Raw genomic sequence first — 57671 nt, forward strand, 5'->3', positions numbered from 1 at the left:
AAACTCTCCAATAAAGTTAGTTTGTCTAGCATCTAAAAATAAAAATTGACGTTTCACGTTGTTTGTTTCGTTTAGTTTTCAAAGTTCAATATCGCGTTTCGGCGACTTTCATAATATATCATAATATATTATTTTCGTCAACAATTTTTTCAAGACAATTTGTATCTCTCATTTGCTGACTCTGCCTATTATATAGACTTTTCTATTACTATGCAAGTATTATTATAAAAAAATAAGAGGGGGGAAAATCCCCCCTCTTATTCTTCAGAAGAAACCTCTTCATTAGATTCTTCTTCTTCATCTTTCTGTGCTTTTGCTACTGTCGCTACCTCTTGCTCATCCTCTAAACGAATTAGACGAACACCTTGTGTATTACGTCCCATTTGAGAGATTTGATCAACTGGCATACGAATAATAACGCCTGCGGCTGTAATTAGCATGATGTCTTCTTCACCTGTTACAGACTTAACCGCTACTAACTTACCGTTTTTATCTGTAATGTTACAAGTCTTAAGACCTTTACCACCACGGCTTTGTAGTCGATACTCTTCAACTGGAGTACGCTTACCATACCCGTTTTTCGTTACAATTAAAACATTCGTATCTTCTTCAACAATTTCCATACCTACTACTTGGTCCTCTTCGCCTAATGTAATAGCTTTTACACCAGCTGCATTACGGCCCATAGAACGTACATCTTGTTCATTGAAGCGAATTAACATACCGTTGCTTGTCCCTACGATAATATCTTTATCGCCAGATGTTAAACGTACAGAAATCACTTCATCTTCTTCACGAAGCGAAATTGCAATTAAACCGTTTGTACGTATATTTGCAAATGATGAAAGTGGCGTTCTCTTAGAAATACCTTGTTTCGTTGTAAAGAATAAGAACTGGTCGTCACCAAATTCACGGATTGGAATAATGGCATTGATCCACTCACCCTTATCTACCCCTAATAGGTTAATAATTGGTAGCCCTTTTGCAGTACGACTATACTCTGGGATTTCATATCCTTTCGTACGGTATACTTTACCCTTGTTTGTAAAGAATAAAATATGATCATGAGTAGACGTTGTTAATAAGTGTTCAACAAAGTCATCATCATTTGTACCCATTCCTTGTACACCACGTCCCCCACGGTTCTGTGTTTTGTACGTAGAAGCTGGTAACCTCTTAATATAACCGTTATGAGTTAACGTAATCGCAATGTTTTGCTCAGGAATTAAATCTTCATCTTCAATAAATTCCATACCGCCAATTGTAATTTCTGTTCGTCTCTTATCATTGAAACGCTCTTTTACTTCTGTTAATTCTTCACGAATAATCTCAAGAACTTTCTCTTCATCTGCTAAAATCGCTTTTAATTCAGCAATTAATTTCATTAAGTCTTGATATTCTTGCTCGATTTTTTCACGTTCTAATCCAGTTAAGCGTTGCAGACGCATATCTAAAATCGCTTGCGCTTGTTTCTCACTTAAACCGAAACGTTCCATTAAGCCTTGCTTTGCAATATCAGCCGTTTTTGAACTACGAATTAACGTAATAACTTCATCAAGATGATCTAAAGCAATTCGTAATCCTTCTAAAATATGGGCACGTGCCTCTGCTTTTTCTAATTCATAAGCAGTACGTCTACGGATTACTACCTTCTGGTGCTCCAAATAATGATATAAGTTTTGTTTTAAATTTAGTACTTGAGGCTCTCCATTTACAAGAGACAACATATTAATACCGAAACTTGTTTGAAGTGCTGTATGTTTATATAGATTGTTTAATAGTACGTTTGCATTAGCGTCACGACGTACTTCCATGACAATACGCATACCATTTCGGTCTGATTCATCACGTAAATCTGTAATACCTTCAATTTTCTTATCGCGAACTAATTCTGCGATTTTTTCAATTAATCGTGCCTTATTAACTTGATAAGGTAGTTCCGTTACGATAATAGATTGTTTACCATTTGATTTCTCTTCAATTTCAACTTTGGCACGAAGCATAATAGAACCTCGTCCTGTTTCATAAGCTCTACGGATGCCACTTCGCCCTAAGATTAAACCTGATGTTGGGAAGTCTGGCCCAGGAATATATTCCATTAATTCCGCGATAGTGATATCTGGATTATGGCTTAATGCCAACACACCATCAATTACTTCGCCAAGTTGATGCGGCGGAATATTTGTTGCCATACCAACCGCAATACCTGTCGTACCGTTTACTAATAAATTAGGGAAACGCGCTGGTAATACAATCGGCTCTCTTTCCGAACCATCGTAGTTATCTTGGTAATCAATTGTATTTTTTGAAATATCACGTATTAATTCCATAGAAATCTTAGACATTCTTGCCTCTGTATAACGCATTGCCGCTGCTGAATCTCCATCTACAGAACCGAAGTTACCATGCCCATCTACAAGCATATAACGTTGACTGAAATCTTGCGCCATACGTACCATTGTTTCATAAACGGCTGAATCTCCATGAGGGTGATACTTACCGATTACTTCACCGACAATACGTGCTGATTTCTTATACGCTTTATCAGCTGTAATTCCTAAATCATTCATCGCATATAAAACCCTACGATGCACAGGTTTTAATCCATCACGAACATCTGGTAATGCACGAGATACGATAACACTCATTGCGTAATCTAAAAATGAGGTACGCATTTCATGACTAATATTAATTTCTCGAATTCGTGCTTGTTGTTGATTGTCTGACATCAACGAGCACCTCCTCTTACATTTCCGTTACACATACATTGATTTATATGTAGAAGACAGGAATACTTAGATTCCTGTCATTACTCATTTAAATATCAAGGTTTTTCACGTATTTTGCATTCTCTTGGATAAAGTTACGACGTGGTTCCACTTTATCACCCATTAAAATTTCAAATGTTTCATCTGCTTCTATTGCATCTTGAAGGGAAACTTGAAGTAACGAACGTACTTCTGGATCCATTGTCGTCTCCCATAGCTGAGTTGGATTCATCTCTCCAAGACCTTTATAACGTTGAATTCCTGGTTTCGGCTGGGCTGGTAACTCAGCTAATATTTTTTCAAGTTCTTTATCATTATAAGCATATTGAATTTTTTTACCTTGTTGCACTTTAAACAAAGGTGGCTGTGCGATATATATATATCCGCACTCAATTATTTGACGCATATAACGATAGAAGAACGTTAATAATAGGGTACGAATATGCGCACCATCAACATCAGCATCGGTCATAATAATAACTTTATGATAGCGTGCTTTTTCGATATCGAAGTCCCCACCAATATTTGTACCAATCGCCGTAATAATTGTACGAACTTCATCATTTGATAAAATCTTATCTAAGCGTGCCTTTTCAACATTAATAATTTTACCCTTCAGCGGTAAAATTGCTTGAAAATGACGATCGCGTCCTTGTTTTGCAGATCCACCCGCAGAGTCACCCTCTACGATATAAATTTCACTAATTGCTGGATCTTTAGAAGAACAATCTGCCAATTTCCCTGGTAAACTTGAAACTTCTAAAGCACTCTTTCGGCGAGTTAGCTCACGAGCCTTTTTAGCTGCTACACGCGCACGTGCTGCCATCGTTCCTTTATCTACAACCTTACGTGCAACATTGGGATTTTCCAGTAAGAATTTTTCAAAAGCCTCAGAGAATACTGACTCCGTAATCGTTCTCGCTTCACTATTTCCAAGTTTCGTCTTCGTTTGCCCTTCAAATTGTGGATTTGGATGTTTAATTGACACAATTGCTGTTAAACCTTCACGAACATCTTCACCAGTCAAATTACTATCCGCATCTTTTAAGATATTATTTTTACGACCATAATCGTTAATCACACGTGTTAAGGCAGTTTTAAATCCTACTTCATGTGTACCACCTTCATACGTATGAATATTATTTGTAAATGAGTAAATATGATTTGTATATCCTTCGTTATATTGAAGCGCAACTTCAACTTGAATACCATCTTTTGAACCTTCTACATATACAGGCTCTTCATGAATTGGTTGTTTTGAACGATTTAAATGTTCAACATATGATTTAATTCCACCTTCATAGTGGAACTCTTTCTTTTGCTTATGTTCACGTTTATCTTCAATTGTTAATTTAATATTACGATTTAAAAACGCCAACTCACGCATACGAGTCGCTAGCGTATCGAATTCATATTCTGTCGTCTCTTTAAAAATTTCTGGATCCGGTTTAAAGCGAGTTATTGTTCCAGTCTTATCTGTATCACCGATGACCTTTAAATCTGCAACCGGAATACCTCTTTCGTATTTTTGGTAATGGATTTTGCCGTCACGATGTACAAATACTTCTAATTCCGTTGATAAGGCATTTACAACAGATGCACCAACACCGTGCAAACCACCAGAAACTTTATAACCGCCACCGCCAAATTTACCACCAGCGTGGAGGACAGTCATAATAACCTCTACTGCAGGACGTCCCATTTTTTCTTGTATACCAACTGGAATACCACGTCCATTATCCGTTACAAGAATACTATTATCTTCTTCGATACTAACGTTAATTTCATCGCAATATCCTGCTAACGCTTCATCGATACTATTATCGACAATCTCCCATACAAGGTGGTGAAGTCCCTTCCCACTCGTAGATCCAATATACATACCCGGACGTTTCCGAACTGCCTCTAGTCCTTCAAGTACCTGTATCTGACTTTCATCATATGCATTTTCTTGCATTTGTTTTTGTTCCATTGACACAAAGATCACCTACTTTTCCATTTAAACAGGGGTTTATGCCCTATCTATTTCACAATCTACCGTGCCGTTCGTTACATGAATTGTTTTCGCATCTTTTAATGTTTCGTGTTCAATTCCGTCGACACTCGTCGTTGTAACAAATGTTTGCACCTTTCCTTGAATTGTATTTAACAGATGTGATTGACGATAATCGTCTAATTCTGATAAAACATCATCCAGTAAAAGGATTGGATATTCTTTAACCTCTGAATAAATTAATTCAATTTCAGCTAATTTTAGGGATAGTGCGGTCGTTCGTTGTTGTCCTTGCGAACCAAAGACTTGAACATTTTTACTATTAACGAAGAATTGTAAATCATCACGATGAGGACCAATTAAAGTCGTACCACGGAAAATTTCACGTTGTTTCACAGATTGAAAACTTTCATAGTATACTTCTTTTATTTTCGACAAATCCATTGATTCTGATACATCTACACTTGGTTTATAGACAATTTCTAACTCTTCTAATCCACGACTTATACCGCGATGAATTGGAGCTGCCCATTCCTGTAGCAAATGCAAAAATTCAAAACGTTTTTGCAGTATTTTTGCACCGTGCTCAATTAGTTGAAGTGTAAATACATCCAACATCGTTTCCTCATTCTTACTATTCCCTTGCATTTTTTTCAACAAGTGATTTCGTTGCGTGAGCACCTTTTGATATTGACTTAATTCATACAAATATACAGGAGCTATTTGTCCTAATTCCATATCTAAAAAGCGTCTTCTTACTTGAGGGCTTCCTTTTACAAGATTTAAATCTTCTGGGGCAAACATGACAACGTTCATCACGCCAATATATTGACTTAACTTTTGTTGTTCAAGTTGATTTAATTTTGCCTTTTTACCTTTTTTCGAAATATTTAATTCCAAAGACAAAGAACTGTTTCTTTTTTGTAATTTCCCTTTTATTTGACCAAACTCTTCATCCCAGCGGATAAGTTCGCGATCATTAGAGGTTCTATGAGATTTCGCCATCGCTAAAACATAAATAGCTTCCATCAAGTTTGTTTTCCCTTGTGCATTTTCGCCGATAATTACATTTACCTTATCTTCAAAGGAAAGCTCTAATTTTTCATAATTGCGATAGTTTTTTAATTGTATTTCTGAAATAAACAAAGGGCTCCCCCTTTATGCCTGAACTTGGAAAGTTCCGCTTCCTGGAATTTCAATAACATCATTCGCATATAGCTTGCGACCTCTTCTATTTTCAAGTTCGTTGTTCACGTACACTTCATATTCTTGTAAAAACCATTTTACAGCGCCACCTGTATCAATTACATCAGCTAACTTTAAAAATTGTCCTAGTGTAATATACTCTGTTGAAATTTTAATATGTTTCATAAAATCGCTCACTTTCTGAAAGTGTTCATTCTTTCATTGTACTAAATAAACTAACATTAGGAAAGTAATACCCAAAAATCAAATAAGGGCCACTAGCATCTTTAAACTAGCAACCCTTATTCCTTACCTAGTAAGTACGAACTGGTAAAATTAATTGAATAATTGAATCATCATTTACTGTACGAATTAAGAACGGTCTCATTGCCCCAGTAAAACTAACTTTAATCTCTGTACTATCCAAAGCTTTCAATGCATCCATCATATATTTTGCACTAAAAGATATTTTTAACTCTTCTCCATCTACTTTTTCACATTGTACTTCTTCAACAACTTTTCCGATTTCTGGTGAATTCGAAGAAATCTCTAGCATTTCTTGCTCTAAAGTTGATAATTTGACAACGTTATTGCGGCCATCTCTCGCTAATAGTGAAGCACGATCAATTGCTTGTAGGAATTCTTTTGTATTCACAAAAATATCCGTTTTACTCTCTGCTGGAATTAAACGTGTTGTATCTGGATAATTTCCTTCTAACAATCTTGAGAAGAATAATAAATGTTTTGTACGGAATAATACTTGATACTCCGTAATAACGATATCCACCATTTCTTCAGACTCATCTAGAATCTTACTTAATTCATTTAAGCTCTTACCTGGGATAACAACATTAGCTTGAAATTCATCTGCAATATTATGTCCTTCGATTTTCGCTTTTCGAAGTGCTAGTCTATGACTATCTGTTGCAATACAAGTTAACTCGCTGTTATATACCTTCCAGTTTACACCTGTCAAGATCGGTCTTGTTTCAGAAGTAGAAACTGCAAATACAGTTTGTCTGATCATATGCTTAAGTAAATCTGTTGGTATCTTAAATACATGATGTTCTTCAATCTGTGGTAATAACGGATATTCTGCAGAATCTAAACCATTTAAGTTAAATTCTGATTTTCCAGATTTTATTTTTGTCATAAAATGATTTTCCACAGAAATTTCGACAGTATCTTTAGGTAGTTTTTTTACAATCTCACTAAAATATTTTGCTTGTAAAACAATGCTTCCTGATTGAGCTATTTCTACGATTTCTTTTCCATTTTCTTCGACTGGAATAAACGATTCAATAGAAATATCAGCATCGCTTCCTGTTAATGTAACCCCTTCTTCAGTAGCTACAACTTTAATTCCTGTAAGGATAGGGATTGTTGTACGAGAAGAAACTGCCTTCATTACATCTTGTACACCTCTTACAAGATAGTCTTTTTGTATTGTAAAACGCATAAAGAAAAACCTCCGGTAAGTATAAGATTTTATTTAATTAATAAAGATAAAAAAATAGTAGTAATAGTAATAGGGCTTGTGGATATGTGGATAACCCCTTTGAAGGATGTAAAAACAGTCTATCTACATGTGGATAGACTGTGCGTAAAACAAGGTAAGTTATTCACACTATTCAGCTACTACTTTAAAATACCATTAATTTCTTCAACTTGCTTTTGTAATTGCGTATCGGTTTTTAGTAGTTTAGAAATTTTTTCATGGGCATGGATAACTGTTGTATGATCACGTCCACCAAATTCTTCACCTATTTTTGGTAAAGAGGAATCCGTAAGTTCGCGTGATAAATACATTGCAATTTGGCGAGGAAACGCAACTGATTTTGTGCGTTTTTTCGCTTTAAAATCTTCTAATTTTACTTGATAAACGTCTCCGACAGCTTTTTGAATATCATAAATAGAGATAATTTTCGGCTTAGAATTTGGAATAATATCTTTAAGTGCTTCAGCTGCTAAATCAGCATTAATATCTTTATTAATTAAAGATGAATAAGCTACAACTCGGATAAGTGCACCTTCTAATTCACGAATATTTGAATCAATTTGATTTGCGATATAAAGCATAACTTCATTTGGTATATCAAGCCCTTCAGCTTTTGCCTTTTTGCGTAAAATTGCAATTCGTGTCTCTAAATCTGGCGGCGTAATATCTGTAATAAGTCCCCATTCAAAGCGAGAACGAAGACGATCTTCTAAAGTTGGAATTTCTTTTGGTGGTCGATCACTAGAAATTACAATTTGTTTACTTTCTTCGTGTAATGCATTAAATGTATGGAAAAACTCTTCTTGAGTTTGTTCTTTTCCAGCAAGAAATTGAATATCATCTATCAATAAAACATCTACGTTGCGATATTTATTGCGAAAATCAACAGCTTTATTATCACGAATAGAGTTAATAAATTCATTCGTGAATTTTTCTGATGATAAATATACAACTTTTGCATTTGGATTATGTTCAATTACATAATGACCAATTGCGTGCATTAAATGCGTCTTTCCAAGCCCAACTCCCCCGTAAATAAAGAGTGGATTATACGCTTTAGCTGGCGCCTCGGCTACAGCTAATGAAGCTGCATGGGCAAAACGGTTACCAGAGCCGATAACAAATGTATCAAATGTATATTTTGGATTTAACATGCTCTGTGGTAAATGAGCTGAATCATCTTGTGCTGGATTCCGCTTAACTGGAGGAAGATCAATGTCCTCTTCCGATTGACTTTGGGGAATAATAAAGCGAATTGCTAATTTTGCCCCTGTTAAATCGTATAGTGTTTCCGAAATTAGTTCTGAGTAATGAGATTCTAGCCAGTCACGAGCAAATTCATTTGGAGCTGTAATCGTTAATACGTCTTTCTTCAAGTTATGAGCCGTTGTTGATTTTAACCATGTTTCATAACTAGGCTTGCTTACCTTTTTTTCTAATTCTTTTAAGGCACTATTCCATAAATCAGAGATATTTTCCAAAGGTGTCCCTCCTTTACTAAGATGGTAAAAGAATAAGGTTGCGCAACAAATGTACAACCTTATAAATATAAAATGTATATTTATACGAAACGTATTTTAAAACCTAAAAACGTCGTTTGTATATGAGATAGGGTTTTCGACAAAAAAAGCAAATGTGGACAACTATTTACCCACATGTGATTAAAACTGTCCACATGTTATACACAAATTGTGGATAAGATAAAGGTGTGGAAAACTTATTCAAAGTGAAAACACAACTATAATATCAAAAAAAAGTGGCTATAGCAATGAATTTAAGAAAGTTATCCACAAAATCAATACCTTGTGGAATAAACTTGTCCACAACACGATATACTGTGTAAAAGTGGGAAAAAAGTTTGTGGATATAAAAAACGTGAAAAAACATTTATCCACAAGGAAATATAGATGCTGTGAAAAAGTATGTGAATAGGTTCAAAATGAATATTTGATGAAAATTTCTAGAACCATTGACATTTTCCTAGTTAATTAACTATAATTTATAGGACTGTCTTTAACAGATATTCCTCAGGGAGGTGTCATATAATGAAAAGAACTTACCAACCAAATAAACGTAAGCGCAGCAAAGTACATGGTTTCCGCAGCCGTATGAGCACAGCGAACGGACGTAAAGTGCTAGCAGCTCGTCGTCGTAAAGGAAGAAAAGTATTATCTGCGTAGACCACTGATCGTTCAGTGGTCTTTTTTTCTAATAATAGTGAATTTCCGCTGATGAAATACAGGAGTGTCAATTGATATGAAGAAAAAACATCGTATAAAGAAGAATGATGAATTCCAGGCGGTTTTTCAAAAAGGAAAATCAAATGCGAATCGTCAGTTTGTTGTATACCAATTAGATAAAGAAGAACAGCCAAACTTTCGCATCGGCCTTTCTGTTAGCAAGAAAATAGGAAATGCAGTAGTTCGTAATCGAATTAAGCGCATGGTCCGTCAGGCTATTACAGAGTTAAAAGATGAGATAGATTCTGGAAAAGATTTTGTTATAATAGCAAGGAAGCCTTGTGCAGAGATGACATATGAAGAAGTAAAGAAAAGCTTAATTCATGTCTTTAAACGCTCTGGTATGAAAAGAATAAAAAAGTAGCGTAAGGAAATGAATTACACTATATACATACCGATACAAGGAGGAGTAGGCTTTGAAAAAGAAATTAGGTTTACTAGCCATGGTCGTTGCATTAATGGCGATTGCCACCGGTTGTAGTGAAACGGGTCAGCCGATTACATCGAAAAGTACTGGGATTTGGAATGAATATTTCGTATATCCGCTTTCTCAGTTAATCACGTATTTTGCCGACTTATTTAACAGTAATTACGGTTTAGCAATTGTTATTACAACTCTTATCATTCGTTTTGCATTATTACCATTAATGATTAAACAAACGAAGAGTACAAAGGCAATGCAAGCGTTACAACCAGAAATGGTGAAGTTAAAAGAGAAATATAGTTCTAAAGATCAAGCAACACAGCAAAAACTACAACAAGAAATGATGCAGTTATATCAAAAGAATGGTGTAAATCCATTGGCAGGATGTTTACCGATATTTGTTCAGATGCCTATTTTATTCGCGTTTTATCATGCGATTATGAGAACAACAGCAATTAGTGAACATACATTTTTATGGTTTGATTTAGGACAGGCAGATCCGTTCTATATCTTACCAGTTGTTGCGGCAATTACGACATTTATTCAGCAAAAGCTTGCAATGGCAGGAACAGCTGGTCAAAATCCGCAAATGGCAATGATGCTTTGGCTTATGCCGATTATGATTTTAATCTTTGCAATTAACTTCCCAGCTGCATTATCACTTTACTGGGTTGTTGGTAATATCTTTGGTATTGCTCAAATGTACTTTATCAAAGGGCCAGAGATTAAGGCTAACAAAGCTGGAGGCTCAAGCAAGTGAGTATAATTACTGCTAAAGGACAAACAGTCGAGCTGGCAGTAGAGGATGCTTTAAGGCAATTAAACACATCAAAAGATCGAGTAGATATAAATATTGTCGATGAGGGTAAAAGAGGGTTCTTAGGTTTATTTGGGAATCGTCCTGCAGTAGTAGAAGTTGTATTGAAGAAAGATCCAATTCAGGAATGTGAAGAATATTTAAGAAATGTTATTCACAATATGGGTGTGGAAGTTGAAATTAGTAAAATTGTAAAAGGACGCGAGATCGAATTTACAATTTCTGGTGATGATGTAAGAGTTTTAATTGGAAAAAGAGGTAATACATTGAACTCTTTACAGTATTTAACAAAACTTGTCGCGAATCGTAACACGAAGCAGTATATCGGTATTACACTAGATGCTGAAAATTATCGTAGTAAAAGAAAAAGTACGTTAGAATCACTTTCTTATCGATTAGCGAAACAAGTATCTAATACGAAAAAAAGAGTTATTTTAGAACCGATGCCATCTTTTGAACGAAAAATTATTCATCAGGCATTATCAAATCATCAAGGTATCAAAACAACTTCTGAAGGAAATGAACCACATCGGCATGTTGTAATATCTCCTAAATGACCGGTTGCTCAAATGAGTGCCGGTTTTTTTGAGCGAAAAATAGATGTGGATAACTAAAAAACACTAAACTTATCCACTGTGAATAAGTTTAGTGTTTTTTACATGGGGATATAATAAAATGAGTTATTCTTCTTTTGTAGATAGGTTCGTTATGGTATCCTAATAATTTAGTGAAAGAAATAATCATGTTGAAATAGAGATAAATAAGCAAGTGAGGTGAAAGGACATGGAATTTGATACAATTGCTGCGATTTCCACAGCGCTTGGAGAGGGTGCAATTGCCATTGTTCGAGTAAGTGGGGATGATGCGGTTGAGAAAGTTGACCGTATTTTTAAAGGGAAGGATTTAACAGAGGTTTCTTCTCATACTATTCATTATGGTCATATCGTTGATTTAGATACAAATCAAGTTATTGAAGAAGTTATGGTGTCTATTATGCGCGCACCGAGGACTTTTACACGTGAAAATATAGTGGAAATTAACTGTCATGGCGGACTTGTTTCAGTAAATAAAGTATTGCAACTTATTCTAGCGCAAGGAGTACGATTGGCAGAACCGGGCGAATTTACAAAACGTGCTTTTTTAAATGGACGTATCGATTTATCACAAGCAGAAGCTGTTATGGATTTGATTCGAGCAAAAACAGATCGTGCGATGAATGTAGCAATTAATCAAATGGAAGGGCGATTATCTAAATTAATTGGTCGCTTACGTCAAGAAATATTAGAAACATTAGCTCATGTTGAGGTAAATATAGATTATCCAGAATACGATGATGTAGAAGAGATGACACATAATATTTTAATTGAGAAAGCAACGCATGTTCGTTCGGAAATCGAAAAAATATTAGAAACATCAAAACAAGGGAAAATTTTACGTGAAGGTATTGCTACAGCAATTATCGGTAGGCCTAATGTTGGGAAATCATCGTTATTAAATAGCCTTGTTCAGGAGAAAAAAGCAATTGTAACTGATATTGCAGGAACAACTCGTGATGTTATTGAAGAGTACGTTAATGTGCGTGGCGTACCTCTTAAACTTATAGATACAGCCGGTATTCGTGAGACAGAAGATGTTGTTGAACGAATTGGTGTGGAGCGTTCAAAAGAAATGATGAGCCAAGCAGATTTAGTATTAGTTGTTGTCAACTATAGCGAGGCTTTAACAAATGAGGATGAAGATCTATTCCATGCGGTACAAGGAAAAGACTTTATTGTTATTGTGAATAAGACTGATTTACCGCAAGCGATTGATATGGAACGTGTTACAGAGTTAGCCGAGGGAAATCGTGTTATTACAACATCCTTAATTGAGGAACAAGGAATAGATGAACTCGAAAAGGCAATAGCTGATTTATTCTTTGAAGGAACAATCGATTCTGCAGATATGACATATGTTTCTAATGCGAGACATATTGGATTATTAACACAAGCGGGACAAACAATCGGTGATGCAATTGAGGCAATAGAAAATGGTGTACCAATTGATATGGTGCAAATTGATTTAACAAGAACGTGGGAAATACTTGGTGAAATTACTGGTGACACAGTCCATGAAAGCCTAATTGACCAGTTGTTCTCTCAATTTTGTTTAGGAAAATAATATAGTGATGTTTTAGAAAGATAGAGATTATTAGGAGGAATAAACAATGGGATACAATGCCGGTTCATACGATGTCATAGTAATCGGTGCAGGTCATGCAGGATGTGAAGCTGGTCTTGCGGCAGCACGAATGGGCTCAAAAACATTAATGTTAACAATTAACTTAGATATGGTAGCATTCATGCCATGTAACCCTTCTGTTGGTGGACCAGCAAAAGGGATTGTTGTTCGTGAAATTGATGCATTAGGCGGAGAAATGGGACGTAATATTGATAAAACTCATATTCAAATGCGTATGCTAAATACAGGTAAGGGTCCAGCTGTACGTGCACTTCGAGCGCAAGCTGATAAATTCTCTTACCAACATGAATTGAAGAAAACAATTGAAGAAACACCAAACTTAACGTTGTTCCAAGGAATGGTAGAGCGTTTAATCGTTGAAGAAGGTATATGTAAAGGGGTAGTTACACAAGCTGGTGCAGAATATACAGCGAAAACCGTTGTAATTACGACTGGAACATTTTTACGTGGCGAGATTATCATGGGCGATTTAAAATATTCAAGCGGTCCAAATAATCAACAACCGTCTATTACATTATCTGAGCATTTAGAGGAGCTTGGATTTGATCTTGTTAGATTTAAAACAGGGACACCTCCGCGTGTAAACAGTAATACAATTGACTACAGTAAAACAGAAATTCAACCAGGTGATGATAAGCCACGTTCGTTCTCTTTTGAAACAACGAAATTTATTATGGATCAAATTCCATGTTGGTTGACATATACAAGTACAGAAACACACCGTTTAATAGATGAAAATTTACATCGTTCAGCTATGTATTCTGGTATGATTAAAGGAACAGGCCCTAGGTACTGTCCTTCTATTGAAGACAAAGTAGTAAGATTTAATGATAAACCACGTCATCAAATTTTCTTAGAGCCAGAAGGGCGTAATACACAAGAAGTATATGTACAAGGTTTATCCACAAGCCTACCAGAAGATGTACAACGTGATATGCTTAGAACAATCCCAGGCCTAGAAAATGTTGAAATGATGCGCACAGGTTATGCAATTGAATATGATGCAATTGTGCCAACACAACTATGGCCAACACTTGAAACGAAAAAGATTAAAAATTTATATACAGCAGGACAAATTAATGGAACTTCTGGTTACGAAGAGGCGGCAGGACAAGGGCTTATGGCTGGGATTAATGCAGCATGCCGTTCTTTAGGTAAAAAAGAAGTTGTTTTAGGCCGCGAGGATGCTTATATTGGTGTCTTAATTGATGATCTTGTAACGAAAGGTACAAATGAACCATATCGTTTATTAACGTCTCGTGCAGAATACCGTCTATTATTACGCCACGATAATGCTGATCTTCGTTTAACTGAAGTTGGTCGTGAAATTGGATTAATTAAAGAAGAGCGATATGAGCGATTTACAAATAAAAAATTACAAATTGAACAGGAAAAGGAACGTTTAAGCAGCATTATTATTAAACCACGTCCTGAAGTTCAAGAATTAATTCGCAATATTGGCGGAAGTGAATTGAAAGATGGAATACGTGCAAGTGACTTATTACGTCGTCCAGAGATGACATATGAGCATATTCATCTTTTAGTACCAAGTGAAGTAGAATTAAGTGATGAAGTTACAGAACAAGTTGAAATTCAGATTAAGTACGAAGGATATATTGAAAAATCTTTACAGCAAGTAGAGCGTATGAAGAAAATGGAGAGTAAAAAAATCCCTGTAGATATTGATTATGACGCGATTTCTAGCCTTGCTTCAGAAGCTAGACAGAAATTGAAAGATGTTCGTCCACTTTCAATGGGGCAGGCTTCACGTATTTCTGGCGTAAATCCAGCGGATATTTCCATTTTACTTGTGTATATAGAACAAGGAAAAATTGCGCGCGTATCGAACCAATAACATAGTAAGGAGATATTGCTAGATGAACATAGAACAATTTCAATCTATGCTAGAAGAGAAGGGAATCACCCTCTCTTCTAGACAGTTAGAGCAGTTCAAAATCTACTTTGAAACATTAGTAGAGTGGAATGAAAAAATGAACTTAACGGCTATTACAGAAAAAGAAGAAGTATACTTAAAACACTTTTTTGATTCCATTACAGCTGCTTTTTATTATGATTTTTCAAAACCATTCTCAATTTGTGATGTTGGTGCAGGAGCTGGATTCCCAAGTATTCCTTTAAAAATCTGTTTCCCGCACTTAAAAGTAACAATTGTAGATTCATTGCAAAAACGTATTAATTTCTTAAATCACTTAGCACAAAAGTTAGAATTAAGTGATGTTGCATTTTGTCACGATCGTGCTGAAACATTTGGGAAAAAAGAAGGTGTACGTGAATCATATGATATTGTAATGGCACGTGCAGTTGCGCGTCTTTCTGTATTAAGTGAGCTATGTTTACCACTTGTAAAAGTTGGAGGAACATTCATTGCAATGAAAGGTGCAGCAGCAAACGAAGAAATTGAAAATGGCAAGTATGCTTTAGAGGTGCTAGGCGGAGAGTTAAAAGAGATGTCTACGTTCCAATTACCGTTTGAAGAGAGTGAACGTAATATTTTATTAATCGAGAAAAAGCGCAAGACACCAAAGAAATATCCACGCAAACCGGGGACACCCAATAAATTACCTATTGAAAAATAAATCTTATTAGACGTAAGATTAAATTATATAAATGAAAACGTAAATGTTTCATAGGAAACATTTTATGGAGAATAGTCAATAGGCCTAAAAGGTGGTGGAATATGTATGAAAAATACGTTTTCTCGTTTATTTGGCTTTGGAGATAAAGAGAGCGAATTCGAATTACAAGACGAAAGCCATGAAGAGATAGATAAAAAGGTATATGAGGAAATACAAGAAATTCCGATAGTAAATATTACCCCTAACCGTTATCAACCAAGAACAGTTTTTGATGATGCGCGTATTGATGAGCTAGCATTAACGATTCGTACACATGGACTTATTCAGCCGATTGTTGTAAGGCAATATGAGGACGATAAGTACGAGATTATTGCTGGAGAAAGACGTTTTCGCGCGGCAACAAAGTTAGGTTGGGAAAAGGTTCCTGCAATTATAAAGAACTTAAATGATACAGAGACAGCTTCTGTAGCTTTAATTGAAAACTTGCAACGTGAGGAACTAACGGCAATCGAGGAAGCTGTGGCATATCAAAAGCTGATTGAGTTACATAATTTAACACAAGAAGCATTGGCACAACGACTTGGAAAAGGACAATCTACAATCGCAAACAAGTTGCGATTGTTAAAGTTGCCTGAAGAAATAAAAAGTGCATTATTAGAAAAAAGCATTACAGAACGTCATGCCCGCGCTCTCATTCCTTTAAAAAATGAGGAATTACAACTGAAGGTTTTACAGGAAATTGTGGAGAAGCAACTGAATGTAAAGCAAACAGAAGAACGAATTGCGAAGTTACTAGAGGAAGCAAAACCGAAGCGTAAGGCAAAGCAAAAAGCAGTAAGTCGAGATACGAGGATTGCTATGAATACAATTAGACAATCTTTACAAATGGTTACTGAAAGTGGTTTAAATGTTAATTCTGAGGAAGAAGAATTTGATGAGTACTATCAAATTACAATTAAAATTCCAAAGAAAAAATAATAATGACGTGTTAGAGACCTTATCCTATTGGAGAGGTCTCTTTTACTATATTTTCTTGTTAAATGAAGAAGGAGTTTAGAAATAAATTTTGAAGTTTAATAAAGGACGTAAAAGAAAAAGTTTTATTTCATGTTACAATAAACGTAATTGTTACTAGAATAAGATAGAAAGGTTGAAAGTAGGTGACATCATGGGAAAAATCATTGCTATTGCTAATCAAAAAGGCGGTGTTGGAAAAACCACAACATCTGTTAATTTAGGGGCTGGATTGGCGCAAGTAGGTAAAAAAGTCCTTCTTGTAGATATTGATGCTCAAGGAAATGCAACGACTGGTGTGGGAATTGAAAAATCTGAATTAGATCAATGTATTTACAACGTTCTTGTGGAAGATGCAGATGTTCAAGGGGTTATACAGAAAACCGCAACTGAAAACTTAGATGTTCTACCCGCTACAATTCAATTGGCTGGTGCTGAAATTGAATTGGTACCGACTATTTCCCGGGAAGTACGTTTGCAAAGAGCATTACAGCCAGTTCGTGATGAATATGATTATATTATTATCGACTGTCCCCCGTCTTTAGGGTTATTAACGATTAATGCATTAACAGCAGCAGATTCTGTTATTATTCCTGTACAGTGTGAATATTATGCACTAGAAGGGTTAAGTCAGCTATTAAATACAGTTCGACTTGTACAAAAACATTTAAATAAAAATTTAGCAATTCAAGGCGTATTGTTAACAATGTTGGATGCTCGTACAAATTTAGGGATCCAAGTTATAGATGAAGTGAAAAAGTATTTTAGGGATAAAGTATATCGCTCGATTATTCCGCGTAATGTACGCTTGAGCGAGGCTCCAAGTCATGGGAAACCTATTATGCAGTATGACGCTAAATCAAGAGGAGCAGAAGTATATATAGATTTAGCAGAGGAAGTGATTGCAGGTGGCTAAAGGATTAGGAAGAGGAATTAATGTGTTTTTTCCTGATTTAGATGTGAAAGAAGAGGAAACAATTCAGGAGATTCTTGTAACTGAATTAAGGCCAAATCCATATCAACCGCGTAAACACTTTAATAAAGAGGCTATTCAGGAATTAGCAATTTCGATTAAGGAACACGGTATTCTACAACCATTAATTGCTAGGAAGAGTATTAAAGGATATGAAATCGTTGCAGGTGAAAGACGATTTCGTGCTGCAAAAGAGGCTGGTTTAGAAAAGGTACCTGCGGTTGTAAGACAATTAACTGAACAGCAAATGATGGAATTTGCTTTGTTAGAAAACTTACAACGAGAAGATTTAAATCCTATGGAAGAGGCAATGGCATACCAGATGTTAATGAATGAGCTAAATGTAACGCAAGAGCAATTAGCGAAACGTCTTGGCAAAAGCAGACCTTACATTGCAAATTATACTCGGTTATTAAGCCTCCCTTCGTTCGTCCAAGATATGATTGCAAATGGTCAACTTTCAATGGCTCATGGGAGAACTTTACTTACGATTAAAGACGAAGAACAATTGAAGTCCTTATTGAACCGCATTGAAAAAGAAGGATTAAATGTTCGTCAATTAGAGAAAATCGTCCAAGAGATTAATCAACACGTTTCACGTGAAACAAAAAAAGTGAAAAAAGAGCGAAATATATTTTTCGTAGAACGTGAAACGTTCTTAAGAGAAAAGTTTGGCACAGATGTGAAAATTAAAGAGACGAAAAAAGAAAAAGGTAAAATCGAAATTGAATTTTTTAATAAAGAAGATTTAAATCGTATTTTAGAACTATTAGCACAGAAAAATTAAAAAGCAAACCATCTTATTATTTATAGATGGTTTGCTTTTTTTAATGCGGATAATTTTTGATCCGTCTCTTTTATACTTTGTGCGATTACATCAGCCATTTTCATGACTAAACTTAATCTTGTATTTTGAAGAACGAAAAACTCCATAAACCCATTTAGATTGACGATGCCGTGTATATGCAGATCACCAACTGCAGGTAATTTCTTATTCATAGCAGCACCAGGTTTACTAGGTCCCTTTCCAGTAGTGATTGACCCAATATTTTGGGACTTTCCTAAACATGCATCAACAGCAATTATAAATGCAGCAGGATGTTCTTTCTGTATATTCTGAATTTTTTCTTCTAAATTTAGTGCATGTACTGGCTCATCTAGTGTACCGAATATTTGGAGGTTTTTGATGTCTATTTGTTCAAGTTTTGTACCAACTAACGGACCGAGTGCGTCACCTGTAGAACGATCTGTTCCGATACAAACGAGAATGAGTGGTATATTAGTTTTAATAGGAATATGAGTAAGTAAGAAATTACTGATTATCTCAGAGGCTTCTAGATCTTGGTGCATAACGTTTTGAGTTTCTTTCTCAAAAAATGGTAAGCGAAAACTTCCAATATTCATGAAGCACCCATCCTTTTAATAAATTTTCAATATATGTTATATGGTGAGAAAAATGGAAAGCTATAAGTGCATAATTTTTGCAAAATGTGAATGAAAACGGAAATAATAGTACTAGTATATATATATTCGTTCCATTTTATACCTGAATGGCGGGGATAAAATAGGATTAAAATCATAAAATTTTTTCAGCAATTAGAGGACTTCTGATACAATAATAAGGATAACTAAAAAGAAATTTTAGCTAGAGAGGTAGAGGGACATGGATTTATTAACGAAGTGGTTTAATTCTACGAAACAGTATTTATTAGATGCTGATCGTTGGGCTCATATTGGAGTTGCGACATTAAAAATATGTATTATTTTAACAATTGGTGCAGTTGTTGTGCGAATTGCAAGAGCGGTTGTACGAAATGCGTTTCGTATGGGGAGTCGTTCTCCAATTCAAATTTCAGAACGTCGTACGGTTACAGTGGCGAAATTACTTGAAAATATTGTAGCGTACGTTGTTATGTTCATTATGCTAATTGCGATTTTAGGTGTGTTTGATATTAATGCATCAGGTTTATTAGCGGGTGCCGGGGTAATTGGTTTAGCAGTCGGATTTGGTGCTCAAAGTTTAGTGAAAGACGTTATTACAGGTTTATTTATTTTGCTAGAAGATCAGTTTTCAGTTGGCGATTATGTTAAAATCGGTCAATTTGAAGGAGTCGTTTTAGAAATTGGACTTCGTACAACGAAAGTAAAGAGTTGGACAGGTGAAATTCATACTTTACCAAATGGAAGTATTATTCAAGTTACTAACTACTCAGTTAGTAATAGTGTAGCGTTTGTTGATGTATCTATTTCATATGAGGCTGATATTGCGAAAGCAGAACAGGTTATTGAAGATTTATTAGTAGAGTTACCTTCAAAGTATGAAAAAATGGTAACAACACCTCAATTATTAGGTGTGCAAACGTTAGCTGCATCAGAAGTTATATTACGCGTTATCGCTGAAGTAGAGCCGATGCAACATGCAGTTATTGCAAGGGCACTTCGTAAAGAGATTAAAAATCGTCTTGATTTACATGGAATTGAAATTCCATATCCACGTATGGTTTTATACAATCGTGAAGAATTGGTTAGTGGAAAAGCAATTTAGTATGGAGAGGAGTTTGAAGAGTGGAGCAAAAGGAATATAACTTGTACGATGTTGTGGAAATGAAGAAAGCACATCCATGTGGCGAGAATCGTTGGAAAATTATTCGTATGGGAATGGATATCCGTATTAAGTGCGAGGGATGTGACCATTCAGTAATGATTACTCGAAGAGAGTTTGATCGTAAGGTGAAAAAAATACTTGTGAAGCACGAAGAATAGAGGGAGAGTAACAGTTACAGTAGGTAACTGTTACTTTTTTTCGTTTGGCGGAAACTTGTCATTTTTTTCGTTACTATCTATAATGATGAAAGATTGAGACATAGGAGTGAAAAATATGGGATTAACGGCTGGGATTGTTGGATTACCTAACGTAGGTAAGTCCACTTTATTTAATGCAATTACACAAGCAGGAGCAGAATCTGCAAACTATCCATTCTGTACAATTGATCCAAACGTAGGGATTGTAGAAGTACCAGATGAGCGTTTAAATAAATTAACGGAATTAGTAGAACCGAAAAAGACTGTTCCGACTGTATTTGAGTTTACTGATATTGCAGGTATTGTAAAAGGTGCTAGTAAAGGTGAAGGTTTAGGAAATAAATTCTTATCTCACATTCGTCAAGTAGATGCAATTTGCCAAGTTGTTCGTTGTTTTGAAGACGAAAATATTACGCACGTTTCAGGGAAAGTAGATCCAATTGATGATATCGAAACAATCAACTTAGAGCTAATTTTAGCGGACTTAGAGTCTGTTGATAAGCGTATCGAGCGTGTTGCGAAATTAGCAAGACAAAAAGATAAAGAAGCTGTATATGAGCATGAAATTTTAGTTCGTTTAAAAGAAGCTTTTGAAGAGGGGAAACCGGCTCGTACTGTTGAATTTACAGAAGAGCAGATGAAGATTGTTAAAGGCCTTCATTTACTTACAACAAAAGAAATGTTATACGTAGCGAACGTAAGTGAAGACGATGTTATCGATCCTTCGGAAAATAAATACGTACAAATGGTAAAAGAATTTGCAGAAAATGAAAATTCTCAAGTAATCGTTGTATGTGCAAAAATCGAATCAGAAATCGCTGAATTAGACGAGGAAGAGAAAAAAGTATTCCTTGAAGAACTAGGTATTGAAGAGTCTGGTTTAGATCAATTAATTCGTGCAGCATATGACCTATTAGGACTTGCTACTTACTTTACAGCTGGCGTTCAAGAAGTACGTGCTTGGACATTTAAACAAGGTATGAAGGCACCACAATGTGCTGGTGTTATTCATACAGACTTTGAGCGTGGATTTATTCGTGCAGAAACAGTTTCTTACGATGACTTAATGACAAACGGTTCTATGACAGCTGCAAAAGAAGCTGGAAAAGTACGTTTAGAAGGAAAAGAGTATATCGTAAAAGACGGAGATGTTATGCACTTCCGTTTTAACGTTTAATCTAATATTTCCTAGGAAAAATAAAGATATGAGCTTGGCGAATATATTATATGTTTGCCAAGTTTTTTATGTATTGGTGAGTTGATTCATATAACTTACTATGATATAATCTAAACTCGTGAGTAATTACTATAAATTAATTGCTCCTTGCCCATTATGGGCCGTTTAGACCAAAAGGAGGTGAAAGTGTAATGAGAAAGTACGAAATTATGTACATCATTCGTCCTGGCGTTGAAGAAGAAGCTCAAAAAGCTTTAGTTGAACGTTTTGCAGGTGTTTTAACAAACAATGGTGCAGAAATCATTAACACGAAAGAGTGGGGTAAGCGTCGTTTAGCTTACGAAATCAACGACTTACGTGAAGGTTTCTACATGATCTTAAACGTGAACTCTAACGCAGAAGCGATTAACGAATTCGACCGTTTAGCTAAGATCAACGAAGACATCCTTCGTCATATCGTTGTTAAAGAAGAAGAAAAATAATTGATATATAAGGGAGAGTGGTTCGATTGATGAATCGTGTTATCCTCGTTGGTCGTTTAACTAAGGACCCTGACTTACGTTACACGCCCAATGGTGTTGCAGTAGCTACTTTTACGTTAGCTGTGAATCGCGCATTTGCGAATCAACAAGGTGAGCGTGAAGCTGACTTTATTAATTGTGTAATATGGCGTAAACAAGCAGAAAACGTAGCAAATTATTTGAAAAAAGGAAGCTTAGCAGGCGTAGATGGACGTCTTCAAACTCGTAATTACGATGGACAAGACGGTAAACGTGTATATGTAACAGAAGTTCTTGCGGAAAGCGTACAATTTTTAGAGCCGCGTAATGGCGGTGGGGAGCAACGTGGTTCATTCAATCAGCAACCATCAGGAGCTGGTTTCGGTAACCAAGGCTCTAACCCATTTGGTCAATCTAGTAATTCAGGTAACCAAGGTAATCAAGGGAACTCTGGATTTACGAAGAATGACGATCCATTTTCAAATGTAGGTCAACCGATCGACATTTCCGACGACGATTTACCGTTCTAATACAGTAAATTTGTTAGTTTTAACAAAGAATGGAGGGAAATAGACATGGCAGGACGCAAAGGTGGACGTGCGAAACGTCGTAAGGTGTGTTTCTTCACAGCTAACGGCATCACTCGCATTGACTATAAAGATGTTGATTTATTAAAACGTTTCGTTTCTGAGCGTGGTAAAATTTTACCTCGTCGTGTAACAGGGACAAGCGCAAAATACCAACGCAAACTTACAGTTGCAATTAAACGTGCTCGTCAAATGGCACTTTTACCATATGTTGGTGAATAATAGCGTATGAAATGCACAGTAGAGTCCGACTCTACTGTGCATTTTGCTATGCTTTTCTTTTTTGAAAGAGAGGTTAAAATGTGAAACAAACAAAGTTTATTACAGAAGGCGCAGCATTATTAGCTATATATGCAATTTTATTGCTTATATCTATGTATGTTCCAATTTTAGGTACTGTTGTAACTTTTGCGTTGCCGTTACCATTTATACTATTAACGATAAGACATAAACTATCTAATGTGCTTGTGATTTTTGTAGTGGCACTTTTTGTTACTATTATTGTGAGTCAACCTATGAATTTAGTGAAGACAATTATGTTTGGATTGATAGGGATTGTTTTAGGGTATACGTATAAAACAAGAAAAAAGCCAGTGGAAATCTTAATAGCGGGGACGCTTGCATACTTAATTGGTTTTGTGCTTATTTATGTTGCGAGTATAAAGTTTTTCAACATAGATATAATGAAGCAGATGCAAAGTATGTTTAGTGAAAGTATGGTGCAAAGTGAAAAGATAGTAAGTGCTATAGGTATGCCGATTAGTAAGGAACAAAAAGAGTTACTTACACAAATGAATGATATATTACAATTGTTATTTCCAAGTATACTTGTTCTAGTTTCAGTATGTTTTTCTTGGATTACAGTGATAATATCAGGTAGTGTTTTGAAAAAGTTAAAACATGACATTATACCTTGGCCTAAATTTAAAGATCTACAATTACCAAAGAGTATTGTTTGGTATTACGTTATATTTATTTTGTTAGCAACTTTTATAAAAGTAGATCCAACATCATATTTACATATGGTATTTTCTAACCTATATGTCATATTTGCACTATTGCTTGTACTGCAAGGGCTGACATTCATTTCCTTTTTAGCGTATAGAAAAGGTTTTACAAAAGGGGTTTCTATTATTAGTTTTATTGTATGCATGTTTATTCCGATGCTGTTTCCTCTTGTGACAATCTTAGGTATAATTGACTTAGGGATTTCGTTGCGTTCTAAAATAGGGGAATAAAATAATATTCCTTATACTATTTTAATCTGTTTAACTAACTGGAAGGTGAGTTAGTTTTACTTTATAGGAGTTGTATACATGCCTGAATTTGATAAGAAACAGTGGTTTTTATATCCTGTTTATGTATTGGCATTTTTTGTGTTTGTGCTCATTTCAATTCTCTGTTATTTTCATTTAATTATGGGGATAGCTGCTTTTATCATTTTTTGTATCGTGTTCTTTATCGTTATACGATTTGAACTTAATTTTCAAAGGAATTTCGAAAAGCATACGACAGATATGATTACGAGGGTAAAGAAAGTCAGTAATGAAGCATTTAACCAAATGCCGATTGGTATTTTGTTATACAATAAGGATTACGGGATTGATTGGGCAAATCCTTATTTATCTTCATGCCTGGGACAGCATGCGTTAGCTGGATGGCACCTTTACGATGTATCAGAAACATTACTTCTTTTCATTAAAGGAGAAACTTCTGATGATATAGTCTCTTTAAATAATCGAAAGTTTCGTGTTTTTGTAAGGAAAGAAGAAAAGTTAATTTATTTCTTTGATGTAACGGAACAAACGGAAATCGAAAAGATGTATGAGGATCAACGCACTGTTTTAGCTGTAATTTATTTGGATAATTATGATGAAGTTACACAAGGATTAGATGATCAATTACGTACGAATATAACAAGTCTTGTGACATCGCGACTAAATGAATGGGCACTTAAGTATGGTGCGTATTTAAAACGTGCATCTTCAGAAAGATTCTTCGTTGTGCTAAATGAAAGTATTCTGACGCAGATGGAGAAAGGGAAATTTAGTATTTTAGATCAGGTGCGTGAAGAAACATCTAAAAGGAATATACCACTTACATTAAGTGTAGGTGTCGGATCAGGTGATTTACCTTTGTCAGAGCTTGGGGCAATGGCTCAATCTGGTTTAGACCTTGCGCTTGGGCGCGGGGGAGACCAAGTAGCTATTAAACAAGCGACAGGTAAAGTTAAGTTCTATGGAGGTAAGACAAATCCGGTTGAAAAGCGTACCCGTGTACGTGCTAGGGTCATTTCGCATGCGTTAAAGGATTTGGTATTAGAAAGTAGTAATGTCATTATCATGGGGCATAGGGCTCCTGATATGGACGCAATTGGTGCTGCGATTGGTATTTTAAAAGTGGCTCAATTAAACGAGCGTAAAGGATATATTGTATTAGATGAAAATGATTCTGATAAGGGAATTAAACGCTTGATGGACAAAGTGAAACAAAATGAGGAGTTATGGTCTCATTTTATTACTCCAGAGCAAGCGATGGAATTTGCAAATGATGAGTCGTTACTTGTTGTTGTTGATACGCATAAACCTTCTATGGTGATGGAGCAAAAACTGTTACATAAAATTGAAAATGTAGTAGTTATTGATCATCATCGTCGTGGGGAAGATTTTATTGAAGACCCATTGCTAGTTTATATGGAACCATATGCTTCTTCAACGGCAGAATTGGTTACAGAATTACTTGAGTATCAACCTAAAAATTTAAAGATGACAATGCTAGAAGCGACGGCATTGTTAGCAGGTATTATTGTCGACACGAAAAGTTTCACATTCCGGACAGGGGCTCGTACATTTGATGCTGCTTCTTATTTACGCTCACATGGTGCAGATACTGTACTTGTACAAGAACTTTTAAAGGAAGATATGGATCAGTATTTACGGGTTGCAAAAGCTATAAAAAATGCGTACATTTATAAAAATGGAATTGCGATTGCTAAAGTTGATAGTGATGATTACTACGATCAAGTGCTTATTGCGCAATCGGCAGACACGTTATTAACGATGACAGGGATTATTGCATCATTTGTTGTTGCGAAACGTGGTGAGAATCTCATTGGAATTAGCAGCAGGTCTTTAGGTGAAGTGAATGTGCAGCTAATTATGGAAAACTTAGGCGGTGGCGGGCATTTGACTAATGCAGCCACACAAATGAAAAATGTTACAGTAGATGAAGCTGAGGAGAAGCTTCGATTTGTTATTGATGACTATTTACAGGGAGGCACACAATCATGAAAGTAATTTTTCTAAAAGACGTAAAAGGTAAAGGTAAAAAAGGAGAAATAAAAAACGTACCGGATGGCTATGCAAATAACTTCTTACTAAAACAAGGATTAGCTGCTGAAGCAACAAATAGCAGTATGAAAACTTTAGAAGCTCAAAAGCGTAAAGAAGAAAAAGATGCAGCAGCAGAGCTTGAAAATGCAAAAGAGTTAAAAGAGACTTTAGAGAAATTAACTGTAGAATTAAAGGCGAAATCTGGAGAAGGTGGCCGTTTATTCGGTTCTATTACGAGCAAACAAATCGTAGATGCGATGCAAAAATCACATAAAATTAAACTTGATAAACGTAAATTTGAAATGGATGATGCAATTCGTGCATTAGGCTACACAAATGTAACAGTGAAATTGCATCCGCAAGTAACAGCGACAGTAAAAGTTCATGTTAGTGAACAATAAAAATAAATTAAGCAAGGAGGATTGCGTATGAGTGATGTACTTGCTGATCGTACCCCTCCGCATAATATAGAGGCCGAGCAGGCGGTTTTAGGTGCCATATTAATTGATCAAGATGCGTTAACGTCAGCATCAGAGTTATTGGTACCTGATTCATTCTATCGAACGAAACATCAAAAGATTTTTGAGGTCATGCTTGGATTATCTGATAAAGGAGAACCGATCGACTTAGTAATAATGACATCAGCGATGGCTGATCAAGGATTACTAGAAGAAGTTGGTGGAGTGTCTTATCTAGCAGAGTTAGCAGAAGTTGTTCCAACAGCTGCTAACGTTGAATATTATGCACGTATCATTGCTGAAAAGGCACTTTTACGCCGTTTAATTCGAACAGCGACTCATATAGTGTCGGATGGATACGAGAGAGAAGATGACGTGGACGGCCTTTTAAATGAGGCCGAGAAAAAAATATTAGAAGTATCCCATCAAACGAATGCAAAAGCATTTCAAAATATTAAAGATGTTCTTGTGGATGCTTATGATAAAATTGAACTTTTGCATAATCAAAAAGGTGAAGTTACTGGGATACCAACTGGATTTACTGAATTAGATAAGATGACGGCAGGTTTCCAGCGAAATGATTTAATCATCGTAGCAGCACGTCCGTCAGTAGGGAAAACTGCATTTTCATTAAATATCGCACAAAACGTAGCGACGAAAACGGATGAAAATGTAGCGATTTTTAGTTTGGAGATGGGCTCCGATCAGCTTGTTATGCGTATGCTTTGTGCAGAAGGAAATATCGATGCGCAAAGACTTCGTACCGGGTCACTAACTTCTGATGATTGGGCGAAATTAACAATGGCGATGGGGAGTCTTTCAAATGCCGGTATATATATTGATGATACACCGGGAATTAAGGTAAATGAGATTCGAGCAAAATGTCGTAGACTAAAGCAAGAACAAGGTCTTGGCATGGTTTTAATTGACTACTTACAGCTTATTCAAGGAAGTGGGAAATCAGGTGAGAACCGTCAGCAGGAAGTATCTGAGATTTCTCGTACTTTAAAAGGGATTGCACGTGAATTGCAAGTGCCTGTTATTGCCTTATCACAGTTATCTCGTGGTGTGGAATCTCGTCAGGATAAACGCCCGATGATGTCTGATATTCGTGAATCTGGAAGTATTGAGCAGGATGCTGATATTGTAGCTTTCCTATATCGTGAAGATTACTATGACCGTGAAACGGAAAATAAAAATACGATTGAAATTATCATTGCAAAGCAACGTAACGGTCCAGTAGGTTCAGTGGAACTTGCATTCGTCAAAGAGTTCAATAAGTTCGTTAACTTAGAACGACGCTTTGAGGATGGGGCATAAAGGCAGTATAAAAAAGAAACACATTTCTTATAATAAGATGTGTTTCTTTTTTTATGGGGTAAAGATAAGGCTTTCATAAGGTGAAAACATAATTCTTACGAACGAAAATGATTTTTAATAAAAAAATGTTCGCTTTTTGGTTGACTTCTTTTTCGGTTTTGGTACAATTATATTGTTTGAATAGATCGTTTGAAAATTGCGGAGGTGCTTTAATAATGTCTTCAGTAGTAGTTGTAGGAACACAATGGGGCGACGAAGGAAAAGGTAAAATCACTGATTTTCTTTCTGAGCATGCGGAAGTAGTTGCAAGATATCAAGGTGGAAATAACGCGGGACATACAATTGTTTTCGGCGGAGTTAAATATAAGTTACACTTAATTCCATCTGGTATTTTCTATAAAGAGAAAATTTGTGTAATCGGAAATGGCTTAGTAGTAGATCCGAAAGCATTACTTGAAGAGTTAAAATACTTACACGACCGTGGTGTAAGTACTGATAATTTACGTGTAAGTAACCGTGCACACGTTATTTTACCTTATCACTTAAAACAAGATGAGTTAGAAGAGGCTAGTAAAGGTGATAACAAAATCGGTACAACGAAAAAAGGTATCGGTCCTGCATATATGGATAAAGCTGCTCGTATTGGTATCCGTATGGCTGATCTTTTAGACCGTGAAGCATTTAAAGAGAAGCTTGAGCGCAATTTAGTAGAGAAAAATCGTTTGTTTGAAAAAATGTACGATACAGAAGGTTTCAGTGTAGAAGAAATCTTTGAAGAGTACTTTGAATATGGACAACAAATCGCACAATATGTATGCGACACATCTGTTGTATTAAATGATGCACTAGATAACAATCACCGTGTATTATTTGAAGGGGCACAAGGTGTTATGCTTGATATTGACCACGGTACTTACCCGTTCGTTACATCTTCTAACCCGATTGCGGGTGGTGTAACAGTTGGAACTGGAGTTGGTCCTGCGAAAGTTACTCGCGTTGTAGGTGTATGTAAAGCATATACAAGCCGTGTTGGTGACGGTCCATTCCCTACTGAACTTAATGATGAAATTGGTCATCAAATTCGTGAAGTTGGTCGTGAGTACGGAACAACAACTGGTCGTCCGCGCCGCGTAGGTTGGTTCGATAGCGTTGTTGTAAGACATGCGCGTCGTGTTAGTGGTTTAACGGATCTATCATTAAATTCTATCGACGTTTTAACAGATATTCCAACTCTTAAAATTTGTGTTGCTTACAAATACAATGGCGAAGTTATCGATGAAGTTCCAGCAAACTTAAACATTTTAGCGAAATGTGAGCCTGTATATGAAGAGCTTCCAGGTTGGACAGAAGATATTACTGGTGTAAAATCATTAGACGAGCTTCCTGAAAATGCACGAAAATACGTAGAACGTGTTTCTGAGTTAACAGGAATTCAATTATCTATGTTCTCAGTTGGACCAGATCGTAACCAAACGAATATTGTTCGTAATGTATACGAAGCTTAATTGATATTTTTAGAAAAAACTCATGTCCGCATGAGTTTTTTCTTATCTTTTATAAAAAAATGAAAAAAAGTATTGCGAAGAATATAGAATACATGTTATGATACATCTTGTCGTCACGAAAATATGACGTTGGTGAGTATGAGCCATTAGCTCAGTTGGTAGAGCATCTGACTTTTAATCAGAGGGTCGAAGGTTCGAATCCTTCATGGCTCACCATTTTATTTTTCGTGGCCCGTTGGTCAAGTGGTTAAGACACCGCCCTTTCACGGCGGTAACACGGGTTCGAATCCCGTACGGGTCATGTTTTTTTTATGCTTATTTTTGGTCCCGTGGTGTAGTGGTTAACATGCCTGCCTGTCACGCAGGAGATCGCCGGTTCGACCCCGGTCGGGACCGCCACTTTTGTTTATACCACCATTAGTGGTTTTATATATAGTTTTGGCTCGGTAGCTCAGTCGGTAGAGCAGAGGACTGAAAATCCTCGTGTCGGCGGTTCGATTCCGTCCCGAGCCACTCTCAGGATATTAAGTGGGCCCACTTAATATCCTTTTTATTTATGTAATTTTACAAAACTGATTAGTTATTTTAAAATAGAACGAGGAGCCTCTAGCAGTTGAAGCTAGAGGTTTTTCTATAGATCGTATAGGATTCCGTGTAAAAGTGGATCATACATGAGTCTATGAGAATAGAGGAGAAAATACTTAAACAAAGGATGCGGTCATATAGGACATACTATGTAAACATCAATATGTTTAGGGATTATTGACCATATTTTTATAAGGAGGAAATAGACGATGATGGGAAAGAAAATTTTAGTAGTTGATGATGAAAAGCCGATTGCAGATATTTTGAAGTTTAACCTAGAAAAAGAAGGTTTTGAAATAGTAATGGCGCATGATGGTGATGAAGCAATTGAAAAAGCTAATGAAGAACAACCAGATATGGTTTTATTAGATATTATGCTACCAGGTAAAGATGGCTTAGAGGTTTGTCGTGAAATACGTAAAAGTTCAGAAATGCCGATTATTATGCTTACAGCAAAGGACTCTGAGATTGATAAAGTATTAGGGCTTGAGCTTGGGGCAGATGATTATGTAACGAAGCCATTTAGCACGAGAGAATTACTTGCTCGTGTGAAGGCGAATTTACGCCGTCACCAACAAGGTGGTGCTGCAGAAAAAGAAGAAAATACAGAAATGGTTATTGGACCAATTGTTATTAATCCAAATGCATATAGTGTAACGAAGCGCGAGGAAAATATCGAGCTTACACATCGTGAATTTGAGTTGCTACATTATTTAGCGAAACACTTAGGACAAGTTATGACACGCGAACATTTATTACAAACAGTTTGGGGTTATGACTATTTTGGAGATGTGCGCACAGTAGACGTAACAGTACGTCGTTTGCGTGAAAAAATTGAAGATAATCCAAGCCATCCTACTTTAATTGTAACTAGACGTGGAGTAGGGTATTACTTGCGTGACCCAGAGCAGGAATAGTATATGAAGAAAGTTGGTTTTTTTCAATCTATTCATTTAAAATTTGTGCTTATATATATGCTATTGATATTAATAGCGATGCAAGTTATTGGGGTATATTTTGTAAGGGAATTAGAGAAGAGCCTAGTACAAGGTTTTAGGGATTCTTTAACGCAGCAAACAAACTTATTATCATATAACTTGAAACAAGAATTTAAAAAAAGTTATACAAAAGCAGAAACAGAGTCAACAGATGAAACGATTAAAACTTCTATTCGAAAGTTTGCCTCTGATCAAAAAAAAGTTATACAAGAGGTAAGTGTATTTGATTCGCATAGAAAGTTACTGGCTATTTCAGATGAATCAAAGCAGAATAAGGTGAATAGAACATCAACTGATATAGCTGTTCAGCGAGTGTTGGTGCAAAAAAAGCCAGAAGTGAAAATTGAGAAGGATGGTAGTACAGGCCATCGCGTTCAAGTTATGCTTACTCCGATTCTAGATGATAATGGCAAGGATGCGCTTGGTGTTATATACATCGTTGCATCTATGGAAGATGTATATAAACAAATGAAGGATATAAATCAAATTTTTGCTACGGGAACAGTAATTGCCTTATTAGTAACGGCTGTACTTGGGATTTTATTGGCTCAAACAATTACAAGACCAATTTCAGATATGCGGAGACAAGCAATCGAAATGGCAAAAGGAAATTATTCGAGAAAAGTAAAGGTGCATAGCCATGATGAAATTGGACAACTGGCATTATCCTTCAATAATTTATCAAAAAAATTACAACAAGCTCGTTCTTCTACAGAAAGTGAAAGGCGTAAACTATCATCTGTTTTATCTCATATGACAGATGGAGTAATTGCTACTGACCGAAAAGGGGATATTATTTTACTAAATGACCCTGCGGAAAAAATGTTAAATGTTTCTCGTGAAACAGCGCTCGATCAATCTGTTTTAGAGGTATTAGGGATACAGGAAGAATTTACGCTCGATCATTTATATGAAGAGCCAGATTCTGTTTTATTAGATTTTAGTACAAGAAATGAACCATATATTTTACGTGCTAGTTTCTCTGTCATTCAAAAAGAAACAGGGAAGGCAAATGGTTTAATTGCTGTACTATATGATGTAACAGAGCAGGAGCGTATAGAACGGGAACGCCGTGAGTTTGTGGCGAATGTCTCTCATGAATTAAGGACGCCATTAACGACTATGCGCAGTTATTTAGAGGCACTTACAGATGGGGCGTGGCAGGATCCGAATATTGCACCACAATTTTTAACGGTTACACAAGAAGAAACAGAAAGAATGATTAGACTTGTAAATGCGTTGTTACAGCTATCTAAACTTGATAGTACAGAGCACCGTTTAATGAAAGAATGGGTCGACTTTACTGATTTCTTTAATAATATTATTGATCGCTTTGAAATGTCTAAAGAGCAAAATGTAAGTTTCAAACGATCTTTCTCTAAGAAGTCTAGGTTTATTGATATGGATACTGACAAAATTACTCAAGTGCTGTATAACATTATTTCTAACGCATTAAAGTATTCACCAGAAGGTGGAACAGTAACATATCGCTTACGTGATCGCGGTGATTTATTAGAAATTAGCGTAAGTGACCAAGGAATGGGTATTCCAAAAGAAAACGTTGATAAAATCTTTGAACGTTTTTATCGCGTAGATAAAGCTCGTTCAAGACAAATGGGTGGTACGGGACTTGGATTAGCAATTGCAAAAGAAATGATCGAGGCACATGGTGGCTCTATTTGGGCGAAGAGTGAAGAAGGAAAAGGGACAACTATTTATTTCACGTTACCAATGGCAGCAGATGAAGAGGACGATTGGGAATGAGTATGGAAAACTTTAAAACAATAGTTTTAATTAACCTAGTTGTAATTAGCCTATTTCTTACTTTTAACCTATGGACGTATGTGCCAGATTCTACATCCATGCAAAACGCAAAATTTGTACAGGGCAATGAAGGAACGAATCAGACTAAAATTTCCGATGTTGTCCGTCCTACTTCTATCATCGTGCATAAAGATAAAAATCATTATGGGAGCAGAAGAGAGGCAGATATAGAATCAATCTATAAGCCTTTGGAAGTAGGGGAACTACATGAGTTTAGAGAGATATCAATCACTAAGGGTGATTTCCTATCCTATGTGCATGGTGAAGGGAAAATTGAACTTGTTTTCCCTACTGATATCCCATTTGATGCAGTTAAATCTATGTTTAACATGAAAGAGAAAAGTACAGATAAGCCTAAACATTTTAATCGTATTCTCCTTGATCCTTCTAGGAGTAAGGATCAAGAAATTAAAATTAACTTTGTTTCTGATGGTGATAACTTTAAAATATATGAGGCAAAATTAAGTGGTGTGTATTTAAAAGATATTGTAAATGCTCAAAATCAATTTATAGTATCAGCAAAGCCCTATTTTGATTATCAAATCAATGATATGAAAAAGTTATTTTTACCAGATGGCACGACAGAGTTAAACAATATAACATATATTTCATCTAATTTAGCAGTTGATACGTTTAAGAATGCTCTGTTTAGTGATCCTCGTTATTTAAGTCCGATTACTGAGATATCGAAAGAAACATTTACAGATGGTATTAGATCCATGGAAATTGAAAACGATCGTCACATGCTAAAGTATAAAAACTCTTCTGTCTTAACTGAGAAAACGATAGATAATTTAATGCTGTTACAAAAAAGCTTTGAATTTGTAAGTGGTCACAGTGGAAGTTTGGATTCATATCGTTTGGACTATATGAATAAAGGAGAGACAGTATTTCGCTTACATGAAGATGGATATTCCGTATTCAATACAGATGGATTAGCTGAATTGAGACAAAAATGGGGATCAGAAGAAGTAATGGAATATGAAAGACCGTTGCTGTCTTTAAATACTAAAGGCATAGAACAGAAAGTTACTCTTCCGTCAGGGCATGTTGTAATAGCATCCCTAGAAAATAATCCAGAGATAAAGAAACAAGTAATTAAGGATATTGGTATTGGATACAAGTTATCACTAGATGGGCAAGTAGTTCGACTACAACCAATTTGGTATGTAAAGCTTGTTGAAGGTGAAACGGGTAAACAGAAAATCTATGAGTGGAGTGAGGGAGGACTAAATGGATTGGGATCGAATTAAAACCATATTTATTGTGACCTTTTTTGTTTTGGACCTCTTTCTCATTTTTCAATTCATTCAAAAGCAAGATAGTAATCAATTGGAGCTTATTGCAGAAACAAAGATAGATCAAGAATTAAAAGCAAATAAAATTACTATAGGGAATATCCCTAAGGAACCGAAAAAAGAGTCATTTATTAGAGCGGAAAATAAAGCCTTTAAAGAAGATGATATACAGTCTTTGAAAAATCAAACGGCGCATATACAAAATATGTACACGATAGAAAGTAAGCTAAAAGAGCCTTTTTTAAATACGAAATCATTATCAAAAGATAAGTATAATGAATTTTTGAAGAACTATGTATTGGATGGACAAAAGTATGAATTTGGAGCGGTGAAAGACTCTAAAATTTATTTCTTCCAAAAATATAAAGATAAGCCTATTTTCTATAATAATCAGGCGATGATTGTTGTGGAATTAAATGAAAAAAATGAACTTGTTTCATATACGCAGACAATGCTAACTGATTTAAAAGAAATGGGCGAAGGTGAAAAAACGAAAGAGCAAGAAATTATTACGGCTCAAACAGCTTTAGAAAATTTGTATTTAAAAAATAAAATTCATGGAAATACACATGTTAAAGAAGCGCAAATTGGTTATGCCACTCTTACCGCATCTACTTCTAATAACCAAGTACTTGCTCCAACGTGGAATTTAAAAACGGAGCAAAAGCAGGACTTCTTTGTGAATGCAATTGAAGGACAAGTTATGGAATTAGGGGAAAAGGAAAATCAAGTGGTTGATGAACATACTGGAGTGAGAAATAATGGGGTTGCATTTTAGCGTACTTGCAAGTGGAAGTACAGGAAATATGCTATACGTAGGAACCGATGAAAAAAAATTACTAGTCGATGCAGGTTTAAGTGGTAAAGCGACAGAGGCTTTATTTAAACAAGCAGAACTGAATATAAATGATGTATCAGGTATTCTTGTAACACATGAGCATAGTGATCATATTAAAGGGTTAGGTGTATTGGCGCGAAAATATGATTTACCCGTTTATGCGAATGAGAAAACATGGAATGCAATGGAACATTTAATAGGAAATATCCCAACTGAGCAAAAATTCATTTTCTCAGTTGGGGATGTGAAAACATTTGGTGATATTGAAGTCGAATCATTTGGAGTTTCTCATGATGCGGCAGAACCGATGTTTTATGCTTTCCATAATAATAATAGGAAATTAGCGCTTATTACAGATACGGGATACGTAAGCGACCGTATGAAGGGCGTTATCAAGGGAGCTAATGCTTTCGTATTTGAAAGTAATCATGATGTGGAAATGCTTCGTATGGGACGTTACCCATGGAGCATTAAACGACGCATTTTAAGCGACGTTGGGCATGTTTGTAATGAGGATGCTGCATTAGCGATGGCAGATGTAATTACAGATGAGACAAAGCATATTTATTTAGCCCATTTAAGCTTAGATAATAACATGAAAGAACTAGCTCGTATGTCAGTATCACAAGTACTAGAGGAAAAAGGATTTGGAGTGGGTGAATCCTTTGAAATTCACGATACAGATCCAAAAATGCCTACAAAAATTCAATACGTATAATTCTTCATTTTAGTAAACAATAAAGGTGAATATAGTTGTTTTCAGGAAGATGGGTGAACAAATATGTCCTTTATTGATGAAGAAAATTATCGTATGAAACGTGCAGGAAAAAAGAAGCATAAAGGTATAGTTCTTTCTAGTATAGCGGGAACAATTGTAGGAGCCTCTTTATTTGCGTTTGGAGCTCCTTTATTTTCAAATTCTGCTGATACGCTTCCGCAAGCTGAAGCAAGCGGAAGTAATATGGCCGAAGCTCAAGGAATTAAACAGATTAGCTTTGTAGATGCTGTTGATCGTGCATCTGAAGCTGTTGTGGGTGTTATTAACATTCAACGAGATAACTTTTCAGAGGCAGATTCAGAGGCTGGTACAGGATCAGGAGTAATTTATAAAAAGACAAATGGTCAAGCCTATATTGTAACGAATAATCATGTTGTAGCTGGAGCGAATCGTATTGAAGTAAGTCTAAGTGACGGTAAGAAGGTTCCTGGAAAAGTATTAGGAACCGATGTAGTCACAGATTTAGCTGTATTAGAAATAGATGCAAAGCATGTGAAAAAAATAATTGAAATTGGCGATTCTAATACTGTTCGCAGAGGAGAGCCAGTCATTGCGATTGGAAATCCACTTGGACTGCAATTCTCTGGAACTGTTACGCAAGGTATTATTTCAGCTAATGAACGTATTGTCCCTGTAGATTTAGATCAAGATGGACATTATGATTGGCAAGTAGAAGTGTTACAAACAGATGCGGCGATTAACCCAGGGAATAGTGGCGGTGCGCTTGTAAATGCAGCAGGACAATTAATTGGTATTAATTCAATGAAAATTGCTGCAAAAGAAGTAGAAGGAATCGGACTGGCTATTCCAGTGACTAGGGCTGTTCCGATTATGAATGAACTTGAGAAGTATGGAAAAGTAAGAAGACCGTATGTTGGGATTGAACTTAGGTCATTAAATGAAATTCCAAACTATTATTGGTCAAAAACATTACATTTACCAGGTACTGTAACAGAAGGAGTTTGTATTTTGGATGTGAAAAGTCCTTCGCCAGGCGCGGATGCTGGTTTAAGAGAACATGATGTTATTGTGGCAGTAGATGGAAAACCGATTCGCGATATTATTGGATTCCGCACGGCTTTATATGATAAGGAAATTAATGATAAAATGACTCTTACGTTTTATCGTGGTACAAAAAGAGTAACAACAACAGTGAAATTAGGCATTCAAAAGTATTAAAAACAGGAGGGCCTACCTCCTGTTTTCTATTGTAGAAAAGTGAGGTGAAGAAAATGAATTTACCTTGTTGTTTAGAACATGTTGAATTAGCGTTAGATATTATTGTGGATGAGTGTGAAGTTGCACCGGTTATCAACAGTGTGGATAACTCAGAAAAAGAGAAAAAAACATGTGAATTTTGTCAAAATGAGGCGACATATGTTGTATCGAACACAGATTCTCACACAATATGTGGGTAGTGTTTGTGGATATGTGGATAAGTTTTGTGGATAACATGTTTGTAAGGTGGAGGATACGTGTGAATATCTCGATTATTTCAATTGGGAAATTAAAAGAAAAATATTTGAAACAAGGTATAGCAGAATACTTAAAACGATTATCAGCATACGCAAAAGTAGAAGTAATTGAATTGCCAGATGAAAAGGCGCCAGAAAATTTAAGTGAAGCAGAAATGTTAATTGTAAAGGAAAAAGAAGGTATACGTATACTGGATAAAATTTCTGATGACACGCATGTGATTGCATTAGCTATAGAAGGAAAGCAAAAGTCATCAGAAGAATTTGCGGTAAGTCTAGATCGCCTTGCTACATACGGAAAGAGTAAAGTCGCATTTGTAATTGGTGGATCACTCGGACTAAGTTCAGAAGTGATGAAGCGTTCAAACGAATCACTTTCTTTTTCAAAGATGACGTTACCACACCAATTAATGCGATTAGTGTTGCTTGAGCAAGTGTATAGAGCGTTTCGGATTAATCGTGGTGAACCTTATCATAAGTAAGGTATTCTATGTAAAACAAAGGTAAGACGCTGATATTATCATATTTATTTTATTATGCCTATAACTGGAGGCTATGTGAATGGTAAGTGATCAGACGAGATATTCTAGGCTCGCGAATATAACAAAAATAATAAATACAAAATTAGAACTACGTGAAGTATTACAGCGTGTGACAATGGCGATATCAGAGGAGATTGTTAGGTGCGATGCTGTTGGAATTTATTTACCCCAGGAAGATGGAACATTTAAAGGGTTTGCAGGAAAACCAGAGACCATAAATGGCGTAACGCTCGATACTCAGGTAATTGACCCTGAAATAGACTTACTGGCAAAAGAAGTTATGGAAACGAAAAAACCCATCTATATTCCTGATACCTCAAAGGATCATCGACCAGATCCGAGACCAGTTGATGCGTTTAAAATTAAGTCCTTATTAGCTCTGCCTATCTCATTTAGGCAAGAGTTATTTGGTCTGGTTTTTTTATTTGATTATGGAATTCCGATGAACTTAACAGATTCAGAAATTCAAAGTGTTGAAGCTTATGTAAATATGGCTGCAGTCGCAATTCAAAACGCAAATAATTTAACACAAAAGGAAAACCTTATTGCTGAGAAGCAGCTGTTACTAAATGTTACCCGTGATTTATCAATGTGTTCCTCGATACAGGAGAGTTTTGATAAATGCTTTTTTTACTTGGAACAGATTTTAGAGAGTAAAAATATGACTGCCCATCTTCTAGATCCGCTAGACAAAGCAACGATTAAAACAACAAAATTAAGTAAGGGCTGTGATTGGAGAGAAGCGGATTGGACAGAGAAAAGCTATGAAGCCAAGATCCAAGAGGTTATTCAAACAAAAAATATAGATAGTAAGGATCTATTGATGATTCCATTAGTTTCAATGGGAGAAGTATTAGGGGTAATCGTCGTGGGCAAAGAAGGAAAAGCTCACAATTACGATAATTCTCAAATTCAACTAGCAAAATCTATCGTTGATGCCACAGCCCCTACGTTTTCAAATTTGTTATATATGGATCAACTAGAAAGCATAGTGGAAGAGCGAACGGGAGAGCTAGCTGCTGCTAATGAAAAAGTTACAAGTGTGATTGAATGTATTACGGATGGATTCTTTACTTTAAATAATAAATGGGAATTTACGTACGTAAATAAGCACCAATATTTTCCGCAAAGAAAAACAGCAAAAGATGTATTAGGAAAGAATATATGGGATGTTTTCCCGAGTGATATCGACACAGTTATGTATAAGGAATTTCATCGTGCGATGTCAGAGCGAACTACAGTTCATTTCGAATTTCTTTCTACTGCAGATGAATATTGGCACGAAGTTATTGCATACCCGTATGATGATGGTATTTGTTGTATTTTTAAAAACATAACGGAAAAAAAGAAATATGAACAGGAATTGAAAAGATTATCTAACATTGATTTAATAGGGCAAATGGCAGCAGGTATCAGCCATGAAATTAGAAATCCAATGACAACGGTACTAGGATTTTTGCAGTTATTAAAAGAAGAGAATACCTATGAGAAACATAATAAGTACTTTCATTTAATGATTGAAGAACTTAACCGTGCCAATTCTATTATTACTGAATTTCTCTCAATGGGTAATACAAGGAAATTGGATTTGCAGATGTTAGATTTAAATTCAATTATCTGCGATATTATTCCTTTAATAAAGATTGATGCGTATAATCAAAATAAATATATTCAAGTCAATACAAATGACATTCCGGAATTACTTTTAAATCGTAATGAGATACGGCAATTATTAATGAATCTATATCGTAATGGCTTAGAAGCGATGAGTACAGGTAAAGTTCTAACCATTAGCACCTACAAGGAAGGTCAAAATTGTGTGGTGCTTGCAGTGCGGGATCAAGGAAAAGGTATCAGGCCTGAAGTATTAGAGAAACTGGGTACGCCATTTTACACGACCAAACATAATGGAACAGGATTGGGGTTAGGTGTATGTTATGCCATTGCTGCCCGCCATAATGCAAAAATAGAAATTCAAACAGGATCGGAAGGCACTACCTTTTTTGTTAAATTTAATTATGAAAATAATAAAAATAAGCTTATTTAGAATAGTTATGATGAACCGTATCATAAATAAATTTATTCTTTGCATATAAAAAGGATAAAAAGACCATTGGACAAAAATTACCGATGGTCTTTTAAATATTATTAGATGGTATGTAGATTTCCTAAAATAAGTATGTTTCTATTTCCATAAAAATATGCTGTAATATGAAGAGGAAAAAGTATAAGTAGTTAGAGAAGTGAGGAATTAAAGGTGAAGAAGTTTAAGAAGTTTTACTTGGAGATTACGAGTGTATGTAATCTTGCGTGTAGCTTTTGTCCGCCGACGGAAAGGCAGAAGCAATTCATTTCTGTAGAGGATTTTGCTAAAAGATTAGACCAAATTAAACCTCACACAGACTACATTTATTTGCACGTGAAGGGTGAGCCGTTGCTCCATCCGAAAATAGATCAACTGTTAGACTTAAGTCATGAAAAAGGGTTTAAAGTTAATATTACAACGAACGGAACGTTAATTAATAAGAGAAGGCATAGGCTGTTAAATAAGCCCGCATTAAGACAAATGAATTTTTCACTGCATAGTTTTGATGGACACCCAGGTTCGCAAGATAAAGAGGGCTATGTAAGGAGTATACTTTCCTTCATTAGGGAAGCGACAAGTCAATCAGATTTAATTGTATCGTTAAGGTTATGGAATTTAACTCAGGATAATAAAACAAATGCTGAAATTCAGAAAAATAGGGAGTTATTATCCATAATTGAAAATGAATTTGATCTATCTTATCAGATTGAAGAGAAGCTTACACCAGGAAAAGGTATAAAAATTGCAGAACGTGTCTTTATTAATCAAGACTATGAATTCCAGTGGCCAGCATTACATGAAGAAGAGGATGATGGGAAAGGATTCTGTCATGGACTTCGTAATCAAGCAGGGATTTTAGCGAATGGGACGGTTATTCCTTGTTGTTTAGATGGTGAAGGGATTATTAACCTTGGAAATATTAATAATGATTCATTTTCTAACATTATAGAAGGTGAAAGAGCAACAAACATTGTCGATGGATTTTCAAAAAGAGTTGCGGTTGAAGAGCTTTGTAGGAAATGTGGATATCGTAAAAGGTTTGGGAAGTAAATATGAAATAAGCCCTCATAAAGCGAGGGCTTATTTTTTATTCTTGATAAGAATGCTCTAATTCATCAATTAATGAACCAACGTAAGAAACAGCTTGACGGATTGCATCTGGTTTTGACATATCTACTCCGGCATGTTTCATTAGTTCAAGTGGTTTCATTGTACCACCAGCGCGAAGCACATCTAACCAGCGATCAATAGCAGGTTGTCCTTCATCTTTAATCATTTGAGCTACTGCAGTAGATGCAGTGAGGCCTGCGGAATATGTGTAAGAATATAGACCCATATAATAATGAGGCTGACGCATCCAAGTTAAGCCCGCACCTTCATCGATTTCTACAGAATCTCCCCAGAATGTCGAAAGGACATTTGTTTTAATTTCAGTTAAAGTTGTAGCTGTAAGGGCCTGTCCTTCTTCTGCTAGAGCATATACTCTACGTTGGTATTCACCCTCAAGTAAATGAGTAACAAAGTTGTGATAATATGTGCCGAGTAGTTGTAGAATGACCCATCTGCGCATTCTCTTATCGTCAGTAGTCGCTAGTAAATGCTGAGCTAATAGTAATTCATTCATAGTTGATGGTGCTTCAACAAAGTACATAGATGGGCGTACGTTCATGATACGTTGGTTTTTATTTGCTAAATAGAAATGACCAGCATGTCCAAATTCATGTGCTAATGTGAAGCATCCACGCATCGTATTTTGCCATGTAATTAAAATATAGGGATGAGAGCCGTATGGACTTGAGCAAAATGCCCCTGTTGATTTGCCTACGTTATCTGCAAGATCTACCCATCTTTCTTTGAATCCATTTTGGATTATGGAACTATATTCATCGCCTAATACTTTTAAAGAATCTTGAATGAGCGTGGCTGCTTCTTCATAAGTAATCGCCGGATTAAATTCGGGATCTAAAGGTGCATGTAAGTCGCAGAAAAGCATTTGATCGAGTCCTAATACTTTCTTTTTTAAATCTGCAAAACGGCGCATATGAGGTGCTAATTCTTTATAAATAATATCAAGTTGGTTGTTATACATTTCAAGTGGAACCTTTTGTGGTTCTAATAGCATATGGGTAACGGATTCATATTTACGTAAACGAGAAAGTGTTACTTGTTTTTTTACTTCAGTAGCATATGTTGTGGCAATTGTATTTTTATATCGTTTTAGTGTGGAAACAAATGATGAATATGCTTTTCGACGTATATATGTGCTTGGAGAAAATTCATATTTGCTTTCAAATAATGAGAATGAAACAGGAAGTTCATTTTCTTGTTCGTCTTGTATAGAAGTGAAATCCATATCGGCCAATTTAGTCATGCCGTAAATTTTGTATGGAGAACTATGAACTTCGCCAAGTGCAGCAAGTGCTTCTTCTGTTTCAGGAGAGAGTGTGTGCTGCCTTTTTTTGAGTATTTCTAGTAACGACTTACGGAAAGGTTCGAGTTTTGTTTCTTCAGTTAAATATTTTTCAATTGTTCCTTCGTCGAATGAGAGGATTTCATTATGAATAAAGGATAGTGCAGTATGTACTTTCGTCCATAAAGCAGAAATTTTGGAAGAGTTCGCTTGAATAACTGGATTTGTACGATCAGTAGATTCTTTTAAATTTGCATATGAGTACAGTTTTGTTAACTTCATTAAAAGCTCTTCTTCTAAAAGTAGGCAATTTAATAAAGTTGTGGAGTTAGTATGTAAACGTCCTTTAAATGCATCAAGTTTCTGTATATCATTTTCTAATACGTTTAATGCGGTATGCCACTCATCATTGGACTTATACAAATCAGACAAATCCCATTTTAGTTCGTTAGGTACTTCCGCACGAACAAGACGATTCTCAATTATAGTTTTCATGTCTTATATCCTCCTTATTAAAAGCATCTTAAAATATGATACTAGAAAATTCAGTAAAATAAAAATATTTCACATTTTTATATATGAAAAAGAAGGAGAAGCATAGAAATGCTTCTCCTTCTTTTTAAATTTAAGAATTAATATACTTTGTCACCATTAAAAATCGAGTTTTTCACGACAACATAATCTACAGTACGAATAGCATCTAGTTTTGTTCCACCAGCGTAAGAGATAGAAGATTGAAGATCTTGTTCCATTTCGATTAACGTATCTTCTAAAGAACCTTTATGCTCAACGAACATTTTCTTACCTTCAACGTTTTTCTTCTCACCCTTTTGGAATTCAGAAGCAGAACCGAAGTATTCTTTATAAAGTTTGCCATCTCTTTCAATTGTTTCCCCTGGAGACTCTTCGTGACCAGCGAATAGAGAACCGATCATGACCATAGTTGCCCCAAATCGAATAGATTTAGCTACGTCGCCGTGTGTACGAATACCACCATCAGCGATAATTGGCTTACTTGCAGCTTTTGCACACCAGCGAAGTGCAGCTAGCTGCCAACCACCAGTTCCGAAGCCTGTTTTAATTTTAGTAATACAAACTTTACCAGGTCCAATACCAACTTTTGTTGCATCAGCACCAGCATTTTCTAATTCTCTTACCGCTTCTGGAGTTCCAACGTTTCCAGCGATAACGAAGCTCTCGGGTAAATGTTTTTTAATATGTTGAATCATGTTGATCACAGCATTAGAATGACCGTGTGCGATATCAATCGTGATATATTCAGGTGTAAGTTGCTCAGCAGCTAATTGTTGTACGAATTCATATTCGTCCTCTTTTACACCAACGCTGATAGAAGCGATTAATCCACGTGATTGCATATCTCTAATGAATGAGATTCGTTTCTCTGGTTGGAAACGATGCATGATATAGAAGTAATTGTTTTCAGCTAAATAAGTTGCGATTCTTTCATCAATAATCGTTTGCATATTTGCAGGCACGACAGGTAATTTAAATTTATGTTTTCCTAAAGTGACAGTTGTATCACATTCAGAGCGGCTATTTACAATGCATTTTGCAGGAATTAATTGAATATCTTCATAGTCGAATACGTTTTCCATCATTTACACCCCTAAAATACGAATATTTTATTTTTATTAATCAAAAATGTTCGTCCATAGGATAATTTACATTATTTTTATTAAGAAGTCAAAGGATTTCTTAACATTTTTTGAAAATGTAGATTTTATATCTGAAAAATAACGTTAAAAACGAATTTTAAATGTATTTTTATTTATATTGTTCGTTTATGTTAAAGGTTGAAAAATTGAGATAATTATATAAGGCTGTATGTATTCTTTTTATTTTTTGGAGTGGGGTGGAGGATACTATGAAAGGGTTAATGCTAACAATACGAGCAAAAGATGTTAGCAATTAGTTGAACAATATATGAAATGATAAGGTTTATTTCTATATAAAAAGATGAATCTGGCATGATCCACCTTTTTATGTGAGGTTTCAAGTATAATAAGTAGGGTGATAGTAACGTATACAAAAGATAAAAAAGAAAATAATACAGAATAAAATGAGGTTAATATATGAGTAAAAAAAGTTTTTCTGATTATAAATTAAGTAAGGAAATTGTAAGGGCACTTACTGGGTTAGGATATGATCATCCAACAGAAGTACAAGGTGAGGTTATTCCAGTCGCATTACAAAAGAAGGATCTTGTTGTGAAGTCCCAGACTGGAAGTGGAAAAACAGCTTCATTTGGTATTCCGCTTTGTGAAATGGTGGAGTGGGAAGAGAATAAACCACAAGCATTAGTTTTAACACCAACGAGAGAGCTTGCGGTGCAGGTAAAAGAAGATATTACAAATATAGGTCGATTCAAAAGGATTAAGGCTGCGGCAGTTTATGGGAAATCTCCATTTGCACGTCAAAAATTAGAATTAAAGCAAAAGACACATATTGTAGTTGGGACTCCTGGTCGTGTGTTGGATCATATTGAAAAGGGTACCCTTTCTTTAGAGTGTTTGAAGTATTTAGTTATTGATGAAGCAGATGAGATGCTAAATATGGGCTTTATCGATCAAGTAGAGGCAATTATTGATGAATTACCTACAAAAAGAATGACAATGCTATTTTCAGCAACACTTCCAGAAGATGTTGAAAAATTGTCTCGTACATATATGAATTCACCAACTCATATCGAAATTAAAGCAGCTGGGATTACAACGGATAAAATTGAACATACTCTTTTTGAGGTGATAGAAGACGAGAAGCTTTCACTACTTAAAGATGTAACAACGATTGAGAATCCTGATAGTTGTATTATTTTCTGCCGTACACAAGAAAATGTAGATCATGTATATAGACAGTTAAAACGAGCTAACTATCCTTGCGACAAAATACATGGTGGTATGGTACAAGAAGATCGTTTTGAAGTCATGGATGATTTTAGAAAAGGGAAATTCCGTTATTTAGTAGCAACAGACGTGGCTGCGAGAGGAATTGATATTGATAATATTACACATGTTATTAATTATGATATTCCACTTGAAAAAGAAAGCTATGTACATCGTACTGGAAGAACGGGACGAGCTGGAAATAGTGGAAAAGCTATTACATTTATAACACCATATGAAAATAGATTTTTAGAAGAGATTGAGGAGTATATTGGTTTTGAAATTCCAAAGGCAATTGGACCTTCAAAAGAAGAAGTTATGAAAGAGAAAGCTGCATTTGAAGAAAAGATACATGCTAAACCAATTATAAAGAAAGATAAAAATGCGGACATAAACAAAGGCATTATGAAGCTGTACTTTAATGGCGGGAAGAAAAAGAAAATTAGAGCGGTAGATTTCGTCGGGACAATTGCTAAAATTAAAGGTGTTACAGCAGAAGATATAGGCATTATTACGATACAAGATAACGTTTCTTACGTTGAAATATTAAATGGAAAAGGACCACTTGTCTTGAAAGTCATGAAGACTACAACAATTAAAGGGAAACAATTAAAAGTTCATGAGGCAATTAAGTAAATAAAAAACTATCCACTTTAATAGGTGGATAGTTTTTTATTTATGATTTTTTCAAATCATCAACTAGTTGCTCTGCTAAACGTCTATACATATTACTCATAGTCACAAAGGATGTTAGTAGTAGAAATTTTTGTAGCTTTGTATCTTCTAAGGAAGAAATCTCATTTACTTCTGTAACACGTTTATTTACGTCTTGTTTAAAGCTTTCGATATTGCTTTCAGTAAGAGCAAGATAATTTTTATATACCGCATTTAATTGGAATGAATCATCGTTTAATAGGGAGTCATTTATATTTTCTAATGAACTTTTTATATCGTTAATGGAGAGTGCTCCCTTTAATTGGTAAATCAGGCTAATTAAAATCATATGCTCTTTTGAATACTTTTTATTTTTGATGGGGATAAATAGTTTCCCTTTTGCGTAATTATTAATCATCGTTTTTGTTAATACTTTTTCATCATCAGTTCTCGTTGTATCTGCATAAGTATTCTCAAATAGTTGGACAACTTGGTCTACATATAAGTCAACATTTGGAATATCCTCAAGTTTAATATTTTTTTCTAAATGTAATGTCTCAAGTAATTCATTTATATTTTCCAAGTAGAATCCCTCACTTTTATAACTTAGTGGAACTTAATGTTTAATATATCTTTAAATATGGTATTACGAAACAAATGAATTGTAAATGTTGACCTTAAAAAGAAATGTGTATATAATTACATGTAGTTATCAAAACTACATGTAATTATATGAGGGGTGTTATTATGAATGCTTATGTAAGGGAACCAGTTAACGCATTTACTCACTTAGGTGGAGCGATATTATCATTTATTGCCTTATTAGCTATGCTTGTGAAAGTTTCTATTAAGATGCCATCATTTGCTGCAATTACAGCTGTTATTTTGTTTGGTATTGGAATGATGGTCCTTTATACGGCGTCAGCTGTGTATCATAGTGTTGTGGCCAATGAACGTGTTATTTACTTCTTTAGGAAGCTAGATCATTCTATGATTTTTATATTAATTGCAGGTACATATGCACCCTTTTGCTTAATTACATTAAATTCAGCAAGCGGTTTACTATTATTTTGTTTAGTTTATGCAACTGCGATTTGTGGCATTGTATTTAAGATGTTTTGGTTTAATTGTCCAAGATGGTTATCGACAGCAATTTATATTACGATGGGTTGGTTAATTGTTTTATTCTTTGCACCGTTAGCTGAGAATTTAAGTACAGGAGGCATTATTTTCTTAGTAATTGGAGGCATTTTTTATACAATTGGTGGATTTATTTATGGAACAAAGCCAAAATGGTTAGAGTTTAAATATATGGGGCATCATGAAATTTTTCATGTTTTTGTATTATTAGGTAGTCTTGCGCATTTTCTAAGTGTATATTGTTACGTAATTTAATAAAAAAACGCCACATAATAAAAATTATGTGGCGTTTTTTTATTACCTGATTAGAATCATATATGTTATAAAATTATTATGGGATAAAATGTAAGTTTCTGTGTTCGCATGTTAAACATAGGATAAGAAATATGTGATATACTTTGAGAAGTTTATAATGAATGAAATATGGAGGACTATAATTATGGCAATACTTGTAACAGGTGGAGCAGGATATATTGGTAGTCATACATGTGTAGAATTACTAAATAGCGGTTACGAAGTTATAGTAGTGGATAACCTTTCGAATAGCTCGGTAGAATCTATAAATCGAGTGAAAGAAATAACAGGAAAACAATTTAAGTTTTATAAAGAAGATGTTTTAAATCGCGAAGCGCTTGACGCAATTTTTGAAGAAAATGCAATTGAAGCAGTTATTCACTTTGCAGGATTTAAAGCTGTAGGGGAGTCAGTAGCGATTCCATTAACATATTATCATAACAACATTACAAGCACGTTAGTGCTATGTGAAGTAATGCAGAAACATAATGTAAAGAAGATGATCTTTAGTTCATCTGCAACTGTATATGGTATCCCGGAAACGTCACCGATTACGGAGGAATTTCCATTAAGTGCAACAAATCCATATGGTCAAACGAAATTAATGATTGAGCAAATTATGCGTGATGTAGCATTTGCAGATGCAGAATGGAGTATCGCATTACTTCGCTATTTCAATCCATTTGGTGCACACGAAAGTGGGCGTATCGGAGAAGATCCAAATGGAATCCCAAATAACTTAATGCCATATGTAACGCAAGTAGCAGTAGGTAAGTTAAAAGAATTAAGTGTATTCGGAAATGACTATCCAACGAAAGATGGAACAGGAGTCCGTGATTACATCCATGTTGTGGACTTAGCAAATGGTCACGTAAAGGCGCTTGAGAAAGTACTGAATACAACAGGAGTAGATGCTTATAACCTAGGCACAGGCATGGGCTATAGTGTACTAGAGATGGTTAAAGCTTTTGAAAAAGTTTCGGGCAAAAAAGTTCCTTATAAAATTACAGAGCGTCGCCCAGGTGACGTGGCAGTGTGTTTTGCTGATGCATCGAAAGCAAAGCGTGAATTAGGCTGGGAGGCAATACGCGGATTAGAAGAAATGTGTGCAGATTCTTGGAAATGGCAATCAAATAATAAAAATGGCTATTTAGAAGTTTAATGATGAATATAAAAAAATGACCTTTGCATAAAAGCAAGAGGTCATTTTTGATATTCATTTTCTATTAAGTTTATTAGCGAACCTAGAAAAGAACGTTCGCTGTTTTAAATGATATGATTTTACAATATCTTATGCTAGAAGCTAGTAGAATGAGATAGAGGAATGTATTATTTTGTTAATTTTTTATGGGAATTGAAAGCGTATTATTGAAAAGTATTCCAACACTTGTATCATTGCTAGAGTCCGTTTATAATCAAGGAATCCTATTTCATGTTTTGATAGGATTATTTATTATTGAAAGCGTTTTAAGTTTCCTCTTTTTTGAGGTAGGAGGTCTGACTTATTCAGATGAAAAATTATGTATGTAGTTTTAAATGGGAAGAAAAATAATATCAGTATCACTTTATAGTGTGGGGAGGTTAAAAGTGTGAAAGGTAAAGATTTTCACACGAATATATATGGGTTATATAGGATTATTACTTTCAGGGGCAGCTTTATTTTTAAATAGTCTTGTTATATTAGGGAAAGCAGAGATGAAAAGTGCGGGTGTTTTTAATTTATTTGTGGGTGCACTACAAATTATTATTCCGTTTTATTTGATCATGATTTCTGACCAAAGCAATTGGACAGTGTATTCATATGCGGCTACTTTCTTATTTGGATTAACTTATTTATATGTAGGTGTTACTTTTATAAAAGGAATGGATAGTAGTGGTCTAGGATGGTTTTGTATTTGGGTAGCAATTATAGCCTTATTCTATATGGTTGTTTCATTTGTTCAATTCCATGATGTTGTTAATGCATTAACGTGGTTTATGTGGGCATTACTTTGGTATTTATTCTTTGTATTAAATACACAAAAGAAGAACATCAATCAATATCTTGGAAGGATTGCCTTCGTACAATCATGGGTAACATTGACTTTACCTTCACTATTTTATTTTATGGGAGTATGGGGAGAGGGATTCGTATATGAACTATGGGTTTATGTATCAGTAATTTCTATTTTGTACTTCTGTTATTGTATTTATAAATATCGAGTGCGTTAATATATGATCTGCATAAAAGCATGGAATCGTTAAACTGGTTTCATGCTTTTTTATATATTAGCGTTTTATAATGAAAGTGGTGGTATCTCATAAATCATGAAAATGGGGATGATGAAATTGAAGAAAGTGTTGGTGCTAGGAGGAACAAGGTTTTTTGGTAAACATTTAGTAGAGTACCTTTTGCAAGCTGAACACGATGTAACAATTGCCACGAGGGGAGTTACTGAAGATTCTTTTGGTAGCGCAGTAAAAAGAATAATTGTTGATAGAGAAGATGGAAAGCTACTAGAAAAGCGTCTAGAAGGAAAAAGTTATGATATTGTATACGATAATTTATGCTATAGTTCAAATGCAGCGAAAATGGTATGTGAAGTTTTGAAAGGAAAAACGAAGAAGTATATTATGACATCTTCAATGGCTGTCTATGAACCTGCATTAAGCTTGTTAGAAGAGGACTTTAATCCAAATGAATATGCAATTACATATGGAGATAGGAATGATTTTAATTATAGTGAAGGAAAGCGATTAGCCGAAGCGGTTTTATTTCAATATGCAACATTCCCAGTCGTTGCAGTACGTTTTCCAGTTGTTATTGGAGAAAATGATTATACGAAAAGGTTACAATTTTACGTTGAATGTATTGTGAACCAAAAACCTATCGTTATGGATCATGTAGATGGAACTCTGTCATTTATATATGAAAAAGAGGCAGGAGAGTTTCTAGCTTGGTGCGGAATGGAAAATGTGAGAGGACCAATTAACGCCTGTAGTAACGGGGTAGTTTCTACAGAAGAAATTATTCATTTCATAGAAGAGAAGACAGGAATAAAAGCACTCATTCAGAAAGCTGGGGAAAATATAGCTCCTTATAACGAGGTAACTAACTGTACGTTACATAATGGAAAGGCTCGTGAATTCGGATTTTTGTTCCGAGAGCTGAAACTAGAAATAAAAAATGTTTTAAAACATTATATAAATACAATGAAGTAATCATAAATCCCCCGGTGGCAATCCGGGGGATTCTGGAGGATTTCGACAATACTGATTTTACATTACCAAATTTACCTTATACGTACGACTAATGTTTTTGTGATTGAATTGCTTGTAAATACTTCTCGTTTACTTGGTCCCAGTTTACTGTATGCCACCAGTTGGTAACAAACTCTGGGCGCCTATTTTGATACTTTAAATAATAAGCATGTTCCCATACATCAATTACGAGTAAGGGGATTTTCCCTTCTTGCAAAGGCGTATCTTGATTTGGTGTACTCATAACAGAGAGTTCCTCACCGTCAAGAACAAGCCATCCATAGCCACTTCCAAAACGACTAATAGCTGCTTTGGAAAGTTGATCTTTTAAGTTGTCAAAGGTATTGAAATAATAATCAATTACTTTTGCAACGTCTCCATTAGGCTCACCGCCACCTCGTGGGCTCATCACTTCCCAAAAAAGACTATGACAATAGTGACCACCACCGTTATTTCGTACAGCTGTAACAATTTCCTTCGGTAAAGCATCTAAATTACATAGCAATTCTTCTAAAGATTTATTATGTAATTCAGTATAATTTTCTAAAGTAGCATTTAAATTGTTTACGTATGTCGCATGGTGCTTTCCATGATGAATGGAAAGTGTATTGCTATCAATATGTGGCTCTAGTTCATCATAGTCATATGAAAGCTTTGGCAATTGAAATGAAGACATAACATTACCTCCTTTCCATTTAAAAAGTTGGTCTAGGTAAAAATACTTTACCTGAGTCAAAAATACACCCGTTTCCCATATAAGTCAATAGTAAATCTATTAATTTTCTGAAAAATATTACAATAAAAGTAACACTCTCACTTTCATTTGTGACTCCTATCCTTTTTGCTTATACTGTAAAGTAGCAGCGTTTTGTTGAAATAGAAGGAGATTGTTTATGAGTAAAACGAAACAATTAATAGAGGAAGCAAGTAATTTTATTACGATTTGTTATAAGGAGCTTCATAAAGAACAATTGATAGAAGAACGTATAAAAGAAATTCAAATTGAGATAGAGAAGACAGGGACATATGAGCATACATTTGAAGAACTTGTTCATGGTTCACGAATGGCATGGCGTAACAGTAATAGATGTATTGGAAGACTATTTTGGAGTAAGATGCACATATTAGATGCGCGCGAAGTAAATGATGAAGAGGGTGTATATAATGCATTAATTCATCATATTAAATATGCAACGAACGACGGGAAAGTTAAACCAACTATTACGATTTTTAAGCAATATCAAGGTGAGGAAAATAATATACGAATTTATAATCACCAATTGATTCGATATGCAGGATATAAAACAGAAATGGGAGTGATCGGTGACTCTCATTCCGCTACATTTACGGACTTTTGTCAGGAGCTTGGCTGGCAAGGAGAAGGTACGAATTTCGATGTATTGCCACTTGTGTTTTCTATAAACGGGAAGGCGCCTACATATAAAGAAATTCCGAGGAAAGAAGTAAAAGAAGTGCCAATTGAACACCCAGAATACCCTATTTCATCACTTGGAGCAAAATGGTATGGGGTTCCAATGATTTCAGATATGCGCTTAGAAATTGGCGGTATTTCTTATACAGCCGCTCCGTTCAATGGATGGTATATGGGAACAGAAATTGGGGCGCGCAACTTAGCGGATCATGATCGTTATAATTTACTTCCGGCTGTTGCGGAGATGATGGGTTTAGATACATCGAGAAACGGTACGTTATGGAAGGATAAGGCGCTAATTGAGTTGAATATTGCCGTACTACACTCTTTTAAAAAACAAGGAGTTAGTATTGTTGATCATCATACTGCTGCACAACAATTTCAGCAATTTGAGAAGCAAGAAGCTGCTTGTGGTCGTGTTGTAACAGGTAATTGGGTGTGGCTTATTCCACCATTATCTCCAGCTACCACTCATATTTATCATAAACCGTATCCGAATGAAATTTTGAAGCCAAATTTCTTTCATAAATAATATTTAGTGCAGTTTTTTTCTGCAAAATATAATTTTTTTAATTACTGTTATGTAGCAAATGGAAGCCTTTACTCTCGGTTATTTTTGGAAGAGGATTTTTGAACCAAGGAGTTCCTTATGTTATAATCAAATTTCTGTTTCGAAGACCTTATAGAAATATAAGGTCTTTTGTTTTGCTTTTTTATGTAAGAGAAAGAGATTTTTTCTTTTTAATAAGGGATTTGGCATATTTTTAGGGACAACATAAGTATGTGGGAAGTCGATAAAATGTTATGCATATATAATTATTGTGTTTTGGGTTTAAACAATAAAACATAATAAAGTTGTTTTTTTAGATTGCTGAGGAAGGAGGAAGTGTAAATGAGGATGAAGAGTCGAAAAACTGATTGGCCTGTATTTATTATTAGTGGTGGTTCACTTTTATTATTTGTAATTGCAGTTTTTTTGAACAAGGATTATGTAGAGAGTGCGATTAATAAAAGTTTCGCTTTTTCAATTAAATATTTCGGTGCCTTCTGGCAAGTTTTATTATTAGGTACATTTATTGTTGCGATGTGTATGGCGTTCTCCAAATATGGGAGAGTTAAACTTGGGGGATTAGAAAAACCTGAGATTAGTACGGCAAAATGGCTTGCTATTATTATGTCTACATTACTTGCCGGAGGTGGCGTTTTTTGGGCAGCAGCAGAGCCAATGTACCATTTGATGACGGTGCCACCAATACATGATGGTATATCTGCTGGAACGAAAGAAGCAGTCATGCCTGCTTTAGCACAAAGTTATATGCATTGGGGATTTTTAGCATGGACGATTTTAGGTACAATTAGTGCGGTAGTTATGATGTATGGACATTATCATAAAGGTATGCCGCTAAAACCTCGAACGCTTTTATATCCTATTTTTGGGGAAAAATTAAGAAAGAGCCTGCTTGGAACGATCATTGATGCGGCTGCAATTATTGCAGTAGCTGCAGGTACAATTGGTCCAATTGGATTTTTAGGTTTACAAGCAAGTTATGGATTGCAAGAATTATTTGGAATTTCTGATGTGTTTACTACTCAATTGGCAATTATTGTTTGTGTAGTGGCCGTGTCTACCATATCGGCAGTAACAGGTATTGATAAAGGGATTCAAATTATAAGTAATTTAAATGTTAGATTAGCAATTTTGTTAATGGCATTTATATTACTATTTGGGCCAGGTGGATTTATTATTGATTCGTTTGTTTCTTCGTTTGGATTTTATGTAACTGAGTTTATACCGATGAGCACATACCGTGGTGATACAAGTTGGTTAGGATCTTGGACAATCTTTTTCTGGGGATGGTTTATTGGATACGGACCAATGATGGCAATTTTAGTGAGTCGAATTTCAAGAGGGAGAACGATTCGAGAAATCATCGTTGCAATTGGAATTATCGCACCTATTATTACAACGTTTTGGTTTACTATATTAGGTGGATCAGGTGTGTTTTATGAGTTAATGAATCCTGGGTCTATCTCGGACGCATTAAGTGAATCTGGTATGCCGGCAGCTATGATTGCAATTACAGGACAATTGCCACTTTCTAATATTATTGGACCAGCATTTCTTTTATTAACAATTTTATTTGTAGTGACAACAGGAGATTCAATGGCGTATTCCATTTCAATGGCAGTGACTGGAGACGGAGATCCTAGAATTAGTTTGCGAATTTTTTGGTCGCTTATTATGGGAGCAGTTGCAGCAATTCTTTTATATATGGGTGAAGGAAGTATTAATGCGCTACAATCGTTTATCGTAGTGACGGCAGTTCCGGTATCAATTTTGTTATTCCCGATGCTATGGTTAGCGCCTAAAGTTGCAGGAGAATTAGCATTAAAACAAGGCATTGTAAAAGAAGAAGATAAAACTGCATTCTTATTTCAGAAGGCTAGTAAATCAAAATAAATAAAAACGTAAAAGAGGAAGCATCTTAAATGAGATGCTTCCTCTTTTACGTTTAATCTAATACTTTTCCCTTTGTTTCTGGTACACATAGTAGCATTGTAATTAACCCGATTGGGTAGATGATAAAAATCAGGGACAATGCTCCAAGTAGGTTGCCACCTGTAGCGAGTAAGCCGATAATAACAGGCCCAAATCCAGCTAACCCACGTCCTGTACCGAAAATAAAGTTTTCTGCGGTAGAGCGAGCTTCAGCAGGATAGTTTTCAGCTAAAATTGCCCCAAATCCTCCCATCATTCCATTTGCAAAGAATCCAAGCAATGCACTTCCCCATAATAATAATGTTGAATCTGTGAATAAGAAGAAGTAAATGAGACAGTATACTGTACCGCCAATATAATAAATTGCAAAAGTTTTACGACGACCAATTTTATCAGCCAGAATACCAAAGGTTGCAATTCCAATTAGCATACCGATGGTAGAAATGAACATCCAGCCACTTGCTTTTGCTAATGTATAGTTATATTTATTTGCTAAAATAGTTGGCATCCATGTGAAGATTCCATAATATCCGAAGTTCTGGATAAATGACATAATAATAAGACCGATTGTTGTGATTGTTACTTTTTTACTGGCAAATAACTTTCGAAGTGGGAATTTTTTTATATGTTTTAGTTGTTCTGCTTCAGTAGGTGTTAATTTACCTGCAGCTTCTTTTTGCAATAGTTCTTTTTTGTAGCGTTGTTTTTGCTCCCATATTTTCGGTTCACTTAAACTTTTACGGACATAGACAGCTAGTAAAGCTGGAATTAATCCAAATAAGAAAACAGCTCTCCATCCAAAATGCGGGACAATAAATGCTGGAAGGAGTGAAGCAACCAGTACACCAAATTGCCATCCAAGTGCAACAACAGATGTCGCTTTAGCGCGCATTTCTTTAGACCATGTTTCTGTTACAATGGCCATTCCGATTCCGAATTCACCACCAACTCCCATTCCAACTAAAAAGCGAAGAATTAATAATTGCCAGTAGTCTGTTGCGAAATAAATGAGTGCAGTTGCTAGTGAAAACAGTAAGATTGTGAAGGCCATTGTACGAATACGTCCAAATAAATCAGCAATAAATCCAAATAAATAAGAACCAATTAACATCCCTATTGTGGTAGCTAATGTTAAGTTTCCACCTTCAACAGGACTTAAGTGAAACTCTTTTAAAATATAGACAAGCACGAAAGATAATAGCAACATATCTAAACCTTCTGCTGCATATCCTAGCGCAGAACCAAATAATGTTTTATATCTTTTCGCTTTCGTCTCCTCTGTTATTTGTTGTACATCAGTAGTGACGTTCATTATTACTCCTCCTTATTTTCTACAGTCGCTATGGAAGAATAACAAAAGGCCTTCTCACCTGATATGATGAGAAGGCCAAAAAAGCATACGTATCCCCAAGAAAAGAACATACGTATATTGTATTCCGACTTCCTTCTCAACCTCACGGGGTTGGGTTAAAGGACTGTATTATATTACTTTATTTTTAGCACTCTTCTATTGTATTGTCAAATAAAGAGGAAGTTATTATGTGTAAAATATTTCAAAAAACATTTCGTTCGTCTTGACGCCGACTTCATTATTTTCCCATAATAAAACTAACTAAATAAAAAGGAATGAATCAAAGATGCTAAATTTAGTACTCATGATGATTGAACGAGTCGGACTTATAGTTATTTTAGGATTTTTACTCTCTCATATTAAAACTTTCAGGCGCCTCCTTCATAAACAGGACGGCTATGTAGATAAGCTTAAGCTTATTTGTATTTTTTCGGTATTTACAATTGTAAGCAATTACACTGGGATTGAAATAGCAGGAAATACGATTATGAATGAAAATTGGTTACAAGGTGTTTCTTCGTCAAGTACAATTGCGAATACGCGTATTATGGGTGTTGGTATTAGTGGCTTACTTGGTGGTCCTATCGTAGGGGTTGGAGTAGGGTTTATTGCTGGTATTCATCGTTATATGCTTGGTGGTACGACAGCGCTAAGCTGCGCAATCTCTTCTATTTTAGCGGGGATTATAACTGGTTATATCGGATATATTTTCAAAAAATATAATCGTACAATTACTCCTAAGTTTTCAGCAGTTTTAAGTGTTTTTATCGTATCTTTAGAAATGGTTATGATTTTATTAATTATAGAGGATGGAATTAGCGTTGTGAAAACAATAGCGATACCGATGATTCTTGTAAATAGTTTTGGAAGTTTTATTTTACTTTCTATGATACAAGCAATTTTGCGTCAGGAGGAGAATGCAAAAGCACTTCAGACTCATAAAGTATTGCGTATTGCTGATAAAACGTTACCGTATTTTCGTCAAGGTTTAACAGAAGAATCGTGTAAGCATGTGGCACAAATTATTCACCGCTTTACAGGAACGGATGCGGTATCTTTAACAGATACAGAGAAAATATTAGCGCACGTTGGATTAGCATCAGATCACCATATTCCTTCACATAGTTTAATAACTGGTTTATCAAAAGAAGTTTTACATACAGGGCAAATAATGAAGGCGAAATCACGTGAGGTTATTAATTGCCAACATGAAAGCTGTCCCTTACAAGCCGCTATTGTTATTCCACTAACTTCACATGGAAATACGATAGGTACATTAAAACTGTATTTTAAAAATTCTAACCAGTTAAGTCGCGTTGAAGAAGAATTAGCAGAAGGGTTAGCAAAGATATTCTCCACGCAGTTAGAGTTAGGAGAAGCTGAGTTGCAAAGTAAATTACTTCAAGATGCGGAGATAAAAGCATTACAAGCGCAAATTAACCCGCACTTTTTATTTAATGCGATTAATACAGTATCAGCTTTATGCCGAACAGATGTAGAAAAAGCAAGGAAGTTATTATTACAGCTTAGCGTGTATTTTCGTTGTAATTTGCAAGGGGCACGTCAGTTATTGATTCCACTAGAGCAAGAATTAAACCACGTACAGGCATACTTATCACTAGAACAAGCAAGGTTCCCAAATAAGTATGAGGTAAAGATGTATATTGAGGATGAGCTAAAGACAACTTTAGTACCACCATTTGTTCTTCAACTATTGGTTGAAAATGCATTGCGACATGCTTTTCCGAAGAAGCAACCAATATGCGAAGTGGAAGTGCATGTTTTTGAAAAAGAGGGTATGGTTCACTTTGAAGTAAAAGATAATGGACAGGGAATTGAGGAAGAACGTTTAGAACAATTAGGAAAGATGGTAGTTTCATCAAAGAAAGGGA

At 35.4% G+C, this 57671-nt stretch carries 51 protein-coding genes and 4 tRNA genes (1 of these 55 only partly in view); 43 read left to right on the top strand and 12 right to left on the bottom strand.

All coding sequences use genetic code 11. The features are described 5' to 3' along the window. Positions 1–257: 257 nt before the first annotated feature. From gyrA to dnaA, 6 genes are all read right to left on the bottom strand, one after another. The gene (gyrA, locus tag ACTJJY_RS10380) at positions 258–2729 is read right to left on the bottom strand and encodes a DNA gyrase subunit A (protein WP_001282866.1); all 2472 of its coding nucleotides are present in this window, start codon (positions 2727–2729) and stop codon (positions 258–260) included. An 88-nt stretch (positions 2730–2817) separates the two neighbouring features. Then, positions 2818–4740, bottom strand: coding sequence for a DNA topoisomerase (ATP-hydrolyzing) subunit B (gene gyrB / locus ACTJJY_RS10385; protein ID WP_000435980.1), 1923 nt, complete (start codon positions 4738–4740; stop codon positions 2818–2820). 39 nt (positions 4741–4779) lie between these two features. Continuing rightward, positions 4780–5907 (bottom strand): DNA replication/repair protein RecF, encoded by a 1128-nt coding sequence (gene recF / locus ACTJJY_RS10390; RefSeq protein WP_000470755.1) that lies wholly within the window; start codon positions 5905–5907, stop codon positions 4780–4782. A 12-nt stretch (positions 5908–5919) separates the two neighbouring features. Then, the gene (gene yaaA / locus ACTJJY_RS10395; RefSeq protein ID WP_000680510.1) at positions 5920–6132 is read right to left on the bottom strand and encodes a S4 domain-containing protein YaaA; all 213 of its coding nucleotides are present in this window, start codon (positions 6130–6132) and stop codon (positions 5920–5922) included. Between the two features lie 127 nt (positions 6133–6259). Continuing rightward, positions 6260–7405, bottom strand: a complete 1146-nt coding sequence (dnaN, locus tag ACTJJY_RS10400) for a DNA polymerase III subunit beta (protein WP_001212886.1) — start codon at positions 7403–7405, stop codon at positions 6260–6262. A gap of 179 nt (positions 7406–7584) precedes the next feature. Then, the gene (dnaA, locus tag ACTJJY_RS10405) at positions 7585–8925 is read right to left on the bottom strand and encodes a chromosomal replication initiator protein DnaA (protein ID WP_000428028.1); all 1341 of its coding nucleotides are present in this window, start codon (positions 8923–8925) and stop codon (positions 7585–7587) included. Positions 8926–9489: 564 nt separating this feature from the next. On the opposite strand from dnaA, the gene rpmH reads away from it, so the two are divergent. The 10 genes from rpmH to spo0J all read left to right on the top strand — a co-directional run bounded on the left by rpmH (position 9490) and on the right by spo0J (position 18537). Then, entirely contained in the window at positions 9490–9624 is a 135-nt protein-coding gene (gene rpmH, locus ACTJJY_RS10410) for a 50S ribosomal protein L34 (protein WP_000831901.1), read from the top strand. 76 nt (positions 9625–9700) lie between these two features. Continuing rightward, positions 9701–10048 carry a ribonuclease P protein component gene (gene rnpA, locus ACTJJY_RS10415; protein ID WP_000726621.1) on the top strand — a complete coding sequence of 116 codons (348 nt, stop codon included), beginning with the start codon at positions 9701–9703 and terminating at the stop codon, positions 10046–10048. Positions 10049–10100: 52 nt separating this feature from the next. Then, the gene (gene spoIIIJ, locus ACTJJY_RS10420) at positions 10101–10868 is read left to right on the top strand and encodes a YidC family membrane integrase SpoIIIJ (RefSeq protein WP_000727740.1); all 768 of its coding nucleotides are present in this window, start codon (positions 10101–10103) and stop codon (positions 10866–10868) included. Continuing rightward, positions 10865–11482 carry an RNA-binding cell elongation regulator Jag/EloR gene (gene jag / locus ACTJJY_RS10425; RefSeq protein WP_440605462.1) on the top strand — a complete coding sequence of 206 codons (618 nt, stop codon included), beginning with the start codon at positions 10865–10867 and terminating at the stop codon, positions 11480–11482. The genes spoIIIJ and jag overlap by 4 nt, the downstream gene beginning before the upstream one ends. A gap of 226 nt (positions 11483–11708) precedes the next feature. Continuing rightward, positions 11709–13085: a tRNA uridine-5-carboxymethylaminomethyl(34) synthesis GTPase MnmE gene (gene mnmE / locus ACTJJY_RS10430; RefSeq protein WP_063549245.1), complete on the top strand. Its 1377-nt coding sequence runs from the start codon at positions 11709–11711 to the stop codon at positions 13083–13085. A 46-nt stretch (positions 13086–13131) separates the two neighbouring features. Then, a complete protein-coding gene (gene mnmG, locus ACTJJY_RS10435; RefSeq protein ID WP_000541052.1) occupies positions 13132–15021 on the top strand; it encodes a tRNA uridine-5-carboxymethylaminomethyl(34) synthesis enzyme MnmG in 1890 nt (629 codons plus the stop codon). 22 nt (positions 15022–15043) lie between these two features. Continuing rightward, a complete protein-coding gene (rsmG, locus tag ACTJJY_RS10440; protein WP_001019628.1) occupies positions 15044–15763 on the top strand; it encodes a 16S rRNA (guanine(527)-N(7))-methyltransferase RsmG in 720 nt (239 codons plus the stop codon). 105 nt (positions 15764–15868) lie between these two features. Continuing rightward, the gene (gene noc / locus ACTJJY_RS10445; protein WP_000799016.1) at positions 15869–16741 is read left to right on the top strand and encodes a nucleoid occlusion protein; all 873 of its coding nucleotides are present in this window, start codon (positions 15869–15871) and stop codon (positions 16739–16741) included. Between the two features lie 190 nt (positions 16742–16931). Continuing rightward, positions 16932–17693, top strand: coding sequence for a sporulation initiation inhibitor protein Soj (gene soj, locus ACTJJY_RS10450; protein WP_000516114.1), 762 nt, complete (start codon positions 16932–16934; stop codon positions 17691–17693). Continuing rightward, the gene (gene spo0J / locus ACTJJY_RS10455) at positions 17686–18537 is read left to right on the top strand and encodes a stage 0 sporulation protein Spo0J (protein ID WP_080470848.1); all 852 of its coding nucleotides are present in this window, start codon (positions 17686–17688) and stop codon (positions 18535–18537) included. Before soj ends, spo0J begins: the two co-directional genes overlap by 8 nt. Before the next feature lie 20 nt (positions 18538–18557). Here the strand turns inward: spo0J and yyaC are convergent, their stop codons facing one another. Then, positions 18558–19154: a spore protease YyaC gene (yyaC, locus tag ACTJJY_RS10460; protein WP_168411504.1), complete on the bottom strand. Its 597-nt coding sequence runs from the start codon at positions 19152–19154 to the stop codon at positions 18558–18560. Positions 19155–19413: 259 nt separating this feature from the next. Between yyaC and ACTJJY_RS10465 the strand changes: the two genes are divergently transcribed. The 25 genes from ACTJJY_RS10465 (at position 19414) to ACTJJY_RS10585 (ending at position 40905) form a co-directional block, all read left to right on the top strand. After that, positions 19414–20295 carry a mechanosensitive ion channel family protein gene (locus ACTJJY_RS10465; protein WP_000365115.1) on the top strand — a complete coding sequence of 294 codons (882 nt, stop codon included), beginning with the start codon at positions 19414–19416 and terminating at the stop codon, positions 20293–20295. Between the two features lie 20 nt (positions 20296–20315). Continuing rightward, positions 20316–20513 (top strand): DUF951 domain-containing protein, encoded by a 198-nt coding sequence (locus ACTJJY_RS10470; RefSeq protein WP_000435486.1) that lies wholly within the window; start codon positions 20316–20318, stop codon positions 20511–20513. A 115-nt stretch (positions 20514–20628) separates the two neighbouring features. After that, a complete protein-coding gene (gene ychF / locus ACTJJY_RS10475) occupies positions 20629–21729 on the top strand; it encodes a redox-regulated ATPase YchF (protein WP_000524670.1) in 1101 nt (366 codons plus the stop codon). Positions 21730–21920: 191 nt separating this feature from the next. Next, a complete protein-coding gene (gene rpsF, locus ACTJJY_RS10480; protein ID WP_001233781.1) occupies positions 21921–22211 on the top strand; it encodes a 30S ribosomal protein S6 in 291 nt (96 codons plus the stop codon). Positions 22212–22237: 26 nt separating this feature from the next. Further along, entirely contained in the window at positions 22238–22759 is a 522-nt protein-coding gene (gene ssb, locus ACTJJY_RS10485; RefSeq protein ID WP_002094213.1) for a single-stranded DNA-binding protein, read from the top strand. Positions 22760–22804: 45 nt separating this feature from the next. Further along, positions 22805–23038: a 30S ribosomal protein S18 gene (rpsR, locus tag ACTJJY_RS10490; protein ID WP_000918873.1), complete on the top strand. Its 234-nt coding sequence runs from the start codon at positions 22805–22807 to the stop codon at positions 23036–23038. A gap of 80 nt (positions 23039–23118) precedes the next feature. Continuing rightward, complete coding sequence (locus tag ACTJJY_RS10495) at positions 23119–24054, top strand: YybS family protein (protein WP_440605463.1); 936 nt, start codon at positions 23119–23121, stop codon at positions 24052–24054. 78 nt (positions 24055–24132) lie between these two features. Continuing rightward, positions 24133–26106 carry a DHH family phosphoesterase gene (locus tag ACTJJY_RS10500; protein ID WP_001113779.1) on the top strand — a complete coding sequence of 658 codons (1974 nt, stop codon included), beginning with the start codon at positions 24133–24135 and terminating at the stop codon, positions 26104–26106. After that, entirely contained in the window at positions 26103–26549 is a 447-nt protein-coding gene (rplI, locus tag ACTJJY_RS10505; RefSeq protein WP_000864223.1) for a 50S ribosomal protein L9, read from the top strand. The genes ACTJJY_RS10500 and rplI overlap by 4 nt, the downstream gene beginning before the upstream one ends. A 27-nt stretch (positions 26550–26576) precedes the next feature. Further along, positions 26577–27926: a replicative DNA helicase gene (gene dnaB / locus ACTJJY_RS10510; protein ID WP_001286147.1), complete on the top strand. Its 1350-nt coding sequence runs from the start codon at positions 26577–26579 to the stop codon at positions 27924–27926. Positions 27927–28141: 215 nt separating this feature from the next. Further along, positions 28142–29431 (top strand): adenylosuccinate synthase, encoded by a 1290-nt coding sequence (locus ACTJJY_RS10515; RefSeq protein WP_000100230.1) that lies wholly within the window; start codon positions 28142–28144, stop codon positions 29429–29431. Positions 29432–29571: 140 nt separating this feature from the next. Continuing rightward, a tRNA-Lys gene (locus ACTJJY_RS10520) sits at positions 29572–29647 on the top strand. 13 nt (positions 29648–29660) lie between these two features. Further along, a tRNA-Glu gene (locus ACTJJY_RS10525) sits at positions 29661–29732 on the top strand. Between the two features lie 22 nt (positions 29733–29754). Next, positions 29755–29830 (top strand) — tRNA-Asp (locus tag ACTJJY_RS10530). Positions 29831–29871: 41 nt separating this feature from the next. After that, positions 29872–29944 (top strand) — tRNA-Phe (locus tag ACTJJY_RS10535). Between the two features lie 281 nt (positions 29945–30225). Beyond that, entirely contained in the window at positions 30226–30933 is a 708-nt protein-coding gene (gene walR, locus ACTJJY_RS10540) for a cell wall metabolism DNA-binding response regulator WalR (RefSeq protein WP_000971865.1), read from the top strand. Between the two features lie 3 nt (positions 30934–30936). Further along, entirely contained in the window at positions 30937–32778 is a 1842-nt protein-coding gene (gene walK, locus ACTJJY_RS10545; protein ID WP_000755367.1) for a cell wall metabolism sensor histidine kinase WalK, read from the top strand. After that, positions 32775–34091, top strand: coding sequence for a YycH family regulatory protein (locus tag ACTJJY_RS10550; protein ID WP_375868438.1), 1317 nt, complete (start codon positions 32775–32777; stop codon positions 34089–34091). The genes walK and ACTJJY_RS10550 overlap by 4 nt, the downstream gene beginning before the upstream one ends. Then, positions 34072–34914, top strand: a complete 843-nt coding sequence (locus ACTJJY_RS10555; RefSeq protein ID WP_000383720.1) for a two-component system regulatory protein YycI — start codon at positions 34072–34074, stop codon at positions 34912–34914. Before ACTJJY_RS10550 ends, ACTJJY_RS10555 begins: the two co-directional genes overlap by 20 nt. Further along, positions 34898–35692, top strand: coding sequence for an MBL fold metallo-hydrolase (locus ACTJJY_RS10560; RefSeq protein WP_000522837.1), 795 nt, complete (start codon positions 34898–34900; stop codon positions 35690–35692). Before ACTJJY_RS10555 ends, ACTJJY_RS10560 begins: the two co-directional genes overlap by 17 nt. Before the next feature lie 63 nt (positions 35693–35755). After that, positions 35756–36931, top strand: a complete 1176-nt coding sequence (locus tag ACTJJY_RS10565) for a S1C family serine protease (RefSeq protein ID WP_000008032.1) — start codon at positions 35756–35758, stop codon at positions 36929–36931. Between the two features lie 53 nt (positions 36932–36984). Continuing rightward, entirely contained in the window at positions 36985–37170 is a 186-nt protein-coding gene (locus ACTJJY_RS10570) for a CxxH/CxxC protein (RefSeq protein WP_001052833.1), read from the top strand. A gap of 59 nt (positions 37171–37229) precedes the next feature. Continuing rightward, positions 37230–37709 carry a 23S rRNA (pseudouridine(1915)-N(3))-methyltransferase RlmH gene (gene rlmH, locus ACTJJY_RS10575; protein ID WP_001027003.1) on the top strand — a complete coding sequence of 160 codons (480 nt, stop codon included), beginning with the start codon at positions 37230–37232 and terminating at the stop codon, positions 37707–37709. A 79-nt stretch (positions 37710–37788) separates the two neighbouring features. After that, on the top strand, positions 37789–39816 hold the full coding sequence (locus tag ACTJJY_RS10580; protein ID WP_440605464.1) for a GAF domain-containing sensor histidine kinase: 2028 nt from the start codon (positions 37789–37791) through the stop codon (positions 39814–39816). 210 nt (positions 39817–40026) lie between these two features. Further along, positions 40027–40905, top strand: a complete 879-nt coding sequence (locus ACTJJY_RS10585; RefSeq protein WP_000713633.1) for a radical SAM/SPASM domain-containing protein — start codon at positions 40027–40029, stop codon at positions 40903–40905. A 37-nt stretch (positions 40906–40942) separates the two neighbouring features. Here the strand turns inward: ACTJJY_RS10585 and pepF are convergent, their stop codons facing one another. After that, on the bottom strand, positions 40943–42760 hold the full coding sequence (gene pepF, locus ACTJJY_RS10590) for an oligoendopeptidase F (RefSeq protein ID WP_440605465.1): 1818 nt from the start codon (positions 42758–42760) through the stop codon (positions 40943–40945). Between the two features lie 137 nt (positions 42761–42897). Further along, entirely contained in the window at positions 42898–43881 is a 984-nt protein-coding gene (gene guaC / locus ACTJJY_RS10595; RefSeq protein ID WP_000432447.1) for a GMP reductase, read from the bottom strand. Between the two features lie 477 nt (positions 43882–44358). Here guaC and dbpA point away from each other — a divergent pair, with 477 nt between their 5' ends. Next, a complete protein-coding gene (gene dbpA / locus ACTJJY_RS10600; protein WP_000039350.1) occupies positions 44359–45804 on the top strand; it encodes an ATP-dependent RNA helicase DbpA in 1446 nt (481 codons plus the stop codon). 40 nt (positions 45805–45844) lie between these two features. On the opposite strand, the gene ACTJJY_RS10605 is transcribed toward dbpA, so the two are convergent. Then, positions 45845–46405: a DUF1836 domain-containing protein gene (locus ACTJJY_RS10605; RefSeq protein ID WP_440605466.1), complete on the bottom strand. Its 561-nt coding sequence runs from the start codon at positions 46403–46405 to the stop codon at positions 45845–45847. Between the two features lie 164 nt (positions 46406–46569). Here ACTJJY_RS10605 and trhA point away from each other — a divergent pair, with 164 nt between their 5' ends. The 4 genes from trhA (at position 46570) to ACTJJY_RS10625 (ending at position 50457) form a co-directional block, all read left to right on the top strand. After that, the gene (gene trhA, locus ACTJJY_RS10610; protein WP_440605467.1) at positions 46570–47217 is read left to right on the top strand and encodes a PAQR family membrane homeostasis protein TrhA; all 648 of its coding nucleotides are present in this window, start codon (positions 46570–46572) and stop codon (positions 47215–47217) included. Between the two features lie 184 nt (positions 47218–47401). Further along, on the top strand, positions 47402–48418 hold the full coding sequence (gene galE, locus ACTJJY_RS10615; protein WP_440605468.1) for a UDP-glucose 4-epimerase GalE: 1017 nt from the start codon (positions 47402–47404) through the stop codon (positions 48416–48418). Positions 48419–48876: 458 nt separating this feature from the next. Continuing rightward, positions 48877–49467: an AmiS/UreI family transporter gene (locus ACTJJY_RS10620; RefSeq protein ID WP_000540540.1), complete on the top strand. Its 591-nt coding sequence runs from the start codon at positions 48877–48879 to the stop codon at positions 49465–49467. Between the two features lie 96 nt (positions 49468–49563). Continuing rightward, on the top strand, positions 49564–50457 hold the full coding sequence (locus tag ACTJJY_RS10625) for an NAD-dependent epimerase/dehydratase family protein (protein ID WP_440605469.1): 894 nt from the start codon (positions 49564–49566) through the stop codon (positions 50455–50457). Positions 50458–50545: 88 nt separating this feature from the next. Here ACTJJY_RS10625 and sodA read toward each other — a convergent pair whose 3' ends face one another. Beyond that, positions 50546–51172 carry a superoxide dismutase [Mn] gene (gene sodA / locus ACTJJY_RS10630; protein ID WP_000094037.1) on the bottom strand — a complete coding sequence of 209 codons (627 nt, stop codon included), beginning with the start codon at positions 51170–51172 and terminating at the stop codon, positions 50546–50548. Between the two features lie 217 nt (positions 51173–51389). Between sodA and ACTJJY_RS10635 the strand changes: the two genes are divergently transcribed. After that, on the top strand, positions 51390–52460 hold the full coding sequence (locus ACTJJY_RS10635) for a nitric oxide synthase oxygenase (RefSeq protein ID WP_440605470.1): 1071 nt from the start codon (positions 51390–51392) through the stop codon (positions 52458–52460). A 360-nt stretch (positions 52461–52820) separates the two neighbouring features. After that, complete coding sequence (locus ACTJJY_RS10640) at positions 52821–54389, top strand: BCCT family transporter (protein WP_440605471.1); 1569 nt, start codon at positions 52821–52823, stop codon at positions 54387–54389. 52 nt (positions 54390–54441) lie between these two features. Here the strand turns inward: ACTJJY_RS10640 and ACTJJY_RS10645 are convergent, their stop codons facing one another. Next, positions 54442–55740, bottom strand: coding sequence for an MFS transporter (locus tag ACTJJY_RS10645; protein ID WP_016513283.1), 1299 nt, complete (start codon positions 55738–55740; stop codon positions 54442–54444). Between the two features lie 325 nt (positions 55741–56065). Between ACTJJY_RS10645 and lytS the strand changes: the two genes are divergently transcribed. Beyond that, positions 56066–57671: the 5' portion of a two-component system sensor histidine kinase LytS gene (lytS, locus tag ACTJJY_RS10650; protein ID WP_000933592.1), read on the top strand. It continues 164 nt past the right edge of the window; only the first 1606 of its 1770 coding nucleotides appear in the window; the start codon lies at positions 56066–56068; the stop codon falls past the right edge of the window.

Source organism: Bacillus sp. 22475 (genome assembly GCF_052044835.1).
Classification (GTDB): Bacteria; Bacillota; Bacilli; order Bacillales; family Bacillaceae_G; genus Bacillus_A; species Bacillus_A cereus.

Bases quoted from the DNA above. Each gene is read 5' to 3' on its own strand.
- gyrA (WP_001282866.1), bottom strand. From the start codon at position 2,729: ATGTCAGACAATCAACAACAAGCACGAATTCGAGAAATTAATATTAGT.
- gyrB (WP_000435980.1), bottom strand. From the start codon at position 4,740: ATGGAACAAAAACAAATGCAAGAAAATGCATATGATGAAAGTCAGATA.
- yaaA (WP_000680510.1), bottom strand. From the start codon at position 6,132: ATGAAACATATTAAAATTTCAACAGAGTATATTACACTAGGACAATTT.
- dnaN (WP_001212886.1), bottom strand. From the start codon at position 7,405: ATGCGTTTTACAATACAAAAAGACTATCTTGTAAGAGGTGTACAAGAT.
- rpmH (WP_000831901.1), top strand. From the start codon at position 9,490: ATGAAAAGAACTTACCAACCAAATAAACGTAAGCGCAGCAAAGTACAT.
- rnpA (WP_000726621.1), top strand. From the start codon at position 9,701: ATGAAGAAAAAACATCGTATAAAGAAGAATGATGAATTCCAGGCGGTT.
- mnmE (WP_063549245.1), top strand. From the start codon at position 11,709: ATGGAATTTGATACAATTGCTGCGATTTCCACAGCGCTTGGAGAGGGT.
- mnmG (WP_000541052.1), top strand. From the start codon at position 13,132: ATGGGATACAATGCCGGTTCATACGATGTCATAGTAATCGGTGCAGGT.
- rsmG (WP_001019628.1), top strand. From the start codon at position 15,044: ATGAACATAGAACAATTTCAATCTATGCTAGAAGAGAAGGGAATCACC.
- noc (WP_000799016.1), top strand. From the start codon at position 15,869: ATGAAAAATACGTTTTCTCGTTTATTTGGCTTTGGAGATAAAGAGAGC.
- soj (WP_000516114.1), top strand. From the start codon at position 16,932: ATGGGAAAAATCATTGCTATTGCTAATCAAAAAGGCGGTGTTGGAAAA.
- yyaC (WP_168411504.1), bottom strand. From the start codon at position 19,154: ATGAATATTGGAAGTTTTCGCTTACCATTTTTTGAGAAAGAAACTCAA.
- ACTJJY_RS10465 (WP_000365115.1), top strand. From the start codon at position 19,414: ATGGATTTATTAACGAAGTGGTTTAATTCTACGAAACAGTATTTATTA.
- ychF (WP_000524670.1), top strand. From the start codon at position 20,629: ATGGGATTAACGGCTGGGATTGTTGGATTACCTAACGTAGGTAAGTCC.
- rpsF (WP_001233781.1), top strand. From the start codon at position 21,921: ATGAGAAAGTACGAAATTATGTACATCATTCGTCCTGGCGTTGAAGAA.
- rpsR (WP_000918873.1), top strand. From the start codon at position 22,805: ATGGCAGGACGCAAAGGTGGACGTGCGAAACGTCGTAAGGTGTGTTTC.
- ACTJJY_RS10500 (WP_001113779.1), top strand. From the start codon at position 24,133: ATGCCTGAATTTGATAAGAAACAGTGGTTTTTATATCCTGTTTATGTA.
- rplI (WP_000864223.1), top strand. From the start codon at position 26,103: ATGAAAGTAATTTTTCTAAAAGACGTAAAAGGTAAAGGTAAAAAAGGA.
- dnaB (WP_001286147.1), top strand. From the start codon at position 26,577: ATGAGTGATGTACTTGCTGATCGTACCCCTCCGCATAATATAGAGGCC.
- ACTJJY_RS10515 (WP_000100230.1), top strand. From the start codon at position 28,142: ATGTCTTCAGTAGTAGTTGTAGGAACACAATGGGGCGACGAAGGAAAA.
- walR (WP_000971865.1), top strand. From the start codon at position 30,226: ATGATGGGAAAGAAAATTTTAGTAGTTGATGATGAAAAGCCGATTGCA.
- walK (WP_000755367.1), top strand. From the start codon at position 30,937: ATGAAGAAAGTTGGTTTTTTTCAATCTATTCATTTAAAATTTGTGCTT.
- ACTJJY_RS10550 (WP_375868438.1), top strand. From the start codon at position 32,775: ATGAGTATGGAAAACTTTAAAACAATAGTTTTAATTAACCTAGTTGTA.
- ACTJJY_RS10555 (WP_000383720.1), top strand. From the start codon at position 34,072: ATGGATTGGGATCGAATTAAAACCATATTTATTGTGACCTTTTTTGTT.
- ACTJJY_RS10560 (WP_000522837.1), top strand. From the start codon at position 34,898: ATGGGGTTGCATTTTAGCGTACTTGCAAGTGGAAGTACAGGAAATATG.
- ACTJJY_RS10565 (WP_000008032.1), top strand. From the start codon at position 35,756: ATGTCCTTTATTGATGAAGAAAATTATCGTATGAAACGTGCAGGAAAA.
- ACTJJY_RS10570 (WP_001052833.1), top strand. From the start codon at position 36,985: ATGAATTTACCTTGTTGTTTAGAACATGTTGAATTAGCGTTAGATATT.
- ACTJJY_RS10580 (WP_440605464.1), top strand. From the start codon at position 37,789: ATGGTAAGTGATCAGACGAGATATTCTAGGCTCGCGAATATAACAAAA.
- pepF (WP_440605465.1), bottom strand. From the start codon at position 42,760: ATGAAAACTATAATTGAGAATCGTCTTGTTCGTGCGGAAGTACCTAAC.
- guaC (WP_000432447.1), bottom strand. From the start codon at position 43,881: ATGGAAAACGTATTCGACTATGAAGATATTCAATTAATTCCTGCAAAA.
- dbpA (WP_000039350.1), top strand. From the start codon at position 44,359: ATGAGTAAAAAAAGTTTTTCTGATTATAAATTAAGTAAGGAAATTGTA.
- trhA (WP_440605467.1), top strand. From the start codon at position 46,570: ATGAATGCTTATGTAAGGGAACCAGTTAACGCATTTACTCACTTAGGT.
- galE (WP_440605468.1), top strand. From the start codon at position 47,402: ATGGCAATACTTGTAACAGGTGGAGCAGGATATATTGGTAGTCATACA.
- ACTJJY_RS10620 (WP_000540540.1), top strand. From the start codon at position 48,877: ATGGGTTATATAGGATTATTACTTTCAGGGGCAGCTTTATTTTTAAAT.
- ACTJJY_RS10625 (WP_440605469.1), top strand. From the start codon at position 49,564: ATGAAAATGGGGATGATGAAATTGAAGAAAGTGTTGGTGCTAGGAGGA.
- sodA (WP_000094037.1), bottom strand. From the start codon at position 51,172: ATGTCTTCATTTCAATTGCCAAAGCTTTCATATGACTATGATGAACTA.
- ACTJJY_RS10635 (WP_440605470.1), top strand. From the start codon at position 51,390: ATGAGTAAAACGAAACAATTAATAGAGGAAGCAAGTAATTTTATTACG.
- ACTJJY_RS10640 (WP_440605471.1), top strand. From the start codon at position 52,821: ATGAGGATGAAGAGTCGAAAAACTGATTGGCCTGTATTTATTATTAGT.
- ACTJJY_RS10645 (WP_016513283.1), bottom strand. From the start codon at position 55,740: ATGAACGTCACTACTGATGTACAACAAATAACAGAGGAGACGAAAGCG.